This is a genomic window from Ectopseudomonas khazarica (assembly GCF_004521985.1).
Lineage (GTDB): Bacteria > Pseudomonadota > Gammaproteobacteria > Pseudomonadales > Pseudomonadaceae > Aquipseudomonas > Aquipseudomonas khazarica.
On the sequence record NZ_SBHZ01000017.1, the window covers coordinates 57,672 to 99,856 of the forward strand.

36 protein-coding genes (1 of these 36 only partly in view) are annotated in these 42,185 nt (G+C 65.0%); 26 read left to right on the forward strand and 10 right to left on the reverse strand.

Annotation, left to right across the window (positions count from 1 at the left end; all coding sequences use genetic code 11):
• The 15 genes from leuC to EPK82_RS20195 all read left to right on the forward strand — a co-directional run.
• Positions 1-1,357 carry the 3' portion of a 3-isopropylmalate dehydratase large subunit gene (leuC, locus tag EPK82_RS20125; protein WP_047584379.1) on the forward strand. It extends 71 nt beyond the left edge of the window, so 1,357 of the gene's 1,428 nt are visible here — the last part of the coding sequence; the start codon falls outside the window, past its left edge; the stop codon is at positions 1,355-1,357.
• 11 nt (positions 1,358-1,368) lie between these two features.
• Entirely contained in the window at positions 1,369-2,016 is a 648-nt protein-coding gene (leuD, locus tag EPK82_RS20130; protein ID WP_134677809.1) for a 3-isopropylmalate dehydratase small subunit, read from the forward strand.
• Between the two features lie 100 nt (positions 2,017-2,116).
• Positions 2,117-3,196, forward strand: coding sequence for a 3-isopropylmalate dehydrogenase (gene leuB / locus EPK82_RS20135; RefSeq protein ID WP_047584383.1), 1,080 nt, complete (start codon positions 2,117-2,119; stop codon positions 3,194-3,196).
• 56 nt (positions 3,197-3,252) lie between these two features.
• Positions 3,253-4,365, forward strand: a complete 1,113-nt coding sequence (gene asd / locus EPK82_RS20140) for an aspartate-semialdehyde dehydrogenase (RefSeq protein ID WP_037054409.1) — start codon at positions 3,253-3,255, stop codon at positions 4,363-4,365.
• A gap of 135 nt (positions 4,366-4,500) precedes the next feature.
• Positions 4,501-5,511, forward strand: a complete 1,011-nt coding sequence (locus tag EPK82_RS20145; protein WP_134677810.1) for an aspartate-semialdehyde dehydrogenase — start codon at positions 4,501-4,503, stop codon at positions 5,509-5,511.
• A gap of 154 nt (positions 5,512-5,665) precedes the next feature.
• A complete protein-coding gene (locus EPK82_RS20150) occupies positions 5,666-8,497 on the forward strand; it encodes a FimV/HubP family polar landmark protein (protein ID WP_134677811.1) in 2,832 nt (943 codons plus the stop codon).
• A gap of 8 nt (positions 8,498-8,505) precedes the next feature.
• On the forward strand, positions 8,506-9,369 hold the full coding sequence (truA, locus tag EPK82_RS20155; protein ID WP_134677812.1) for a tRNA pseudouridine(38-40) synthase TruA: 864 nt from the start codon (positions 8,506-8,508) through the stop codon (positions 9,367-9,369).
• Between the two features lie 46 nt (positions 9,370-9,415).
• Entirely contained in the window at positions 9,416-10,066 is a 651-nt protein-coding gene (locus tag EPK82_RS20160) for a phosphoribosylanthranilate isomerase (RefSeq protein ID WP_134677813.1), read from the forward strand.
• Between the two features lie 120 nt (positions 10,067-10,186).
• Positions 10,187-11,071 carry an acetyl-CoA carboxylase, carboxyltransferase subunit beta gene (gene accD / locus EPK82_RS20165; protein ID WP_037054398.1) on the forward strand — a complete coding sequence of 295 codons (885 nt, stop codon included), beginning with the start codon at positions 10,187-10,189 and terminating at the stop codon, positions 11,069-11,071.
• The gene (gene folC / locus EPK82_RS20170) at positions 11,068-12,345 is read left to right on the forward strand and encodes a bifunctional tetrahydrofolate synthase/dihydrofolate synthase (RefSeq protein WP_134677814.1); all 1,278 of its coding nucleotides are present in this window, start codon (positions 11,068-11,070) and stop codon (positions 12,343-12,345) included. The genes accD and folC overlap by 4 nt, the downstream gene beginning before the upstream one ends.
• A gap of 15 nt (positions 12,346-12,360) precedes the next feature.
• Complete coding sequence (locus EPK82_RS20175) at positions 12,361-12,966, forward strand: SPOR domain-containing protein (protein WP_134677815.1); 606 nt, start codon at positions 12,361-12,363, stop codon at positions 12,964-12,966.
• 225 nt (positions 12,967-13,191) lie between these two features.
• Positions 13,192-13,713: a CvpA family protein gene (locus EPK82_RS20180; RefSeq protein ID WP_037054393.1), complete on the forward strand. Its 522-nt coding sequence runs from the start codon at positions 13,192-13,194 to the stop codon at positions 13,711-13,713.
• A gap of 75 nt (positions 13,714-13,788) precedes the next feature.
• Complete coding sequence (gene purF / locus EPK82_RS20185) at positions 13,789-15,297, forward strand: amidophosphoribosyltransferase (protein WP_037054392.1); 1,509 nt, start codon at positions 13,789-13,791, stop codon at positions 15,295-15,297.
• A gap of 111 nt (positions 15,298-15,408) precedes the next feature.
• Positions 15,409-16,620 carry an O-succinylhomoserine sulfhydrylase gene (locus EPK82_RS20190; protein ID WP_134677816.1) on the forward strand — a complete coding sequence of 404 codons (1,212 nt, stop codon included), beginning with the start codon at positions 15,409-15,411 and terminating at the stop codon, positions 16,618-16,620.
• Between the two features lie 2 nt (positions 16,621-16,622).
• On the forward strand, positions 16,623-17,399 hold the full coding sequence (locus tag EPK82_RS20195; RefSeq protein WP_037054389.1) for an SDR family oxidoreductase: 777 nt from the start codon (positions 16,623-16,625) through the stop codon (positions 17,397-17,399).
• Between the two features lie 126 nt (positions 17,400-17,525).
• Here the strand turns inward: EPK82_RS20195 and EPK82_RS20200 are convergent, their stop codons facing one another.
• The gene (locus EPK82_RS20200) at positions 17,526-19,190 is read right to left on the reverse strand and encodes an electron transfer flavoprotein-ubiquinone oxidoreductase (RefSeq protein ID WP_037054387.1); all 1,665 of its coding nucleotides are present in this window, start codon (positions 19,188-19,190) and stop codon (positions 17,526-17,528) included.
• Between the two features lie 323 nt (positions 19,191-19,513).
• Between EPK82_RS20200 and EPK82_RS20205 the strand changes: the two genes are divergently transcribed.
• Positions 19,514-20,263, forward strand: a complete 750-nt coding sequence (locus tag EPK82_RS20205; RefSeq protein WP_037054384.1) for an electron transfer flavoprotein subunit beta/FixA family protein — start codon at positions 19,514-19,516, stop codon at positions 20,261-20,263.
• Positions 20,264-21,193 (forward strand): electron transfer flavoprotein subunit alpha/FixB family protein, encoded by a 930-nt coding sequence (locus tag EPK82_RS20210; RefSeq protein WP_037054381.1) that lies wholly within the window; start codon positions 20,264-20,266, stop codon positions 21,191-21,193.
• Between the two features lie 57 nt (positions 21,194-21,250).
• On the opposite strand, the gene EPK82_RS20215 is transcribed toward EPK82_RS20210, so the two are convergent.
• Positions 21,251-22,183, reverse strand: a complete 933-nt coding sequence (locus tag EPK82_RS20215) for an alpha/beta fold hydrolase (RefSeq protein WP_134677817.1) — start codon at positions 22,181-22,183, stop codon at positions 21,251-21,253.
• Between the two features lie 113 nt (positions 22,184-22,296).
• Between EPK82_RS20215 and EPK82_RS20220 the strand changes: the two genes are divergently transcribed.
• The 9 genes from EPK82_RS20220 to EPK82_RS20260 all read left to right on the forward strand — a co-directional run bounded on the left by EPK82_RS20220 (position 22,297) and on the right by EPK82_RS20260 (position 31,762).
• On the forward strand, positions 22,297-23,130 hold the full coding sequence (locus tag EPK82_RS20220) for a substrate-binding periplasmic protein (RefSeq protein WP_134677818.1): 834 nt from the start codon (positions 22,297-22,299) through the stop codon (positions 23,128-23,130).
• A 9-nt stretch (positions 23,131-23,139) separates the two neighbouring features.
• Positions 23,140-23,490, forward strand: a complete 351-nt coding sequence (locus EPK82_RS20225) for a DUF4398 domain-containing protein (protein ID WP_080757022.1) — start codon at positions 23,140-23,142, stop codon at positions 23,488-23,490.
• Entirely contained in the window at positions 23,490-24,302 is an 813-nt protein-coding gene (locus EPK82_RS20230; RefSeq protein WP_037054375.1) for an OmpA family protein, read from the forward strand. The genes EPK82_RS20225 and EPK82_RS20230 overlap by 1 nt, the downstream gene beginning before the upstream one ends.
• A gap of 187 nt (positions 24,303-24,489) precedes the next feature.
• Positions 24,490-25,935, forward strand: coding sequence for an aminotransferase-like domain-containing protein (locus EPK82_RS20235; protein ID WP_037054373.1), 1,446 nt, complete (start codon positions 24,490-24,492; stop codon positions 25,933-25,935).
• An 85-nt stretch (positions 25,936-26,020) separates the two neighbouring features.
• Complete coding sequence (locus EPK82_RS20240) at positions 26,021-27,724, forward strand: vWA domain-containing protein (protein ID WP_134677819.1); 1,704 nt, start codon at positions 26,021-26,023, stop codon at positions 27,722-27,724.
• Positions 27,721-28,293: an RNA polymerase sigma factor gene (locus EPK82_RS20245; protein WP_134677820.1), complete on the forward strand. Its 573-nt coding sequence runs from the start codon at positions 27,721-27,723 to the stop codon at positions 28,291-28,293. The genes EPK82_RS20240 and EPK82_RS20245 overlap by 4 nt, the downstream gene beginning before the upstream one ends.
• Positions 28,290-28,970: a hypothetical protein gene (locus EPK82_RS20250; RefSeq protein ID WP_134677821.1), complete on the forward strand. Its 681-nt coding sequence runs from the start codon at positions 28,290-28,292 to the stop codon at positions 28,968-28,970. The genes EPK82_RS20245 and EPK82_RS20250 overlap by 4 nt, the downstream gene beginning before the upstream one ends.
• 91 nt (positions 28,971-29,061) lie before the next feature.
• The gene (locus EPK82_RS20255; RefSeq protein ID WP_244230064.1) at positions 29,062-29,553 is read left to right on the forward strand and encodes a hypothetical protein; all 492 of its coding nucleotides are present in this window, start codon (positions 29,062-29,064) and stop codon (positions 29,551-29,553) included.
• A 130-nt stretch (positions 29,554-29,683) separates the two neighbouring features.
• Complete coding sequence (locus EPK82_RS20260; RefSeq protein WP_134677823.1) at positions 29,684-31,762, forward strand: hypothetical protein; 2,079 nt, start codon at positions 29,684-29,686, stop codon at positions 31,760-31,762.
• A gap of 41 nt (positions 31,763-31,803) precedes the next feature.
• Here the strand turns inward: EPK82_RS20260 and EPK82_RS20265 are convergent, their stop codons facing one another.
• The 8 genes from EPK82_RS20265 to EPK82_RS20300 all read right to left on the reverse strand — a co-directional run.
• On the reverse strand, positions 31,804-33,630 hold the full coding sequence (locus tag EPK82_RS20265; protein ID WP_134677824.1) for a long-chain-acyl-CoA synthetase: 1,827 nt from the start codon (positions 33,628-33,630) through the stop codon (positions 31,804-31,806).
• A gap of 253 nt (positions 33,631-33,883) precedes the next feature.
• The gene (locus tag EPK82_RS20270; protein ID WP_134677825.1) at positions 33,884-34,708 is read right to left on the reverse strand and encodes an SDR family oxidoreductase; all 825 of its coding nucleotides are present in this window, start codon (positions 34,706-34,708) and stop codon (positions 33,884-33,886) included.
• A gap of 101 nt (positions 34,709-34,809) precedes the next feature.
• A complete protein-coding gene (locus EPK82_RS20275; protein ID WP_134677826.1) occupies positions 34,810-36,798 on the reverse strand; it encodes an acetyl/propionyl/methylcrotonyl-CoA carboxylase subunit alpha in 1,989 nt (662 codons plus the stop codon).
• Positions 36,799-36,968: 170 nt separating this feature from the next.
• The gene (gene atuE / locus EPK82_RS20280; protein ID WP_134677827.1) at positions 36,969-37,766 is read right to left on the reverse strand and encodes an isohexenylglutaconyl-CoA hydratase; all 798 of its coding nucleotides are present in this window, start codon (positions 37,764-37,766) and stop codon (positions 36,969-36,971) included.
• A 123-nt stretch (positions 37,767-37,889) separates the two neighbouring features.
• Positions 37,890-39,050, reverse strand: a complete 1,161-nt coding sequence (atuD, locus tag EPK82_RS20285) for a citronellyl-CoA dehydrogenase (RefSeq protein WP_134677828.1) — start codon at positions 39,048-39,050, stop codon at positions 37,890-37,892.
• A 58-nt stretch (positions 39,051-39,108) separates the two neighbouring features.
• Complete coding sequence (gene atuC, locus EPK82_RS20290) at positions 39,109-40,725, reverse strand: geranyl-CoA carboxylase subunit beta (protein WP_134677829.1); 1,617 nt, start codon at positions 40,723-40,725, stop codon at positions 39,109-39,111.
• A gap of 4 nt (positions 40,726-40,729) precedes the next feature.
• Positions 40,730-41,599: an SDR family oxidoreductase gene (locus EPK82_RS20295; protein WP_134677830.1), complete on the reverse strand. Its 870-nt coding sequence runs from the start codon at positions 41,597-41,599 to the stop codon at positions 40,730-40,732.
• 185 nt (positions 41,600-41,784) lie between these two features.
• Positions 41,785-42,185 (reverse strand): AtuA-related protein (locus EPK82_RS20300; protein ID WP_455708954.1); only part of this gene is annotated, 401 nt, incomplete at its 5' end.

Here is a 42,185-nt window from a genome sequence, read left to right on the forward strand (position 1 = left end):
GCTGATCTACATCGATCGTCACATCCTTCACGAAGTGACGTCGCCACAGGCTTTCGAGGGGCTGCGTCTGGCCGGGCGCAAGCCGTGGCGCATAGACGCCAACATCGCCACCCCGGATCACAACGTGCCGACCACCCGGGCCGAGCGCCAGGGCGGCCTCGACGCCATCGCCGACGAAGTGTCGCGCATCCAGGTACAGACCCTGGACGAGAACTGCGATGACTTCGGCATCCTCGAGTTCAAGATGAACGACGTGCGCCAGGGCATCGTCCACGTCGTCGGTCCGGAGCAGGGCGCTACCCTGCCGGGCATGACCGTGGTCTGCGGCGACTCGCACACCTCCACCCATGGCGCCTTCGGTGCGCTGGCGCACGGTATCGGCACCTCCGAGGTCGAGCACGTGCTCGCCACTCAGTGCCTGGTGGCCAAGAAGATGAAGAACATGCAGGTGCGCGTCGAGGGCAAGCTGCCGTTCGGCGTCACTGCCAAGGACATCGTGCTGGCCGTGATCGGCAAGATCGGCACCGCCGGTGGCAATGGCCATGCCCTGGAATTCGCCGGCAGCGCCATCCGCGACCTGTCGCTGGAAGGCCGCATGACCATCTGCAACATGTCCATCGAGGCCGGTGCCCGTGTCGGCCTAGTGGCGGTGGACGAGAAGACCATCGCCTACGTCAAGGATCGTCCGTTCGCGCCCAAGGGCAGCGACTGGGACAAGGCCGTGGCGCAGTGGCAGAACCTGGTCTCCGACGCCGATGCGGTGTTCGACACCGTGGTCGAGCTTGCCGCCTCCGAGATCAAGCCGCAGGTCAGCTGGGGCACCTCGCCGGAAATGGTCCTGGCCGTCGACCAGAACGTGCCGGACCCGGCTGTCGAGGCCGACCCGGTGAAGAAGGACTCGATCACCCGTGCGCTGAAGTACATGGGCCTGGCTGCCAACCAGCCGATCACCGCGATCCAGCTCGACCGCGTGTTCATCGGCTCCTGCACCAACTCGCGCATCGAAGACCTGCGTGCCGCCGCCGAAGTGGCCAAGGGGCGCAAGGTCGCGGCGACCGTCAAGCAGGCGCTGGTGGTGCCGGGCTCCGGCCTGGTCAAGGCGCAGGCCGAGGCCGAGGGGCTGGACAAGATCTTCATCGAGGCCGGTTTCGAATGGCGTGAGCCGGGCTGCTCCATGTGCCTGGCGATGAACCCGGACAAGCTGGGCAGTGGCGAGCATTGCGCGTCCACCTCCAACCGCAACTTCGAAGGCCGTCAGGGCGCGGGTGGTCGTACCCACCTGGTGAGCCCGGCCATGGCTGCCGCTGCGGCGGTGACCGGTCGCTTCATCGACGTTCGTGAACTGATCCAGGCCTGAGGAGCTAGAAGATGAAAGCCTTTACCCAACACACCGGCCTGGTCTGCCCGCTCGATCGGGCCAACGTCGACACCGATCAGATCATTCCCAAGCAGTTCCTGAAGTCGATCAAGCGCACCGGTTTCGGTCCGAACCTGTTCGACGAGTGGCGCTACCTGGATGTCGGTCAGCCGAACCAGGACAACTCCAAGCGCCCGGTCAACCAGGAGTTCGTGCTCAACTTCCCGCGTTACCAGGGGGCCAGCGTGCTGCTGGCACGCGAGAACTTCGGCTGCGGCTCGTCGCGTGAACACGCGCCCTGGGCGCTGGACGAGTACGGTTTCCGCACGGTGATCGCGCCGAGCTTCGCCGACATCTTCTTCAACAACAGCTTCAAGAACGGCCTGCTGCCGATCATCCTCAAGGATGCAGAGGTCGATGCACTGTTCGAGCAGGCCGAGGCCACCGAGGGTTACCAGTTGACGGTCGACCTCGAGACGCAGACCGTGACCCGTCCCGATGGCGTGCAGTACAGCTTCGAGGTCGATGCCTTCCGCAAGCATTGCCTGCTCAACGGCCTGGACGACATCGGCCTGACCCTGCAGGATCAGGACGCGATCAAGGCCTTCGAGGCCAGCTACCAGCAGGGCAGTCCCTGGCTGTTCGGCGCGATCAAATAACAGGAGCTGCAAGGCGCAAGCTTCAGGCTGCACGTGAAAGCGGCTTGCGCTTGTGGCTTGCAGCTTGAAGCTTGTAGCTATTTCCGAAGGAAGTCTTTTTATGAAACAGATTCTGGTTCTCCCTGGTGACGGCATCGGTCCGGAAATCATGGCCGAGGCGGTCAAGGTGCTGAACCTGGCCAACGACAAGTACAGCCTGGGCTTCGAACTGAGCTTCGATGACCTCGGTGGTGCGGCCATCGACCGTTACGGCGTGCCGCTGGCCGACGAGACCCTGGCGCGCGCGCGCGCGGCCGATGCGATTCTGCTCGGCGCCGTCGGCGGTCCGAAGTGGGACAGCATCGACCCGGCCATCCGTCCGGAGCGTGGCCTGCTGAAAATCCGTTCGCAGCTGGGCCTGTTCGGCAACCTGCGCCCGGCGCTGCTGTACCCGCAACTGGCCGAGGCCTCCAGCCTCAAGCCGGAAATCGTCGCCGGTCTGGACATCCTCATCGTGCGTGAGCTGACCGGCGGGATCTACTTCGGCCAGCCGCGCGAGAGCAAGGTGCTGGAGAACGGCGAGCGCATGGCCTATGACACCCTGCCGTACAGCGAGAGCGAGATCCGCCGTATCGCCAAGGTCGGCTTCGACATGGCCCGTGTCCGTGGCAAGAAGCTGTGCTCGGTGGACAAGGCCAACGTGCTGGCGTCCAGCCAGCTGTGGCGCGCCGTGGTCGAGGAAGTGGCCAAGGACTACCCGGACGTCGAACTGAGCCACATGTACGTCGACAACGCCGCCATGCAACTGGTGCGTGCACCCAAGCAATTCGACGTGATGGTCACCGACAACATGTTTGGTGACATTTTGTCTGACGAGGCATCGATGCTCACCGGTTCCATCGGCATGCTGCCGTCGGCCTCGCTGGATGCCGACAACAAGGGCATGTACGAGCCGTGCCACGGCTCCGCGCCGGACATCGCCGGTCAGGGCATCGCCAACCCGCTGGCCACCATTCTCTCGGTGTCCATGATGCTGCGTTACAGCTTCGGCCAGGTCGCTGCCGCCGATGCCATCGAGAAAGCCGTGAGCCTGGTGCTGGATCAGGGCCTGCGCACCGGTGACATCTGGTCCGAGGGCAAGACCAAGGTCGGTACCTCCGCGATGGGTGATGCAGTAGTCGAAGCGCTGCGTAGTCTGTAATCTTTCCAGCCCCGCCGGGGTGGTTCCGGCGGGCTGTTTATATAGGTGTAGTCGTTATGAAACGTGTAGGTCTGATCGGTTGGCGTGGCATGGTCGGTTCCGTGCTCATGCAGCGCATGCTGGAGGAGCGGGATTTCGACCTGATCGAGCCGGTGTTCTTCACCACTTCCAACGTTGGCGGCCAAGGGCCGGCGATTGGCAAGGACATTGCGCCGCTGAAGGACGCCTACAACATTGACGACCTGAAAGGCCTGGACGTGATCCTGACCTGCCAGGGCGGTGACTACACCAACGAAGTCTTCCCCAAGCTGCGTGAAGCCGGCTGGCAGGGTTACTGGATCGATGCCGCCTCCAGCCTGCGCATGGACGACAGCGCGGTGATCGTGCTCGACCCGGTCAACCGCAAGGTGATCGACCAGGCGCTGGATGCCGGCAGCAAGAACTACATCGGCGGCAACTGCACCGTCAGCCTGATGCTGATGGCGCTCGGTGGCCTGTATGAAGCCGGCCTGGTCGAGTGGATGAGCGCCATGACCTATCAGGCCGCCTCCGGTGCCGGTGCGCAGAACATGCGTGAGCTGATCAAGCAGATGGGTGCGATCAACGCCGCTGTCGCGGACGACCTGGCCGACCCGGCCAGCGCCATCCTCGACATCGACCGCAAGGTCGCCGAGGCCATGCGTGGCGAAGACTTCCCGGTCGACAACTTCGGCATGCCGCTGGCCGGCAGCCTGATCCCCTACATCGACAAGGAACTGCCTAACGGCCAGAGCCGTGAAGAGTGGAAGGCGCAGGCCGAGACCAACAAGATCCTCGGCCGCTTCAAGAGCCCGATCCCGGTCGACGGCATCTGCGTGCGTATCGGTGCCATGCGTTGCCACAGCCAGGCGCTGACCATCAAGCTGAACAAGGATGTGCCGATGGCCGACATCGAAGGCCTGATCAGTCAGCACAACCCCTGGGTCAAGCTGGTGCCGAACCATCGCGAAGACTCCATCCGCGACCTCGGCCCGACTGCCGTGACCGGTACCCTGAGCGTACCGGTCGGCCGCCTGCGCAAGCTCAACATGGGCTCGCAGTACCTGGGCGCCTTCACCGTGGGTGACCAGCTGCTGTGGGGCGCGGCCGAGCCGCTGCGGCGCATGCTGCGAATCCTGCTGGAGCGCTGAGGCGCACCGCAGACGCGTGATGCAGACGAAGCCCCGCTACCTCGGTAGCGGGGCTTCGTCGTTTCCGGGCTTGCAGTTGCGGTGGCAAGAAGGGCGCGGTTACAGTGCCGCTCCTTTTGTGCGGCAGATCGAAGCATGAGCAAAACCATCAATATCGCCCTGGTCGGCGCCACCGGTCATGTCGGTGAGGCGCTGGTCGAACTGCTCGAGGAGCGCGACTTCCCGGTCAAGGACCTGCATCTCCTGGCCAGTAGCGAGTCCGCCGGGCAGAGCCTCTCCTTCCGCGGGCGTCAGCTGCGGGTCAGGTCGCTCGAGGCGTTCGATTTCACGCAGGTCCAGCTGGCATTCTTTGCCGCGGGCGTGGAGGTGACGCGGGCTTTTCACGAGGCCGTGCGTGCTGCCGGCTGTTCGCTGATCGATCTCAGTGCCGCCTTGCCGCTGGATCTGGCGCCGTGCGTTCTGCCCGAACTGGGCGAGGGCGCAACGCCAGACCTGACTGCGCCGTGGCAGGTGAGCGTGCCGACGCCTTCGGCGACTGCCTGCGCGGTGGTGCTGGCAGCGCTGAAGCCGCTGTTGCAGCCACGCCAGGTGCAGCTGAATGCCATGCTGTCGATTTCCACGCTGGGTCGCAGTGGCGTGCAGGAGCTGGCGCGGCAGACGGCCGAGCTGCTCAATGCCCGCCCGCTGGAAACCCAGGCGGTGGATCGCCAGGTCGCCTTCAATGTGCTGGCGCAGGTCGGTGCGGTGGACGAGCAGGGGCACGCCGAACTGGAGAAGCGTCTGGCCGCCGAGCTGCAGCAACTGTCGGGTTTGCCCGGGCTGGCGGTGGGGGCGACCTGCGCCCTGGTGCCGGTATTCTTCGGTGACAGCCTGGCACTCGCCATGCAGAGTGACGTGGATATCGATATCGCGGCGGTGCAGCGTCTGCTGGAAACGGCAGCGGGAATCGAACTGGTCGAGGCGGGCGATTATCCGACGGCGGTGGGTGACGCGGTCGGTCAGGATCTGGTCTATGTCGGGCGCGTTCGTCGTGGTGTGAGCGATCCACGGCAACTCAATTTGTGGATTGCGTCTGATAATGTGAGAAAAGGCGCCGCCCTGAATGCTGTGCAAATAGCCGAGTTATTGATAAAACACTATCTGTAAAAGATACTTACCTAGAAATTTGAAGAATCTTTCTAGCTTGGCAATACTGGCTGAGTTGATTGCTGAATGGGGAGCCGCTCTAGGAGCGGAGGCAGGCAGCAATTACCAAGACCTTCTCGCAAGCCGAGAAAAAGATAAAACAAGGGATAACGCTATGGTTCGGGTTCGCAAACTAGTGCTGGCAATCGCAGCGGCTTCTGCGCTGTCTTCCGGTATGGCGCATGCGCTGGGGTTGGGTGAAGTTACCCTGCAATCCTCGTTGAATCAGCCGTTGGTAGCGGAAATCGAATTGCTGGAGGTCCGTGATCTGGCCTCCAACGAAGTCATTCCCAGCCTCGCTTCTCCCGAAGACTTCGTGAAGGCGGGTGTCGATCGTCAGTACTTCCTGACCGATCTGAAATTCACCCCTGTGCTGAAGCCGAACGGCAAGAGCGTGATTCGTGTCACCTCCAGCAAGGTGGTGCGCGAGCCCTATCTCAACTTCCTGGTGGAAGTGCTCTGGCCGAACGGTCGATTGCTGCGTGAATACACGCTGCTGCTGGACCCGCCGCTGTACTCCCCGCAGACAACCGTAGCGGCCGCGCCCAAGTTGCCGGCAGCAGCCCCGGCGCCGCGCCCGGCAGCAACGCCCACTGCCAGCAGCAAGCCGGCCGCCGCGCCGCGTCCGACTGCCCCGGCGCCCGCTTCGCGCGCCATCAGCGGCAACGAATACAAGACCACGGCCAACGACACCCTCTGGGAAATCGCCCAGCGCGTCGACGGTGGCTCGGTCAATCAGACCATGCTGGCCATTCAGGACCTGAATCCCGACGCCTTCATCGGCGGCAACATCAACCGCATGAAGAGCGGTCAGGTGCTGCGTCTGCCGGATGAGCAGCAGATTCGCCGTCGCAGCAACGCCGAAGCGGTCGCCCAGGTTGCCGAGCAGAACGCTGCCTGGCGTGAAGGTCGTGCTGTCGCGTCGCGGCAGCTGGATGCCACCCGCCGTGCCGAGGCTGGTGCCGCACCGTCCACGGCGAAGACCGGGGACAGCCTGAAACTGGTCGCCGCCGATGCGGGCAAGTCCACGCGTGGCAGTGACACCGGTTCGGCCGACAGCAAGGCCCTGGCCGACAAGCTGGCGGTGACGCAGGAAAGCCTCGACTCGACGCGTCGTGAGAATGCCGAGCTGCAGAGCCGGGTTGGCGATCTGCAGAGTCAGCTGGACAAGCTGCAGCGCCTGATCGAACTCAAGGACAACCAGCTGGCCAAGATGCAGGCCGACATGGCCGCTACTCCGGCCGCAGCGCCAGCGCCTGAAACACCCGAGGTGACTCCGGAAGTGGAGGCGCCCGCTGCGGAACCTGAAGCGGTGCCGCCGGCCTCGGAGGCGGCGACGCCTCCGGTCTCGCCGCCTGAAGAGGCGGCGACTGACTACAACTATTCCGAAGAGCCGGAGGCGCCCGTCGAAGACGGCGCCGCCGCCACCGAACAGCCGGCCAGTGAGCCGGCTGCTGCCGTTGAACCAGCCGCTCCGGTTCAGCCGGTCGAGGAGAGCAAGCCTGCCGCGCCGGCTCCGGCTCCGGCTCCGGCTCCCGCACCTGCTCCGCAGAGCTTCATCGATGACCTGATGAGCAACCCGATGACCCTGGGTCTGGCGGGCGGTGGTGCACTGCTGCTGTTGCTGGTCGGCCTGATGGCTCTGTCGCGCCGCAATGCGATGAAAGAAGCGGAGCAGCATGACGAGCTGGGTGACGAACTGGCCGAAGATCAGGGCTTCGCTCCTGAACTCGACATGCCCGAAGACACCTTCGCCGGCCTCGAGGACGAGCCAGCCGCCGCCGCTGCACCGGCTGGCGCCGAGGAGCGCGTTTCCGCGCAGACCGGCGATGCCCTGGGTGAGGCGGACATCTACATCGCCTATGGTCGTTTCAACCAGGCTGCCGAGCTGCTGCAGAACGCGATCAATGACGAGCCGCACCGCAGCGACCTGCGTCTGAAACTGATGGAAGTCTATGCCGAGCTGGGCGATCGCGAAGGTTTCGCCCGCCAGGACAACGAACTGCGCGAGTTCGGTGGCGTCAACGCCGAAGCCGAGCAGCTCAAGGCCAAGTATCCTGCCATCGCTGCCTTTGCCGGCGCTGGCGCGGCGGCTGCCGTGGCGTCCTCGGACGACATCGGCGAGTTCAGCCTCGATGATCTCGGTCTGGACGAGCCGCGCAACGAATCGGCTGCTGCAGCCGCTGACGACCTCGACGATGCCTTCGACCTGAGTCTCGATGATCTCGAGTCCGACCTGGGTGGCGACGTGCAGTCTGCCAAGGCGGAAGAAGCGCCGCTGTCGCTGGATGACGACCTGGATTTCGGTCTGGTCGACGAGCCGGCTGCACCGGCAGCGGCCAGCGACGATGACCTGAGCTTCGACCTGTCCCTGGATGACGACAAGGTCGAGCTGTCGCAGTCTGCCGATGACCTGTCCGACTTCAGTCTGGATCTGGATGAGCCGTCCACGGCGGCTGCGGACGATGCCGACGAGTTCCTGCTGAGCCTGGACGACGACGCCCCGGCTGCTCAGTCGGCCGATGATCTGGCCGACCTCGGCCTCGATCTGCCGGACGAAGCACCTGCTGCCGATCTCGACCTGCCGGCGGATTTCGATCTGTCGCTCGACGACGAGACCCCGGCCCAGCCTGCGGTGGAAGCCGACAGTTTCGCGGCGCAGCTGGATGAAGTCACGGCCGAGCTGGACCAGCTCTCCACCGATCTCGACGAGCCGCAGGGCGCGTCGCTGGCGCCAGCCGACGGTATCGCCAGCGAGCTGGAGGGTGACGATGACTTCGACTTCCTCTCCGGCACCGATGAGACCGCGACCAAGCTGGACCTGGCGCGCGCCTACATCGACATGGGCGACACCGAGGGTGCGCGTGACATCCTCGACGAAGTGGTTGCCGAAGGCAGCGACGCCCAGCAGCAGGAAGCTCGCGAGATGATTGCCAAGCTGGTTTGATCGAATCCATGTCTGAAGCAGTACCTGTAGCGGCCGCCGAAATGGCGGCCGCTGGCTTTTCCAGAATCGCCCTGGGCCTCGAATACAAGGGCGCACGTTACCGTGGTTTCCAGCGCCAGAGCGGCCAGGTCGCCTCCATTCAGGGTTGCCTGGAAAGTGCCCTGTCCAAGGTTGCCGGCGGTGCGCCGGTGAACATTCACTGTGCCGGGCGCACCGATGCATCGGTGCATGCCAGTGGCCAGGTGGTGCATTTCGACACCGCTGTCGAGCGGTCGCTGCACGCGTGGATCATGGGCGCCAACATGAACCTGCCCAAGGACATCAGCGTGACCTGGGCGAAGGTGATGCCGGCGCATTTCCATGCGCGCTTCAGCGCCATGGCGCGGCGTTATCGCTATGTCATCTACAATGACCCGATCCGCCCGGCGCACATGGCCGAGGAGGTGACCTGGAATCACCGTCCGCTGGATGTGGCGCGCATGCGTGAAGCGGCCCGTGCCTTGGTCGGTACCCATGATTTCAGCGCGTTCCGTGCTACCCGGTGCCAGGCCAAGTCGCCGATCAAGACCGTGCATCACCTGGAAGTCATCGAGCATGGTCGCTTCATCGTGCTGGACGTTCGGGCCAATGCCTTCCTCCATCACATGGTGCGCAATATCGCCGGAGTGCTGATGACCATTGGCGCCGGAGAGCGTCCGACAGGCTGGGTGAGCGAGGTGCTGGAGCGAGCGGAGCGGCGCAGTGGTGGGGTGACGGCACATCCTTACGGGCTCTATCTGATCCAGGTGGAGTATCCCGAAGAGTTCGAATTGCCGTCGCGCTACCTGGGGCCGCACTTTCTCTCCGGGCTGGCGGATGTGCGGGCGGACTAGGCCTTTGCTAACATCCGGCGTTCGCTGATCAAGAGGTGTGAAGTCGATGCGCGTGCGCAGCAAGATTTGCGGCATTACCCGGGTTGAGGATGCGCTGGCAGCCGTCGAGGCCGGTGCGGATGCCATCGGCCTGGTGTTCTACGCCAGGAGCCCGCGCGCGGTCAGTGTCGAGCAGGCGGTGGCGATCGTGCAGGCCTTGCCGCCGTTCGTGACCAGCGTCGGATTGTTCGTGAACATGCCGCGTGAGCAGTTGCGGGCCCTGTTGGCACAAGTGCCCCTGGATCTGCTGCAGTTTCATGGCGACGAGTCGCCGGCCGACTGCGAAGGATTCGCTCGCCCTTACATCAAGGCGCTGCGGGTGCGTGCGAGGGAGGATGTCGCTGCGATGATGGCGCCCTATGCCGGTGCGCGGGGCATCCTGCTCGATACCTTCGTCGAGGGCGTGCCCGGGGGTACCGGTGCGGCGTTCGACTGGTCTCTGGTGCCACCGGGCGTGAGCCGGCCCATCATTCTGGCCGGCGGCCTCGACGCGAGCAACGTCGCCAGTGCAATTCGTCAGGTCAGGCCTTATGCCGTCGACGTCAGTGGCGGGGTGGAGGCGAGCAAAGGCATAAAGGATGCAAGCAAGATTCGCGCGTTCGTACGGGCAGTCGTTGACGCGCAATGTGACGGCGACTGCGGCGGGGCCGTCAATTAGCCTGTCACGCCGCCGTGGCCCGTTTGTGCGCGCCATCGATGCGGCAGAAAAGAATTGCTGGAGGTGGGTGCTTCATGATGAGGCGTCCATCCGAACCAACGGTTATGGAGAAATGACAGCATGAGCAACTGGTTGGTAGACAAACTCATCCCCTCGATCATGCGTTCCGAGGTGAAGAAGAGCTCTGTGCCCGAGGGCCTGTGGCACAAGTGTCCGTCCTGCGATGCCGTGCTCTATCGTCCCGAGCTGGAAAAGACCCTGGACGTCTGCCCCAAGTGCAACCACCACATGCGCATCGGCGCGCGTGCGCGTATCGACCTGTTCCTCGATGCCGATGGTCGCGAAGAGCTGGGTGCCGATCTGGAACCCGTCGATCGCCTGAAATTCCGCGACAGCAAGAAGTACAAGGATCGCCTGTCCGCCGCACAGAAGCAGACCGGTGAGAAGGATGCGCTGATTTCCATGAGCGGTACGCTCGAAGGCATGCCGATCGCCGTCTGCGCGTTCGAGTTTTCCTTCATGGGCGGCTCCATGGGCGCCATCGTTGGCGAGCGCTTCGTGCAGGCGGCCAACTACGCCCTGGAGAACCGTTGCCCGCTGGTGTGCTTCTCCGCTTCCGGTGGTGCGCGCATGCAGGAGGCGCTGATCTCGCTGATGCAGATGGCCAAGACCTCCGCTGCGCTGGCGCGCCTGCGTGAAGAAGGCCTGCCGTTCATCTCGGTGCTGACCGATCCGGTCTACGGCGGCGTCTCCGCCAGCCTGGCCATGCTCGGCGACGTGATCGTGGCCGAGCCCAAGGCATTGATCGGCTTCGCCGGGCCGCGCGTGATCGAGCAGACCGTGCGCGAGAAACTGCCTGAAGGCTTCCAGCGCAGTGAGTTCCTGCTGGAGCATGGCGCCATCGACATGATCATTTCGCGCAACGAACTGCGTCCGCGTCTGGCTCGCCTGCTGGCGCAGCTGATGAATCGTCCTTCTCCGGTTGCGCTGCCGGCCACTGCATGATCGAACGTAGCCTGGACGAGTGGCTCGCCTACCTCGAGCAACTGCATCCTTCGGCCATCGATATGGGCCTGGATCGTTCGCGCGAGGTGGCGCGGCGGCTCGGCCTGGGCAAGCCCGCGCCGCTGGTGATCACCGTGACCGGCACCAACGGCAAGGGCTCTACCTGTGCCTTTCTCGCCAGCCTGCTCGCCGAGCAGGGGCAGCGCGTCGGCGTCTACAGTTCGCCGCACCTGCTGCGCTACAACGAGCGTGTCGTCCTGCAGGGGCGCGAGGCGAGCGACGCGGAACTCTGCCAGGCCTTTACGGCGGTCGAGGCGGCGCGCGGTGAGATCTCCCTGACCTACTTCGAAATGGGCACGCTGGCGGCCTTCTGGCTGTTCGAGCGCGCCGGGCTGGACGCGGTCGTGCTCGAGGTCGGGCTCGGCGGGCGTCTGGATGCGGTCAATCTCGTCGATGCCGACCTGGCGCTGATCACCAGCATCGGCCTGGACCATGCCGACTGGCTGGGCGACACGCGCGAGTCGGTGGCGTTCGAGAAGGCCGGGATCATGCGCGCCGGCAAGCCGGCGCTGTGCGCAGACCTCGATCCGCCACAGCCCTTGCTCAACCAGGCGCTGAACCTGGACACGCCGCTTTACCTGCGTGGGCGTGACTATGACCTGAGCGTCGATGAGCAGGACTGGTCCTGGTACGGTCTCGATACGCAGGGCAGGGTACTGCGGCTTGAACAGCTGCCGTTGCTCGATCTGCCGATGGAGAATGCCGCGCTGGCCTTGCAGGCCTACGCGCTGCTGCCGCTGCCCTGGTCCGCCGAGGCGATCCGCCGGGCCCTGCGGGCGACCCGGGTGACCGGGCGTCTGGATCGTCGCCAGGTGGATTGGCATGGCAAGGCACTCACACTGTTGCTCGATGTTGGGCATAATCCCCATGCCGCCGATTATCTGGCGCAGCGTCTGCAGAGTCGCCCGGTGAGCGGCAAGCGTCGGGCCGTGTTCGGTCTGCTGGCGGACAAGGATCTGCCGGGGGTCGTCGCGCCGCTGCTCGGTGAGGTCGACGAGTGGGCCGTGGCGCCACTCGCCACGCCACGTTCGCGCCCGGCGCAGGACCTCGCGGACCACCTGCAAGGACTGGGGGCTGTGGTGACGCTGCACCCGGATGTGCATGCCGCACTGGACGCGCAGTGCGAGCGGGCGGCCGAGGGTGACGAGATTCTGTTGTTCGGATCGTTTTTCTGCGTGGCCGAGGCCCTGGACTGGCTGGCCCGCCCGGCTTGATAAGGGGATTGGGGGATGGCAATGCTGGACAAGGGGCTCAAGCAGCGCATGGTCGGTGCTCTGGTGCTGGTGGCACTGGCGGTGATTTTCCTGCCGATGCTGCTGTCGCGCGAGGACGAGATGCGCCGCGTCGTGGTCGACGCTCCGGACATGCCGCAAGCGCCGGCGACTGCCGAGATCATCGTGCAGCCGGCCGAGGTGGTCGAGCCCGAGGTGTTGCCGCAGGAGCCCATCCCGGTCGAGGACGAGGCGCCGCAGGTGGTCGAGGTGCAGGAGCAGCCTAAGCCTGTCGTCGAGCCGAGCAAGCCGGAGCCGAGCAAACCCGCGCCAGTGGCGACCACGGCGCCGGCCAAGCCGGACGCTCGCCTGGATGCCAACAGCCTGCCGATCAGCTGGTCGGTGCAACTGGCCAGTCTCTCCAGCCGCAGCGGTGCGGAAACCTTGCAGAAGACCCTGCGCAGCCAGGGCTACAATGCGTACATCCGCACCTTCGAGGGGATGAATCGGGTCTTCGTCGGTCCGCTGATCGAGCGTGCCGAGGCCGAGCGCCTGCGTGACCAGCTCAATCGCCAGCACAAGCTCAGCGGTTTCGTCGTGCGTTTTCAGCCAGAGGCCGGTTGAAGCCGACTGTGTGAAAACTCCTGCGCTCGGCCATGCTGCGTCAAGGGACGCCTCGCAATGCGCGTTTGCAGCCCGTGAAGCCGAACGCGACGTCGTTTTTGCCTTGCCTGACCTTCGTTCGCGACGTTTTTACATGGCCTGGAAGGCGGGACTTTTCATCGCCCGGTTACCCGATGCGCCGGGCTCTGGTAAAATGTTCCGCCTTTTCCGCTGGTAGGCCGCACCGTGGTATTCACCTGGGTCGATTGGGCGATCATCGCCGTCATCGCCATATCGAGTTTGATCAGCCTGAAGCGCGGCTTCGTCAAGGAAGCCCTGTCGCTGCTGACCTGGATCATCGCGGGCATCGTCGCCTGGATGTTCGGCGGCGCGCTGGCCCAGCATCTCGTCGAATTTATCGATACGCCTTCTGCACGGGTGATAGCGGCCTGTGCCATTCTCTTCATCGCCACCTTGCTGGTCGGCGCTCTGGTCAACTTTCTCATCGGTGAGCTGATTCGCGTGACTGGCCTGTCCGGTACCGACCGTTTTCTCGGCATGGTATTCGGCGCCGCACGGGGTGGCCTGCTGGTGGTGCTGCTGGTGGGGCTGGTCAGCCTGGCGCCGGTGGAGCAGGACGAATGGTGGCAGCAGTCACAACTGGTGCCGCATTTTCTGATGGTCGCCGACTGGTCGAAGAACCTCATTCTGGGGTGGTCCGGTCAGTGGTTTTCCGGTGGAGCGGCTCACCCAGCCGATCTGCTTTAAAAGAGTGGCCAGTGCGGAGCAACCGCTGCGCTGGTCGCTGAATTAGCCTGAACTATCTAGCAGGGGTCGTGGCACATGTGTGGCATCGTCGGTATCGTCGGCAAGTCGAACGTCAATCAGGCGCTGTATGACGCGCTTACCGTCCTTCAGCATCGCGGCCAGGACGCTGCCGGCATCGTGACGAGCCATGATGGTCGCCTGTTCCTGCGCAAGGACAACGGCCTGGTGCGTGATGTGTTCCAGCAGCGCCACATGCAGCGCCTGGTGGGCGACATGGGCATCGGTCACGTGCGCTACCCGACCGCTGGCAGCTCCAGCTCGGCCGAGGCGCAGCCGTTCTACGTCAACTCGCCGTACGGCATCACCCTGGCGCACAACGGCAACCTGACCAACGTCGAGCAGCTGGCCAAGGAAATCTACGAGTCCGACCTGCGTCACGTGAACACCAACTCCGATTCGGAGGTGCTGCTCAACGTCTTCGCTCATGAGCTGGCGCAGCGCGGCAAGCTGCAGCCGACCGAGGAAGACGTGTTCGCCGCGGTCACCCACGTGCACGAGCGTTGCGTCGGCGGTTACGCGGTGGTGGCGATGATCACCGGCTACGGCATCGTCGGCTTCCGCGACCCCAATGGCATTCGTCCGATCGTCTTCGGTCAGCGTCACACCGACGAAGGCGTCGAGTACATGATCGCCTCGGAAAGCGTCGCGCTGGACGTGCTCGGTTTCACCCTGATCCGTGATCTTGCTCCGGGCGAGGCGGTCTACATCACCGAAGATGGCCGTCTGTTTACCCGCCAGTGCGCGAAGAACCCGAGCTATGCGCCGTGCATCTTCGAGCACGTCTACCTGGCGCGTCCGGATTCGATCATGGACGGCATCTCGGTGTACAAGGCGCGTCTGCGCATGGGCGAGAAGCTGGCCGAGAAGATCCTGCGCGAGCGTCCGCAGCACGACATCGACGTGGTCATCCCGATCCCGGACACCAGCCGTACTGCCGCGGTGGAGCTGGCCAACCACCTGGGCGTCAAGTTCCGCGAGGGCTTCGTCAAGAACCGCTACATCGGCCGTACCTTCATCATGCCCGGCCAGGCGGCGCGCAAGAAATCCGTACGGCAGAAGCTCAATGCCATCGAGCTGGAGTTTCGTGGCAAGAACGTGATGCTGGTGGACGACTCCATCGTGCGTGGCACCACCTGCAAGCAGATCATCCAGATGGCACGCGAAGCCGGGGCGAAGAACGTCTACTTCTGCTCCGCCGCACCGGCCGTGCGTTATCCGAACGTCTACGGTATCGACATGCCCAGCGCCCATGAGCTGATCGCCCATGGCCGCACCACCGAGCAGGTGGGCGAGCTGATCGGCGCCGACTGGCTGGTCTACCAGGACCTGCAGGACCTGATAGAGGCGGTCAGCGGCAGCAAGAAGATCAAGATCGACAACTTCGACTGCGCGGTATTCGATGGCAAGTACGTGACCGGCGATGTCGACGAGGCCTACCTGAATCGCATCGAGCAGGCGCGCAACGATGCCAGCAAGGCCAAGTCGCAGGCTGTCAGTGCGATCATCGATCTGCACAACAACTGAAGCACGGGGCAGGGGATGCCTGCCCTCGGTCGTAGCCCGGATGCAATCCGGGGGAATGTCACACTGAAGTTCCCGGATTGCATCCGGGCTACTTATTCGTGAGGTAGAAAGATGACACTGGAATGGGATGCTGGGCGACTCGATAGCGATCTCGACGACGCAGGCTTCGACACCCTGGCGGTGCGTGCCGGTCAGCGCCGCTCGCCAGAGGGCGAGCATGGCGAGGCGCTGTTCCTCACCTCCAGTTACGTGTTCCGCACGGCCGCCGATGCGGCTGCGCGTTTCGCCGGCGAAGTGCCGGGCAACGTGTACTCGCGCTACACCAACCCCACCGTGCGCACCTTCGAGGAGCGCATTGCCGCGCTGGAGGGCGCCGAGCAGGCGGTCGCGACGGCGTCGGGCATGTCGGCGATCCTCGCTATCGTCATGAGCCTGTGCAGCGGCGGTGACCATGTGCTGGTATCGCGCAGCGTGTTCGGCTCCACCATCAGCCTGTTCGAGAAGTACCTCAAGCGTTTCGGTGTCGAGGTGGACTACGTGCCGCTGGCCGACCTGGATGCCTGGCAGGCGGCGTTCAGGCCCACCACCAAGCTGCTGTTCGTCGAATCGCCGTCCAACCCGCTGGCCGAGCTGGTGGATATCGCGGCGCTGGCCGAAATCGCTCATGCGCACGGTGCCCTGCTGGCGGTGGACAACTGCTTCTGTACGCCGGCCCTGCAGCAGCCGCTGAAGCTGGGCGCCGATATCGTCATGCACTCGGCGACCAAGTACATCGACGGCCAGGGCCGCGGCATGGGTGGCGTGGTGGCCGGGCGCAGCGAGCAGATGAAGGAAGTGGTGGGTTTCCTGCGCACCGCCGGCCCGACCCTGAGCCCGTTCAATGCCTGGCTGTTCATCAAGGGCCTGGAAACCCTGCGCATCCGCATGCGCGCGCAGAGCGAGAGCGCCCTGCAGCTGGCGCTGTGGCTGGAGCAGCAGCCGCAGGTCGAGCGCGTCTACTACGCCGGCCTGCCCAGCCATCCGCAGCATGAACTGGCGAAGCGGCAGCAGAGCGCCTTCGGTGCGGTGGTCAGCTTCGAGGTCAAGGGCGGTCGCGACGCGGCCTGGAAGGTGATCGACGCCACGCGGGTGGTGTCCATCACCACCAACCTGGGCGACACCAAGACCACCATCGCTCACCCGGCGACCACGTCCCATGGGCGCCTGACGCCGCAGGAGCGCGCCAATGCCGGTATCCGCGACAGCCTGATCCGCCTTGCCGTGGGCCTGGAAGAGCTGCAGGACCTGAAAGCTGATCTTGCACGCGGCCTGGCTGCACTCTGAGCATGCTGGAGTGGGGTAACGACGATACGCCCAACAACGGGCGTGTCGCGCTGGTCACTGGTGCTGCGCGTGGCATTGGCCTGGGTATCAGCGCCTGGCTGATCACCGAGGGCTGGCAGGTGGTGCTCGCCGATATCGATCGGGAGCGGGGTTCCAGGGTCGCGCGTGCGCTGGGTGACAACGCCTGGTTCGTGGCCATGGACGTGGCCAAGGAAGATCAGGTGAGCCTCGGTGTTGCCGAGGTGCTGGGGCAGTTCGGTCGCCTCGATGCCCTGGTGTGCAGTGCCGCTATCGCCGAGCCGCACACGCCGGCGCTGGAGTCGCTCGATCTGAAGCGCTGGAATCGCATGCTGGCGGTGAACCTGACCGGGCCGATGCTGCTGGCCAAGCATTGCGCGCCTTATCTGCGCGGGCATCGCGGTGCCATCGTCAACATCGCCTCGACCCGGGCCAGCCAGTCCGAAGCCGATTGCGAGGCCTATGCGGCGAGCAAGGGTGGTCTGCTGGCGCTGACTCATGCGCTGGCCATCAGCCTCGGCCCGGACGTCCGGGTCAATTGCGTCAGCCCTGGCTGGATCGATGCGCGTGATCCGTCACAGCAGCGCCTGGAACCGTTGTCGGTGTTCGATCATGCCCAGCATCCGGTCGGGCGGGTCGGGACGGTCGAGGATGTCGCAGCGCAGGTCGCCTGGCTGCTCTCGGATGCGGCGGGCTTCATCACCGGCCAGGAGTTCGTCATCGATGGCGGCATGAGCCGCAAGATGATCTATCAGGACTGAGCGGGTCTGTGGCAGGCGCTTTGGCGGCGAGTTCGCAACGTCGCCTTCGCGGCTAAAGCCCCCTCCCGCGTCAGCATGGCGCAATGAAAAAGGCTCCCGAGGGAGCCTTTTTCATGCCGAGGCGAATTACATGTTGGGGTAATTCGGGCCGCCAGTGCCTTCCGGCGCCACCCAGGTGATGTTCTGGGCCGGGTCCTTGATGTCGCAGGTCTTGCAGTGCACGCAGTTCTGCGCGTTGATCTGGAACTTCTTCTCGCCGTCTTCCTGAGTCACCACCTCGTATACGCCAGCCGGGCAGTAACGCTGCGCCGGTTCGTCGTACAGCGGCAGGTTCTTCGCCAGCGGGATGCTCGCGTCGGCCAGCTTGAGGTGGCAGGGCTGTTCTTCTTCATGGTTGGTATTGGAGAGGAACACCGAGCTCAGCTTGTCGAAGCTCAGCTTGCCGTCCGGTTTCGGGTAGGCGATCTTCGCGCATTCGGCGGCCGGCTTCAGGCAGGCGTAGTCCGGCTTGTTGTCGTGCAGCGTGAAGGGCGCGTTGCCGCCGAAGATGTTCTGGTCCAGCCAGTTGATGCCGCCGCCGATGATGGCGCCGTACTTGTGGATGGCGGCGCCGAAGTTGCGGCTGCGGAACAGCTCGTCGTACAGCCAGCTGGCCTTGAAGCCATCGACATAGTTGTTCAGCTCGTCGCCACCCTCGCGGCCGGCGGCCAGTGCTTCGGCGATCGCGTCGGCGGCGAGCATGCCGGACTTCATCGCCGTGTGGCTGCCCTTGATCTTGGCGAAGTTCAGGGTGCCGAGGTCGCAGCCGATCAGCGCGCCGCCGGGGAAGACCATCTTCGGCAGCGAGTTGATGCCGCCCTTGCAGATGGCGCGGGCGCCGTAGGCGACGCGCTTGCCGCCTTCCAGGTACTTGGCGATCACCGGATGGTGCTTGTAGCGCTGGAATTCGTCGAACGGGGACAGGTGCGGGTTGGCGTAGGACAGGTCGATGATCAGGCCGACCACCACCTGGTTGTTTTCCAGGTGATAGAGGAAGGAGCCACCGGTGTTTTCGGTGCCCATGATGTCCATCGGCCAGCCTGCGGTATGAACCACCAGGCCTTGCTCGTGCTTGGCCGGATCGATGTCCCAGATTTCCTTGATGCCAATGCCGTAGTGCTGGGCGTCGGCTTCGCTGTCCAGGTTGTACTTCTTGATCAGCTGCTTGCCGATGTGGCCACGGCAGCCTTCGGCGAACAGGGTGTACTTGGCGCGCAGCTCCATGCCGGGGGTGTAGTAGCCTTCCTTGGGATTGCCTTCGCGGTCCACACCCAGGTCGCCGGTGACGATGCCGCGTACCACGCCGTTCTCGTCGATCAGCGCTTCCTGGGCGGCGAAGCCGGGATAGATCTCGACGCCGAGGTTCTCGGCCTGTTGCGCCAGCCAGCGGCACAGGTTGCCCAGGGAAATGATGTAGTTGCCTTCGTTGTGCATGGTTTTTGGCACAAAGAAGTCAGGAATTCGGGTAGCCTTGTCGGCATCGCGCAGCAGATAGATGTCATCGCGCTTGACCGGGGTGTTCAGCGGGGCGCCCAGCTCTTTCCAGTCAGGGAACAGCTCGTTCAGGGCGCGTGGCTCGAATACGGCACCGGAGAGGATGTGCGCACCGACTTCGGAGCCTTTCTCGACCACGCAGACGCTGATCTCCTGGCCCGCTTCAGCGGCTTTCTGCTTCAGTCGGCAGGCGGCTGACAGGCCGGACGGGCCGGCGCCGACGATGACGACGTCGAATTCCATAAATTCGCGTTCCACAGGCTATCTCCTACTCAAGGCTCTTCGATGTTTTATGTTGGAGGGCGCAGCTCGATCCCTGAGTGCGGCGCGGCCATTATATCTACACCCTTCCAGCGGGCCAATACAAACGTTTGTTTGAATTTTCTGTAGGCCTGTTAGAATCCTACTACATCGCGGATGACCGGCCGGTTCGCTGTATTGACCGAGCCAGGCCGCGGGGTCAAGATACGGGCGGTTTTGCGCTCGCCGTCTGGGCTAAAAGGTTGGCTCCTGCCAATTTGTATCGCTGACCAGGCTCGCCTTGGCGAGATTCTTATTCACCGGAGAGTAACGAGGAATCCATGAAGGTTCTTGTAGCTGTCAAACGAGTGGTTGACTACAACGTCAAGGTTCGCGTCAAGGCGGACAACAGCGGCGTCGACCTCGCCAACGTCAAGATGTCCATGAACCCCTTCTGCGAGATCGCCGTGGAAGAAGCCGTCCGCCTGAAGGAGAAGGGCGTGGCGAGCGAAATCGTCGTCGTCACCATCGGCCCGGCCACTGCCCAGGAGCAACTGCGTACCGCGCTGGCTCTCGGCGCCGACCGTGCCGTCCTGGTCGAGTCCAATGACGAGCTGAACTCCCTGGCCGTGGCCAAGCTGCTCAAGGCTGTGGTCGACAAGGAGCAGCCGCAGCTGGTGATCATGGGCAAGCAGGCCATCGACAGCGACAACAACCAGACCGGCCAGATGCTCGGTGCGCTGACTGGCTTCGGCCAGGGCACCTTCGCCTCCAAGGTCGAAGTGGCTGGCGACAAGGTCAACGTGACCCGTGAGATCGATGGCGGTCTGCAGACCGTTGCGCTGAACCTGCCGGCGATCGTCACCACCGACCTGCGTCTGAACGAGCCGCGTTATGCGTCGCTGCCGAACATCATGAAGGCCAAGAAGAAGCCGCTGGAGACCCTGACTCCGGACGCGCTGGGCGTTTCCACTGCCTCCACCGTCAAGACCCTGAAAGTCGAAGCACCGGCCGCTCGCAGCGCCGGCATCAAGGTCAAGTCCGTGGCTGAACTGGTCGAGAAACTGAAGAACGAGGCGAAGGTAATCTAAATGACTATCCTGGTTATCGCTGAACACACCAATGCCGCCCTGGCTGCCGCTACCCTGAACACCGTCGCTGCTGCGCAGAAGATCGGTGGCGACATTCACGTGCTGGTAGCCGGTGCCAATGCTGGCGCTGCTGCCGAAGCCGCTGCCAAAGTCGCTGGCGTGTCCAAGGTTCTGCTGGCCGACAACGCCGCCTATGCCAACCAGCTGCCGGAAAACGTCGCGCCGCTGGTTGCCGAACTGGGCAAGGGCTACAGCCACATCCTGGCTGCCGCCACCAGCAACGGCAAGAACATCCTGCCGCGCGTCGCCGCTGCGCTGGATGTCGACCAGATCTCCGAGATCATCGCGGTCGAGAGCGCCGACACCTTCAAGCGTCCGATCTACGCCGGTAACGCCATCGCTACCGTGCAGTCCTCGGCTGCCATCAAGGTGATCACCGTGCGTTCCACCGGTTTCGACGCCGCTGCCGCCGAAGGTGGTTCCGCCGCCGTTGAAGCGGTATCCGGCCCGGCCGATGCCGGCAAGTCCGCCTTCGTCGGCGAAGAGCTGGCCAAGTCCGACCGTCCGGAACTGACCGCTGCCAAGATCGTCGTATCCGGCGGCCGCGGCATGGGCAATGGCGACAACTTCAAGCACCTGTACGCCCTGGCCGACAAGCTGGGCGCTGCCGTCGGTGCTTCGCGCGCCGCTGTCGACGCCGGCTTCGTGCCGAACGACATGCAGGTCGGTCAGACCGGCAAGATCGTCGCGCCGCAGCTGTACATCGCCGTCGGTATCTCCGGCGCGATCCAGCACCTGGCCGGCATGAAGGACTCCAAGGTGATCGTGGCGATCAACAAGGACGAAGAAGCGCCGATCTTCCAGGTGGCTGACTACGGCCTGGTCGCTGACCTGTTCGAAGCCGTACCGGAGCTGGAAAAGCTGGTCTGACCTGCTTTCCCGCTACGAAAAACCCGCTCTGATGAGCGGGTTTTTTATTGCCTGGATTCAAGGCTGTTTCAGGCTGTCGAGGAAGTGGCGGTAGAGCAGGGCGCTTTCCTCGGGGCGTTCGAGCATCGGGGCGTGGCCGACGTTGTCCATGATCGCCACGCTGGACCTGTGCAACAGGGGTTGCATGACGTCGATGCTCGACACGTCCAGCACGCGATCCTGCTTGCCCCAGAGCAGCAGGGTCGGGGCCTCGATCTTGGGCAGTTCCGGCTCGAGGGGAATGTAGCGTTCGACCAGTTGCTGGAACACCTGGTCGTAGTGGCCCGCGTTGGCCATGCTCTGTTCGGCCATGTACTGCTTGAGCGACTCCGGCAGGTACGGGGGCTCGACGAAGACGAATTGCAGCAGGCGCTGGAAGTCCTCCTGGCTGCGCACCACCAGCGGGTTGTCGGCGCCGCGCTCCAGCAGCTGGAACAGTTCGCTCTTGTGCGGCGCTTCGACCCCGGCGTTGTCGAACAGCGCCAGCGAGCTGACACGCTGTGGATAGCGTGCGGCGTAGAGGGCGGCAATATGTCCGCCCATGGAGTTGCCCAGGACATGGGCGCGCTCGATTCCCAGCGCGTCGAGAATGCCGGCCAGGCGCTCGGCCTGGGTGCCGACGTCATAGCTGCCGGCGGGATGATCGCTGTCGCCGAAGCCTGGCAGGTCCAGCGCGATCACCTGATAGTCGTGGGTCAGGTCGCGGGAGAAGCGCAGCCAGTTGTCCTTGTCCGCAGCGAAGCCATGGATCAATACCAGGGTTTCGGCCGTGTCCGGTCCTCCCCGGTAGTAATGGATGTTAAGATCGCCGACACGCAGTCGTTCATGGCTGAGCCCGGCGCGATACTGCTCGATCAGGCGCAACCCCGCCAGCTGGGTCGAGGGGAAGGCGTAGAGGATGGCAGCGCTGGCTGACAGCAGCACCAGTAGCAAGAGCAGCAGTTTTTTCATGGCGCGTCCTTATCGCGAATTATTATGGCGGCGCCATTAAGCTAGCATGAACACTGAAGGTTTCCGGGATGCTTCGTCATCCTGCCGATCAACGCATGAACCGAGAGTAGCCGATGCCTAAGCGTTATCCGTTTAAGTCGCTGTTGCTGTGGTGCGCCTTGGTCCTGATGCCGATTACCGGCCTGGCTGCGGGCAAGTGCGAGCGCCTGGTGGCGACCGGTAACCCGGAATACCCCCCTTACCTGTGGCGCGACCCGCAGAACCCGCAGCAGTTGATCGGGGCCAATGCCGACCTGCTCAAGCACCTGGCCAAGGAGCTGGGCGTGGTGGTCGACGTGATCTACACCGGCCCCTGGTCGCGGGCGCAGGACGAGGTGCGCACCGGGCGTGTCGACCTGCTCGCCGGCGCATTCATCACGCTGCCGCGTCTGGAGAACATGGATTACGTGCATCCGGCGTTCTTCTTCACGCCCAGCGTGGTCTGGGTGCGCAAGGACGAAGGGTTTGCCTATGGCAGCTGGATCGACCTGCAGGGGCATACCGGCGATACCCTGGTGGGCAACAGCTTCGGCCAGCAGTTCGATAGCTTCGCCAAGGAAAACCTGACTCTGGAAGGTGTTTCCAGCCTGACCCAGGCGTTTCAGAAGCTGCTGCTCGGGCGCACCGATTATGTGCTCTACGAGCGCTATCCCGGGCTGGCGCTGGCCGAGACCCTGGGCGTGGACGATGACCTCGAGGTGCTGGACCCACCGATCTCCAGTGAGGGCCTGTACCTCACCCTGTCGCACAACTCGGCCTGCAACGAGCCGTGGTTGCGCGGACAGCTGGCGCGGAAGATGACAGAATTGGTCGCCGCCGGGCTGCCCGAGCAGTTCCTGCAACACAACATGGAGTTGTGGAAGGCGCAGCAGATGCAGCCCGACCCGGTTGGCGACGTTACTCAGTAGGAAACTTGCGTGATCAAACGAACCTTTCCCTTGCTCATGGTGCTGGGCCTGACCGCCTGCGCCAGCGATCCTGCTCCCGTCGAGCAACTGCGCCTGACCGAACAGGCGCTGACCCAGGCCCGGACATTGGGCGTGGACGGTGAGCAATCGGCCTCCTTGCGCCTGGCCGAAGAAAAGTTCGCCCAGGCCCAGGCCGCGCTGCAGGACGGCGAGAACAAGGCCGCGCGTCTGCTGGCCGAGCAGGCCGAGCTGGATGCACGCCTGGCCGAAGCCGAACATATCAATGCCAAGGGGCATGAGCAGTTGCTGGAAATCAATCAGCGTATCAATCGACTGCGCCAGCAGCTGGGGGCCATGTGATGAGGGCTTTCGGCAATCTGGGTGGTCTGTTGCTGGGGGCTGCGCTGCTGAGTGGCTGTGCGTTGAACCAGGCGGCGAACGAAGAGACGCTGGAGCAGGCGCGCCTGAGCTTCCAGTCCGTCAAGGAAGACCCCGGTGTCCTGCGGGCAGCACCCAAGGACGTGATCCGCGCCGGTGAGTCGCTGGCACGTGCCGAGCGTCTGTCGAGTTACTGGGGCAGCGCGGCGGACGTGCGTCACTACGCCTACCTCAGCCAGCGCTATGCCGAGATCGCCCGGCAGCACAGCGACATCAACCTCAATCAGGAGCGCGCGGCCAAGCTCGAGCTGGAGCGTCAGCGCCTGCAGCTGACCCTGCGTGAAGCCAAGCTGCTGAGTGTGCAGCAGCACAATGGCTGGCTGGAGGAGCAGATGGTCAGCCTGGCCACCAGCGAGACCGAGCGTGGCCTGGTGATGACGCTCGGCGACATGCTGTTCGATGCCGGCCGTGCGGATCTGCAGCCTGCGGCCAACCGCACGGTGCTCAAGCTCGTGCAGTTCCTGCAGATCAACCCGCAGCGGCGTGTACGCATCGAAGGCTATACCGACAACACCGGCGATGCGGCGGAGAACCTGGCGCTGTCCCGCGCACGTGCGCAGGCGGTGGCCGATCTGCTCGTCGACCTCGGTATCGACGCCAAGCGCATCCAGGTCGCGGGCTATGGTGTCGACTTCCCCGTGGCCGAGAATGCCTCGGCGCGCGGGCGGGCGCAGAATCGCCGGGTGGAGATCGTCTTCTCCGACGAGCGCGGCAGGCTCGGCGCCGAGCGCTGACCCAGGCGTTACCCGGAACCCCGGCACTGGCCGGGGTTTTTTGTTGCCTGTCATCCGGGCCTCTGGTGCTGCTGGCGAGACACAGATACCCAGTGGGTGCTGTATGAAGGAAACTGTTCTAATCTGTGCCGGTACAATTGTGTAGCAATCGGTTACTGTTACGGTTCAGTGACCCGGAGGATGATCCATGACCAATCTGTTGCTCTATCAGCGCATCGCCCAGCAGTTGGCCGAGGACATCCGTCGTGGCGTCTATCAGCCGGGGGAGCGGGTGCCGTCCGTGCGCAAGATGAGCGCACAACTCAATGTCAGCCACGCCACTGTGCTGCAGGCCTATGCCAACCTCGAGGACCAGGGGTTGATCCGGGCGCGGCCCCAGTCAGGCTTCTACGTGCACCAGACGCCCGCGCTGACGGCGCCGACGCCGGATATCGCCAAGGTGGAGCGCCCTGGGCTGGTCACCCGTGCCAGCATCATCAACCAGGTGCTGACCGAGTCGCGGCGCGAGGGGGTGTTCCCGCTCGGCGCTGCGGTGCCGCACGTCGATTACCTGCCGGTTCGGGCGCTGCACCAGCAACTGGCCAAGGTCACCCGCTTTCACAGTCCACGCGCGTTCAGCTACATGTTCAGCCCCGGCTTCGAGCCGCTGCGCCGCCAGGTGGCGATCCGCATGCGCGATGCGGGTGTGGTGGTCGATCCGTCGGAGGTGGTGATCACCCATGGTTGCGTCGACGCCCTGCAGATGAGCCTGCGCGTGCTGACCAAGCCGGGCGACCTGATCGCCGTCGAGTCGCCGACCTACTATGGCTTGCTGCAGCTGGCCGACCTGCTCGGGCTCAAGGTCATCGAGATTCCCTGTGACCCGACTACCGGCATCAGTCTCGAGGCCTTGCAGCTGGCGGCCAACCAGTGGCCGATCAAGGCGCTGGTGCTGACCGCACGGCTGTCCAATCCGCTGGGTGGCACCATACCCGAGGAACGCCAGCGCCAGCTGTTGCGCCTGGCCGGGGACTACGATTTCCAGATCGTCGAGGACGACATCTACGGCGAGCTGATGTTCGAGCAGGGGCCGACCAAGGCGCTCAAGTCGCACGACCGCGAGAGCCGGGTGATCTACTGCTCGAGCTTCTCCAAGACGCTGTCGCCGGGGGTGCGCATCGGCTGGATTGTCGCCGGCAAGTATCAGGACGAGATTCAGCGCCTGCAGACCTTTACCACGCACTCGGCCTGCAGCGTCACGCAGATGGCGGTGGCGGCTTACCTGGAGAACGGCGGATATGACCGCCACCTGCGGCATATCCGCCAGGAGTATCGCAAGAACCTCAGCGCCTTCCAGCTGGCGGTGCAGCAGTATTTCCCCGCAGGGACGCAGATGACCCGGCCCAAGGGCGGTTTCATTCTCTGGGTCAGCCTGCCGGCGCGGGTCAACACCAAGGACCTGCATGTGCGGGCGCTGCAGCAGGGCATCTCGATTGCGCCGGGGCTGATCTTCAGCAACACCGAGCAGTTCAACCATTGCGTGCGCCTCAACTGCGGCATCCCGTGGAATCGCGAGGCGGAGCGGGCGTTGATGACGCTGGGCATGCTGGCCACGCAGTTGTGCCAGGAAGCCGGCGGCGTCTGGGAATCGTGAAAATATCGGCGGGCGTTAACCCGTCCGGGGAGGGGGCTGCGTCTACCTGAGCGAAGGTCTCGTGCCATTGCCCAGGAGGTGCCACATGTCCCCCCATCGTTCGTCGTTCGTTCGCCCGCTTGCCGTCGGGTTCTCGGCTGGTGCCTTGCTGGCATTGGCAGCGTGCAGTGCTTCCGGGCCGGAGCCCGAGGCGCAGGCCAGCAAAGCCGAAGCCGCACCGGTCCTGCGTGAGCGCGCGGCCAAGCCGGCAGCCGCGCTGGAGATGCTCGCCGAGCCGAGCCAGAAGCGCATGGCGCAGCTCGCCCATGCGCCTGCACCTCTCGCCGATGTCCTGCCGCCAGGCTATCGCGACGAGTCGCGCGAGCAGTACCAGGCCTACGCCGACAACCCGGTCTTCGCCGTCAGCGAGACGCCGGTGTCCACCTTCAGCATCGATGTCGACACCGGCAGCTACGCCAACGTGCGACGCTTCCTCAACGGCGGGCAGTTGCCGCCGCAGGATGCGGTGCGCCTGGAGGAGCTGGTCAACTATTTCCCCTATGCCTACCCGTTGCCCCAGGGCGATGCGCCGTTCGGCGTCAGCACCGAACTGGCGGTGACACCCTGGAACCCGCAGACCCGCCTGCTGCGTATTGCCATCAAGGCGTCTGATCGCCGCGTCGAGGAGATGCCGCCGGCCAACCTGGTGTTCCTCGTCGATGTCTCCGGCTCGATGCACCGCCGGGAGGGCCTGCCGATGGTGCAGGGCACCCTGAAGTTGCTGGTCGACCAGCTGCGCCCGCAAGACCGTGTGTCGCTGGTGACCTATGCCGGTGCCAGCCAGGTGGTGCTGGACTCCACGCCGGGCAGCGACAAGGCGGCCATTCGTGGCGCCATCGAGCAGCTGACGGCCGGCGGCTCGACGGCGGGGGAGTCGGGTATTCAACTGGCCTACCAGCAGGCGCAGAAACACCTGATGAAGGACGGCATCAACCGCATCCTGCTGGCCACCGATGGTGACTTCAACGTCGGCATCAGTGACTTCGACAGCCTCAAGCAACTGGCTGCGGACAAGCGCAAGACCGGGGTATCCCTGACGACCCTGGGCTTTGGCGTGGACAACTACAACGAACGCCTGATGGAGCAGCTGGCGGATGCCGGCAACGGCAACTACGCCTATATCGACAACCTGCGTGAAGCACGCAAGGTGCTGGTCGACCAGCTCGGTTCCACGCTGGTGACGGTAGCTGGCGACGTGAAGCTGCAGCTGGAGTTCAACCCGGCGCAGGTCAGCGAGTATCGCCTGCTGGGTTACGAGAACCGTGCGCTCAAGCGCGAGGACTTCAGCAACGACAAGGTCGACGCGGGCGAGATCGGCGCCGGGCACAGCGTCACCGCGCTGTACGAGATCGTCCCGGCCGGCGCCAAGGGCTGGTTGGAGCCGTTGCGCTACCAGCCGCGCACGCAGCCGGAGAGCGGCGCGGGTGAACTGGCCTGGTTGCGCATTCGCTACAAGGCTCCTGGCACGTCGACGAGCCGTCTGCTGGAGCGTCCCATCCTGCGCGCGCAGGCGCAGCCGATCGCCACTGCCAGCGAAGACCTGCGCTTTGCTGCGGCGGTAGCGGCGTTCGCCCAGCAGCTCAAGGGTGGTCGCTACACCGGGGACTTCGACCTGGCGCGCAGTATCGAACTGGCGCGCTCGGCCAAGGGCGAGGATCGCTTTGGCCTGCGTGGCGAGTTCATTCAGCTGGCCGAAATCGCCCAGAGCCTGCAAACTTCCGGCTCGACCCAGACACGAGCCCTGCAGTGAACGCACGTCTCACGGATGACGACGCCGCCTTGTTGCGGCGTTACCGCCGCGGCGATGCCGCGGCCTTCAACGCGTTGTACCAGCGCCATCGGCTAGGCCTGTTTCGCTTCCTGCTCGGATTGTGCGGCGAGCATGCCCTGGCCGAGGAAGTGTTCCAGGAAACCTGGATGAGCCTGGTGCGCAGCCAGAGCGAGCAGCGCGAGGCCGTGCTGTTCAAGACCTGGCTGTATCAGATCGCGCGTAATCGCCTGATCGACCACTGGCGCAAGAGCGGCCGGCAGCAGACCGGACACGAGCCCTACGATGAGGGCCAGCATGCCCAGGTCGACCCGCAGCCGGGGCCAGAGCAGCACTGGGGGCTGACGCGTGACAGTGAGCGGCTGCAGGCGGCGCTGGCCGACTTGCCGGAGGAGCAGCGCGAAGTGTTCCTGCTGCGCGCCCATGGCGACCTGGAACTGAACGAGATTGCCGAGTTGACCCGCACGCCGGCCGAGACGGTCAAGAGCCGTCTGCGCTACGCCCTGCAGAAGTTGCGCCGGCTGCTGGCCACCGAGGAGTTGTCCGCATGACAGATGAACGAGAACCTCTGGAGCACGAACAGGCGCTGCTGGCGCACTTCCGTGCCCACGGCAGTGGCGAGCCCTCGGCCGAGCTGGATGCACGCATCCTGATGGCGGCCAGCGCGGCCGCGCGCGATGCCAAGGGCGCGGCTGCGGCCGAGGCCGGATGGGGGCAGCGCCTGCACCAGTGGCTGTTCGGCAGCGGTCGGCAGCGTTGGTCGGTGGCACTGGCTGGTGTGGCCTGCCTGGGTATCGGCGTCAGCCTGACCTGGCGCACGCTGGAGCAGACGCCGGAGGCCTTCGACAGCGTGCCGCCGAGCGTGCTGATGAGCCCGGCGCCACCGGCGCAGATGGCCGCCAAGCGCGCGCTGGAGAACGAGTCGGTGGCGCGTATGGCCGAGCCGCGAGAGCGCATGAAGAGCGAGGCCATGGCACGCCAGGCCGCCCCGGTCGCCCCGGCGGCGTTGGCCGATGCCCCCATGGCCAGCACCGCTGCAAGCGAACCGCTGGCCGAGCTGGTCGTTCAGAGCGAGCCGCGCGAGGCCTTGCTGCGCCTGCTCGAGCTGCGTCGAGCGGGGGAGAAGGACAAGGCCCAGCAGCTGTACGAAAAGTTGCAGGCCGACTACCCGCAGCTGGATATCGAGGCCGAACTGACGCATCTGGCCACGCAACCGCCGCAAGACTGATGTCAGGTAAAGGTCATGTAAGTCGGCTTGCCAGCCATGCCCGGTCGGAGGAGCATGGTTGTCTCATTCACCGAGTTGCCGTTGTCCCATGATGCGTAAGTCCGTTCTGTTGCTGTTGTGCCTGGGTTTGCTGAGCGCCTGCGAGCGTGCGGCAGACCCCGTCGCGCAACGGCCGGAATCCGTTCCGCTGGTGGCCGAGTCTGCCGTCGAGGCGCCGGCAGTCGAGGTGGCGAGCACAGCGCCTGTCGACGCGCAGCCAGTGGCCGAGGCGGTCGAAGCCACGCCCGCCCGTGCCGAGCCGCAGCCTGCCGCGAAACCCAAGGCCGAGGTCGGCAAGGCGCCCCGAGCTACCTCCGAAGCGACGCCGGCACTGGACCTGAGCGTGCCGCAGGAACTGTTCGCGCAGGCCCTGGAAGGCGAAACCCGCGAGGATCTTGCACCGCTGCTGCCGCCCTTGTTCGGCGAAAAGCCCGAGCTGCAGAGCCCATTCCAGATCAGCGGCCGACTGATCAGCAATGAGCGCGAGGACGATTACTGGGATTCGATCGAAGGCGCCGAGGTGCAGTTCGAGTTCAAGCGGTAGGCGGCTGGTAATCGCCGCTTATCTCGCTCGCTACGATCAGGATGGATTGCGGGCTGGCTCAAGTCCGTACGGGCAGCATGCTGTTACCATCGCCGGCCTCTGAATCTGAATCACTGGCAAGGAGTGCCGAATGTCCGTCATGGCCGATGAGTTCGATTGCCCCTCTCAGGACAGAGTGGTGCTCGCCTTGCTGGCGTTCATCACGCCCATTCTCGCGGGTGTTTTCCTGCCTTGGTGGAGCGTGCTGTGGCTTATCGTGTCACTGCTCTTTGCCATGGCAATCATCGCCCTCGCGGGATATCCGAAGATCGCCAGGCATCTGCCCGAGCCCCTGCTCCTGCTGTTGATAGCTTTCGGCTTTCAGCTCTGGGGGGAGGTTTCCGGCTGGTTGGGGTTCTTTGTCGGGTTATTCATCCTCCTCTTTGGCTGCGTACATCTGCTGCTGTGGGTGAATTTTCTGGATCTCGGAAACCCCAGGGTCCAGCACAACCTCGATCTGCGCTTTCAGGGCACGCGGCCAGCATTGGCGGTCGCTCCCCGGACAAGCTACTGCCCGCAGCACAGCACTGCCTGGCTGGCGACGTCAGTTGATGGTTTCGCCTGGGCCGTAGATGCTCGGGTGGCCAAGGGACTGCGGACGAGCATCGATCGGTGGTCCCCTCGCGTGATTGCCCAAGATGTCGTTGACGATTCGTTGGTGCCGTGCGCTTCGTCTTCCATCGTCAACCCTGCGGTGCAGGAGGCGCACTGTCGGGGTGAAATCGATGCCAGCGGCCATCTGATCTTCACGTCGCCGCAAGGTGACCACATGCTGCGTGGCGAGCCGGTCGGCGTGGAGCCCGGCTATAGCCTGTGGTTGGATGATCAACCCAGCGGGTTGTTGCTTGAGCAGGGGGCGTCGGTATTGTGGCGCGATGACGGCGAGGCCCTGGTCTGTCGGGCGCGTGCCGAGAGCCAGCCGGTTGAAGAAATCGCCACATGGCTATGGCAAGCGAGCTCCGGTTGGCGCCCTCTGGATGTGTCTTGGCAGTCGCTCGACGATGAACCGCAGGTCGAGTGGCGTGCGCCCAGCCGACTGGAGGGCGAGCGTCTCGTTTACGATGCCTGGCTGCGGCCGAGCACTGACCGGCCATCGACCGCTGCCTGCCCGTTGAAGCTGTGCATCGAGCTGGATGGAGACCAGGCGGAGCGCGTTTCGTTGTTGTTACCGGCAATGCAGGGTGGCGTACAGCCCTGCCTGAAGCTGCTGCGCAAGAGCCGCGATGGCCGCCGCCATGCCTTTAGCTGCATGATCGGAGACTGGCAGTTACCGGGGCTTTGGTGTCTCGACCAGCTCACGTCCGACTGCGGGCGATACCTGGCATTGACCGCTTTCGCCGAGGCGCCTGCCGTCGTGCACCGACTGGCCGTGGCGGATGTTCTGGCTCGACGCCTGATCTTCCTCGAGCAAGCGTTCTTGATCGCCGGGTTGGATACGTTCCAGGAGGGTGTCATCACTCTGCAGCAGATCACCGGACGGCAAGCCGCAGTCGGCGCTGGCGGCCTGCCGCGTCTGGAGGCGCAGGCACCTGCGGCGGATCAGGCTGATGCCTTTGTCGCCCAGGGGCGCTTGCAGTATCGGTCCGTACGGGTGGCGGTAGATCCCTGGTCGTTGCGTCCGATACCCGACTGGCGTGTGCAGTCGGGACCGGTGCCCGCCAGTGCCCTGGGGGATTACGTGCTCCCTGCGCCAGATGGGCGGGACGCCGCTTGGCTGTTCGGGCTGGACGGCGCCGAGGTGGAAGTCGCTGCACAGGCTCCAGGGGGCGCTTGTGTGTTGACCGCTTCCGGTTGTGCCCTAGCTGACCTGGCACCGTCGCTGATCTGGTCGACGGATGGTCGCTACCTGGCGCTAACCCGTCGAGTTGCTGGCGCGGATGGTGCGGCTTGGTATCTGCTGGTGTTGGACACCCATGAACACACGTTGCGTCATTCCGATCAGCCGCTGGAACAGTCGCCATGTCTGCAGGCGTTCGATGAGACTGGACTGCATGTTGCTGGCGCCGCTCAGGTTGCAGAACTGATCACGCTGCAGGTGCTACTGGCGTTACCCCGACAGATGCTGATTCGCAGTGGCGATATCTGGTTGCCAGCGGAACAATTGAGCGATGCCGTGCATTGGCTGCGATTGGATCGGGAACATTTGCAGAGCTGGCAGTCACTCACCTGACCCCTCGCGCCCAGGGACGAGCTGATCTGGGCGTTGCGCTTTCAGAAACGATAGTCCTGGCGCACGATGGCCGCGTGCAGCGCGCTGTCCAGGCACTGGAAGTGCGCAGTGTCGGGCAGGCGCACGTAGAGTGGGTCGTGGCTCCGGGCCGGGTCGTAAGCGGCCTGCTTGAGATCGGTTTTCTTGTACTTGAAGGTGCCGGTGGTCTCCACTTCGCCGAGCAGGCGGATGAACAGGGGGGCGGCGTAGGCCGGCAGCTCCGCGTCGAGGTAGCTCGCCAGCGCTGCGCCATCGAGATCGCTACCGGGCGTCAGGCGCAGTGCAGCCATGCCGCAGCGGCCGTTGGTGGCGGGAATCTCCACGCCGTAGACCACCGCGTCTTCCACGCCGGGGAAGGCACCGAGCACGTTCTCCACCTCGGTGGTGGAGACGTTCTCGCCTTTCCAGCGGAAGGTGTCGCCGAGGCGGTCGACGAACTGCGCGTGCTTGCAGCCGATATCGCGCATCAGGTCGCCGGTGTTGAACCAGGCGTCACCCTGCTTGAACACATTGCGCAGGATCACCGACTCGCTCTTGGCCGGGTCGGTATAGCCGTCGAAGGGCCACTTGGCGCTGATCTCGCTGATCAGCAGGCCCGCTTCACCCTTGTCGGCCTTGTGCAGGAAACCCTTCGCGTCGCGCAGGACGCAGTCGTTCTCCAGGTCGTAGCGCACGATGGCGTAGGTGGCCGGTGTGTAGCCGACGGTATTGTCGAAGTTGAACACGTTGGTGAAGCCGATGTTGCCTTCGCTGGAGGCATAGAACTCGGTGATCTGCCGGACGCCGAAGCGTTGCTTGAACTCGGCCCAGATCGACGGACGCAGGCCGTTGCCGATCATGCAGCGCAGGCTGTTGTCCTGCTCCGCTGGGTGCACGGGTTGGTTGAGCAGATAGCGGCACAGCTCGCCGATGTAGCCGAAGCAGGTGGCCCGGTAGCGCGCCACGTCGCTCCAGAAGGCGCTGGCGGAGAAACGGCGCCGCAGGGCAATGGCGGCACCGCCGGCCAGTGCCGCGCTCCAGCATACGGTGACGGCGTTGTTGTGGTAGCAGGGCAGGGTGAGATAGAGCACGTCGTGCGCGTTGAGGGTCAGGCCGGAGTGGCCGAAGCCGCCGTATGCCTTGATCCACTTGCCATGGCTCATGATCGAGGCCTTGGGCAGGCCGGTGGTGCCGGAGGTGTAGATCAGGAAGCAGGCATCCTTCATGCGGACGCGCAGGCTGTCCGGTGGGTTGTCCTGCGCCTGGCCGCTGCCCAGCTGCATGAGATTGGCCCAGCCGCTCGGCGGCCGCCCCGCATCGACCAGGCAGTCCTGATCGGCCACCCAGTAGCGGCGGGCATGCGGGTCGTGCAGGTGCTCGGCGATTTCCTCGAAGGCTCCGAGTAGCTCGTCGCCGATCACCAGGAGGCGCGGTTTGACCAGATTGAAACTGTGCGCCAGGACCTTGCCGCGCTGGGTGGTGTTGATCAGTGCGCCGACGGCACCGAGCTTGCTCAGGGCGGCGAGGATCGCCAGCAGCTCCAGGCGGTTTTCCAGCATCACCGCGATCACGTCGCCATGCCTGACACCCTCGCGCTTGAACGCCCAGGCCAGGCGGTTGGCCCAGGTATTGAAGTCGCGGTAGTTGATCTGGCGTTGCTCGTCCATCAGCGCCGGGCGTTCGGGGTGATGCCGGGCGGCGCGTTGCAGCGCCCAGGCCAGCGACAGCGGCTTCTCGCGGTTGCGGATGCCGGCGTAGTAGAGGCCACGCAGCATGCGCGGCACGCGTGGCAGGTGCTGCGGCAGGTGGGCCAGGAAGCGAATGGGCGAAATCAGATCGGTTTGGCTCATGGGGCTCGCACTTGGGGTGTCAGTCGTGGGACGCGAGGCCTGACTCTAGTTGGCCCGGCTGGGCGCAGCCATGGCCCTGGCGCATGCGGGCGAGGGCAGATCGGCAAATAGGCGTCGCTCTTCAGGGCGCGCCCAGGTGGCAGAGCAGGTCCGCTCCGCCATGGGCCTGCGTGCAGTCGTAGCCCGGATGCAATCCGGGGATTGGTGCTCGGGTTCCCCCGGATTGCATCCGGGCTACGAAGGGCCGCAGTGTTCAGTCGACGAACAGGTCGGGTATCAGGCTGCCGCCTGCGGGGTCGAAGCGATAGTGTTCGAAATCGCTCTGGCCCTGTTCGCGCAGGATGTCCTCGTCGATCAGCAGGCGTCCGCTGATGCTGCGGCTCTCGCTCGCCAGGATCGCACGGGCCGCGTCGGCCATGATCGCCGGGGTGCGCGCACGCTTGAAGGCGTCGCGGCTGCCCAGCTCGAACTCGATGGCGGCGGTGGCGATCATGGTCTTCGGCCACAGCGAGTTGACGCTGATGCCGTACTTCTTGAATTCCTCGCTCATGCCCAGGGTCAGCATGCTCATGCCGTACTTGGTGACGGTATAGGGACCATGCTGGGCGAACCACTTGGCGTCGAGGTTGAGTGGCGGCGACAGGTTGAGGATATGCCCGCCGGCGCTCTGTTTCAGATAGGGCAGGGCGGCCTGGCTGCAGACCATCACGGCGCGGGTGTTGATCTGGTACATCAGGTCGAAGCGCTTGGGTTCGAGCCGCTCCACCCCCACCAGCTTGATCGCGCCGGCGTTGTTGACCAGCGCGTCGATGCCGCCGAAATGCTCGGCTGCGCGCGCCATGGCGGCTGCCACGGCCTGTTCGTCGCGTACGTCCAGTTGCAGGGGCAGCGCCTTGCCGCCAGCGGCCTCGACTTCGGCGGCGACGCTGAAGATGGTGCCCTCCAGCTTGGGATGCGGTTCGGCGCTCTTGGCCGCGATGACGATATTGGCGCCCTCGGCGGCGGCCTTGAGCGCGATTTCACGGCCGATACCACGGCTGGCGCCGGTGATGAACAGGGTCTTGGCAGAAAGTGACATGAGAGTGCTCCGGGGCTCGTTGTTGTCGTAGGGCGGATGACGTTCCGTTCACCCACCCGGGCGGTGTCGGGGCGGATGGATGCAGTGCCATCCACCCCGCATCAGGTTTCTGAAGCTTCGATTTCCACCAGCAGTTGACGGCTCTTGACCTGGTCGCCCTGGTTGACGCCGATCCGCCGGACTATGCCGTCGACACCCGCCTTGAGCGGGTGCTCCATCTTCATGGCTTCCAGCACCAGCAGCAGCTGGCCCTTGCTGACGCTGGCGCCCTCGCTGGTCAGGACATCGACGATGGCGCCGTCCATCGGCGCCTTCACCGCACCGCTGCTGGCGGCATTCTGGCCCCCGGCCGGTTCGTGGGTGACGTCCAGCAGTTCCAGGTTGCCCTGCTCGCCATACAGCCACAGGCGCTCGCCTTCGTGGTGATAAGCCTGGCGGCGGCGCACGCCGTCCAGCTCCAGGGTCAGCCAGCGTCCGTCGCTGGCCAGCAGGCGCAGGCACAGCTGCTCGTCACCCCGGCTCACGCGAAGTTGTGCCTGAGGGCCGCCGGCGACCACCTCCAGCTCGACGGCATGCTTGTGCTCGCCCTGCTTGAGCACGCAGCGCCAGGGCGCACCGCCTGCGTTGCGCCAGCCGGACAGACCCGGCTGATGCGCGCGCGCGTTTGCCGAAGCCTGGTAGAGCAGGGCGGCGGCGATGGCCAGCTCGGCCAGGCTGGCGCTGTGTGGCTGCAGGCTGGGGTCGTTCTCGAAGTGTTCGGCGATGAACGCCGTCGTGGCGTTGCCGGCAGCGAACTGCGGGTGTTCGAGCAGGTTGGCGAGAAAACGCTGGTTGCCGTTGACGCCGAGGAGCACGCAGCGCTCCACGGCGCGCACCAGCTTGCGCCGGGCGTCGTCACGGGTCTCGCCGTAGGCGATGACCTTGGCCAGCATCGGGTCGTAGAAGGGCGTGACGGCCTGGCCTTCGAGCAGGCCGTGGTCGATGCGCACACCCGGCAGCAGCTCCGGCTCCCAGCGCAGAACCTGGCCGGTTTGTGGCAGGAAGCCGGCGGCGGCATCCTCGGCATACAGGCGCACTTCGATGGCATGACCCTGCAGGCGGATTTCCTCCTGGCGCAGCGGCAGTGGCTGGCCGGCAGCGGTGCGAATCTGCCAGGCCACCAGGTCCTGTCCGCTGATCAGTTCGGTGACCGGGTGCTCCACCTGCAGCCTGGTATTCATCTCCAGAAAGAAGAACTCGCCACTGGCGTCGAGCAGGAACTCCACCGTGCCGGCTCCGACGTAGCTGACCGAGGCCGCCGCCTTCACCGCGGCTTCACCCATGGCACGGCGCAGCTCGGGCGTCATCACCGGGCAGGGCGCTTCCTCTACCACTTTCTGGTGGCGGCGCTGCACCGAGCAGTCGCGCTCGCCGAGGTAGACGATATTGCCGTGGGTGTCGCCGAACACCTGGATCTCGACGTGGCGCGGGCGGATCACTGCGCGTTCGAGGATCAGCTCGCCGGAACCGAAGGCGTTCTGCGCCTCCGAGCGGGCCGTGCGAATCTGCGCCAGCAGCTCAGCGGATGCCTGCACCAGGCGCATGCCGCGACCGCCGCCACCGGCACTGGCCTTGATCATCAGCGGATAGCCGATGCGCTCGGCTTCGCTGGCCAGGGTGTCGTCATCCTGGGCGGCACCTTCGTAGCCCGGAATGCACGGCACGCCGGCTTCCAGCATGGCGATCTTCGACAGGCGCTTGCTGCCCATCAGGTGGATGGCGTCCACGCTCGGGCCGATGAAGACGATGCCGGCGTCTGTACAGGCACGCGCGAAATCGGCGTTCTCGGAGAGGAAGCCGTAGCCGGGGTGGATGGCGTCGGCGCCGGTCCGGCGCGCCGCCTCGATGATGGCATCGATACGCAGGTAGGACTGGTTCACCTGGGCGGGCCCAATGCACACCGCCTCATCGGCCAGCTGCACATGGCGGGCGTCGGCATCGGCTTCGGAGTAGACCGCAACGGTGCGGTAACCGAGCTCGAGGGCGGTGCGCATCACCCGGCAGGCGATCTCGCCACGGTTGGCGATCAGGATCTTGTTGAATGCGGGCATCTTCGTGCTCCTGTGCGGCGATCCGCGGACTTCATCCGGGCCACGATGTTCGTAGGGTGGATCGCGCTGTCTCGATCCACCGTGTGTGGTACGTGCGTGGGCGGATGTGAAAAGCGACAGCCACCCTGCGGTTGCTCCGAAAGGACGGCGGTATCAGTCCGTCCAAGCCATCATTGCACCCATTTCGGCTTGCGTTTCTGCACGAAGGCCATGGTGCCTTCGACGCCCTCGGCGCCCGTGACGGCGGCGGCGAACTGTTCGGCCGCGCGGTCGAGCAGTGGGCCGAGCGCCTCACGTTCGCTGGCCAGCAGCAGCGCCTTGGTCTGGGCGTTGGCCTGCGGCGCGCACTGGCGGATCTGTGCCAGGGTGTCCTGCAGGCGCTGTTGCAGCGCAGTCGCGTCGGCCTCGCAGTGATGCACCAGGCCCAGGCGCAGCGCCTCGGCGCCGTCCACACGGGCGGCCGTCAGCGCCAGGCGGCGGGCCTGGGTCAGGCCGATGCGGTGCACCACGAACGGGGCGATCTGCGCCGGCAGGATGCCCAGCGTGGTCTCAGGCAGGCCGAATCTGGCGTCGCTGGCGGCGATGGCCACGTCGGACACGCAGGCCAGGCCGAAACCGCCGCCGAGCACGGCGCCTTCCAGCACGGCCACCAGCACCTGCGGCGCGGCCTGGGCCTCCTCCAGCAGCGCACCGAAGGCGCGGTTCAGCTCGCGGTAGGCGTCGCCGCCTCTGGCGCGGGCGCCAGCCATGTCCTTGATGTCGCCACCGGCGCAGAAGTGGCCGTCCGCGCCACGCAGGACGAGGGCGCGTACCCCCGGCTCATGGCGCACGGCTTCCAGGGTGGCGCGCAGCTCGCCGACCATGGCCAGGCTCATGGCGTTGCGGCTGTCCGGACGATTCAGGGTGACGTGCAGCACGCCGTTCTCGAGGTTCAGCAGCAGGGTTTCGCAGTGGGGCAGGTCGTTCATCGCATACCTCGGTGTAGGGCGGGTGGAACCCGCCGCACGGCAATGGTGTTTCGGCGCGTAGGCTGGACGTCGCTTTTACGTCCACCGTCAGGGTGGATCGATACAGCGTGATCCACCCTGCGTTCAGACTTTCTTCTTCCCGGGCAGGATGCCCATCAGCTTGCAGATGATGCCGAGCATGATTTCGTCGGCACCGCCGCCGATGCTGACCAGGCGCACGTCGCGGTAGGCGCGCGACACCGGGTTGTCCCACATGAAGCCCATGCCGCCCCAGTACTGCAGGCAGGCGTCGGATACCTCGCGGCCCAGGCGACCGGCCTTGAGCTTGGCCATCGACGCCAGGCGGGTCACGTCACGCCCCTTCACGTACTGCTCGGTGGCCTGGTAGACCAGGGCACGCAGGGCTTCGATCTCGGTCTGCAACTCGGCCATGCGGAAGTGGATGACCTGGTTGTCGATCAGCGGTTGGCCGAAGGTGTGGCGCTGCTTGCAGTAGTCGATGGTGCTGTCGACGCAGTGCTCCAGGCCCTTGATCATGTTGGCCGCGCCGAACAGGCGTTCCTCCTGGAACTGCAGCATCTGCATCATGAAGCCGGCGCCTTCGTGACCGATGCGGTAGCGCTGCGGTACGCGCACGTTGTCGAAGAACACCTGGGCGGTTTCCGAGCTGCGCATGCCGAGCTTGTCCAGGTGCGGGCTGACGCTGATCCCCGGCGTCTTCATCGGCACCACGATCAGCGACTTGTTGACGTGCGGCTTGTCGTCGCTGGTGTTGGCCAGCAGGCAGATGAAGTCCGCCGATGGCGAGTTGGTGATCCACATCTTGCTGCCGTTGATCACGTAGTCGTCGCCGTCCTTGCGTGCGCTGGTCTTCAGACCGGCCACGTCGGAGCCGGCACCGACTTCGGAAACCCCGATGCAGCCGACCATCTCGCCGCTGATGGCCGGGCGCAGGAATTCGTCGCGCAACGCGTCGGAGCCGAAGCGGGCCAGGGCGGGCGTGCACATGTCGGTCTGCACGCCGATGGACATGGGAATGCCGCCGCAATGGATGGTGCCGAACTCCTCGGCGGCGACGATCGAGTAGCTATAGTCCAGGCCCATGCCGCCGAACTGCTCCGGCTTGGAGATGCCCAGCAGACCCAGTTCGCCGGCTTTCCTGAAGATGTCGTGGATGGGGAAGCGACCTTCCTTCTCCCATTCATCGACATGCGGGTTGATTTCCCTGTCGACGAAGTTGCGGACGGTGCGGCGGAGTTCTTCGTGTTCCTGGGTGAAGATCATTGTTGTTGTGCTCCGTATCGAATGGGGCTGGCGGCGGGTGGCACCCGCCCTGGGTTTTTCAGAATCTGGCGACGCCGAAGCTGCTCGTCTTCAACGGACGCAGGCTCGCTTCGGCGCAGATATCCAGCAACAGGCCCAGCAGCTTGCGCGTATCGCGCGGGTCGATCAGGCCGTCGTCCCACAGGCTGGCGGTGCCGTACAGCGCCGTGGACTGGCTGTCGAGCTTCTGCGCGGTAACGGTTTCCAGCATGTCGAGCATCTTCGGGTCGGCCTCCTTGCCTTCCTTGGCGTGTTTCTCCTCGGTGACGATGCGCAGCACCTTGCCGGCCTGGGCGCCGCCCATCACTGCGGTGCGGCTGTTGGGCCAGGCGAAGATGAAGCGCGGATCGAGGCCACGTCCGCACATGGCGTAGTTGCCGGCGCCGTAGGAGCCGCCGACGACGATGGTGAGCTTGGGCACCGTGGCGTTGGCCACCGCCTGGATCATCTTCGAGCCATGCTTGATCACGCCGTGCTGTTCCGACTCGGTACCGACCATGAAGCCGGTGGTGTTGTGGAAGAACAGGATCGGGGTATTGCTCTGCTCGCACAGCTGGATGAACTGCGCCGCCTTGGCCGCACCCTGCGGGGTGATCGGGCCGTTGTTGCCGATGAAACCGCAGGCCTGGCCTTCGATCTGCAGGTGGCCGCAGACGGTCTGGCTGTCGAATTCGTTCTTGAAGTCGAGGAACGCCGAGCCATCGGCGATGCGCGCGATGATCTCGCGCACGTCATAGGGCTTCTTGGCGTCGGCTGGTACCAGACCGAGCAGCTCCTCGGCCGGGTACAGCGGCTCGCGCCAGGTTTTCGCCGGGCGTGCAGGCAGTTGCTGGTTCCACGGCAGCATGGCGAGAATCTCGCGGGCCAGGCGCACGCCATCGGCGTCGTTCTCGGCCAGGTACTCGGCGGTACCGGCGACCTGGGCATGCATCTCGGCGCCGCCGAGTTGCTCGTCGCTGGCGATCTCGCCGGTGGCGGCCTTGAGCAGTGGCGGGCCGGCGAGGAACATCTTGGCCTTGCCACGCACCACCACGACGTAGTCCGACAGCCCTGGCTGGTAGGCCCCGCCGGCGGTGCTGGAACCGTGCACCACGGTGATCTGCGGCAGGCCCATGGCGGACATGCGCGCCTGGTTGGCGAAGCCGCGTGCGCCTTCGACGAAGATGTCGGCGGCGTAGTTGAGGTTGGCGCCACCGCTCTCGGCCAGGGTCACCACCGGCAGCTTGTTCTCGACCGCGATCTGCTGCAGGCGCAGGGATTTCTTCAGGCCGGTGGGGGAGATGGTGCCGCCCTTGATCGCGCTGTTGTTGGCGATCACCAGGCAGCGCACCCCGGCGATGTAGCCGATGCCGGCGATCAGCCCGCCACCGGCCTGGCTGCCGTCCTTGTCGTCGTGCAGTTTGTAGCCGGCCAGCGAGGCCAGTTCGAGGAACGGTGCACCGAGGTCGAGCAGCAGGCTGATGCGCTCGCGGGGCAGCAGCTGGCCGCGCTTGTCGAACTTGGCCTTGGCCTCCTGGGCCTTGTCGAGCACCTTCTGTTCCACGTCGCGGAAGCTGGCGATGGCCGCCAGCATGGCCTCGCGGTTCTGCGCGAAGGCGTCGCCATGTACGTCGATTTCCGATTGGATCACGGGCATCGCCTTACTCCTGGTCTTTCAGTACGTCGGGCACGTAGGCTCGGTGAAAACCGTTGTACGATTCGCTGTTCGTCGCCTTGCCCAGTGTCCAGGCGCGGGTGCCCTGGCTGGCGGCACCATCGATGCGGATGGTGTTGCCGCTGATGAAGTTGGCGCCGGGGCTGAGCAGGAACACGATGGCCGCGGCCACCTCGGACTCGCTGCCGATGCGTTGCAGCGGTACGTGATCCTTGAGGTTGCGGATCATGTTCTTCATCGATTCGGGGTAGGTGTCCATGCCGCTGGAGGCGATCCAGCCGGGTGCCACGGCGTTGACCCGCACGCCGGCGTGGCCCCACTCGTAGGCGGCGGTCTTGGTGAAGTTCTCCATGCCGGCCCGCGCCGCGCCCGAGTGGCCCATGCCGGGCATGCCGCCCCACATGTCGGCGAGCATGTTGACGATGCCGCCGCCGTGCTTGCTCATGCTCTGCAGGAAGACTTCCCTGGCCACCAGGAAGCCACCCACCAGGTTGGTGCGTACCACGGTCTCGAAGCCTTTCTGGTTGATGCCGATCAGCGGCGCCGGGAACTGCCCACCGGCATTGTTGACCAGCTGGTGAATGCGCCCGCGCTGTGCGATCAGCGTGGCGACCATGGCCTTCACGCTGTCTTCGTCGCGGATGTCACAGACATGCCAGCTGGCGCTGCCGCCATCCTCGATGATCTCGCCTGCGGTGTTTTCCAGCTTGTCCTGCTTGCGCCCGATCAGCACCACGTGAGCGCCGAGATGGGCCAGTTCGTGGGCCACGCAGCGGCCGATGCCGCTGCCACCACCGGTGACCAGGATGGTCTGGCCTGCGAACAGGCCGGGTCGGAATACGGAGTCGTAGCTCATTGTTCTTGTTGTCCTTCTCGGTTCCGTAAGAGCGGCATCAGCCGCGATGCTCTTGCCCAGTCCAGATCGCGGCTGAAGCGATACGTCGCCCGACCGCTCCTACAACATGGAAGGTGGAAGCCGCGCAGCGTTTCCCACCCGAAGCCGGTGGGTGGATGACGCGTCATCCACCCTGCGATTGGCACCTACAGCGCTTCGGCCAGTGCCCTGGGCACCGGTACCGGGAATTCCAGCAACTGCTGGGCGAACGCCTTGCCCTGCGGGTCGATGCGCAGGCTGGCGACGCCACCACCGCCCAGCGCGTTCTCCAGCAGGAAGTTGAGGCTGTGGCTGCCCGGCAGGTACCAGCGGCTCACGCGTCCCTGCTCGGCATCCAGAGTGTGGGCCATCCATTGAGCCACCGCCTCGGGCGTCAGCGCGGCGGCGATCCACGCCAGGTACTCGGGCTTTCTCGCCATCACACCGATGTTGCTGTGGTCGCCCTTGTCGCCGGAGCGCGCCACGGCCAGGCGCACCAGCGGTACGGCGCTGTCGGCGTCGTCCATGGGCACGGGCAGGGCAGCGGGGGCGGGCACCTGGGCCGGGT

Coding starts and splice junctions, on each gene's coding strand:
- EPK82_RS20145 (WP_134677810.1), top strand. CDS start 4,501: ATGAGCAAAACCATCAATATCGCCCTGGTCGGCGCCACCGGTCATGTC.
- purF (WP_037054392.1), top strand. CDS start 13,789: ATGTGTGGCATCGTCGGTATCGTCGGCAAGTCGAACGTCAATCAGGCG.
- atuE (WP_134677827.1), bottom strand. CDS start 37,766: ATGAACGACCTGCCCCACTGCGAAACCCTGCTGCTGAACCTCGAGAAC.
- truA (WP_134677812.1), top strand. CDS start 8,506: ATGTCTGAAGCAGTACCTGTAGCGGCCGCCGAAATGGCGGCCGCTGGC.
- leuD (WP_134677809.1), top strand. CDS start 1,369: ATGAAAGCCTTTACCCAACACACCGGCCTGGTCTGCCCGCTCGATCGG.
- EPK82_RS20235 (WP_037054373.1), top strand. CDS start 24,490: ATGACCAATCTGTTGCTCTATCAGCGCATCGCCCAGCAGTTGGCCGAG.
- EPK82_RS20210 (WP_037054381.1), top strand. CDS start 20,264: ATGACTATCCTGGTTATCGCTGAACACACCAATGCCGCCCTGGCTGCC.
- EPK82_RS20250 (WP_134677821.1), top strand. CDS start 28,290: ATGACAGATGAACGAGAACCTCTGGAGCACGAACAGGCGCTGCTGGCG.
- atuC (WP_134677829.1), bottom strand. CDS start 40,725: ATGCCCGTGATCCAATCGGAAATCGACGTACATGGCGACGCCTTCGCG.
- EPK82_RS20255 (WP_244230064.1), top strand. CDS start 29,062: ATGCGTAAGTCCGTTCTGTTGCTGTTGTGCCTGGGTTTGCTGAGCGCC.
- leuB (WP_047584383.1), top strand. CDS start 2,117: ATGAAACAGATTCTGGTTCTCCCTGGTGACGGCATCGGTCCGGAAATC.
- EPK82_RS20215 (WP_134677817.1), bottom strand. CDS start 22,183: ATGAAAAAACTGCTGCTCTTGCTACTGGTGCTGCTGTCAGCCAGCGCT.
- EPK82_RS20275 (WP_134677826.1), bottom strand. CDS start 36,798: ATGCCCGCATTCAACAAGATCCTGATCGCCAACCGTGGCGAGATCGCC.
- EPK82_RS20160 (WP_134677813.1), top strand. CDS start 9,416: ATGCGCGTGCGCAGCAAGATTTGCGGCATTACCCGGGTTGAGGATGCG.
- asd (WP_037054409.1), top strand. CDS start 3,253: ATGAAACGTGTAGGTCTGATCGGTTGGCGTGGCATGGTCGGTTCCGTG.
- EPK82_RS20230 (WP_037054375.1), top strand. CDS start 23,490: ATGAGGGCTTTCGGCAATCTGGGTGGTCTGTTGCTGGGGGCTGCGCTG.
- EPK82_RS20190 (WP_134677816.1), top strand. CDS start 15,409: ATGACACTGGAATGGGATGCTGGGCGACTCGATAGCGATCTCGACGAC.
- EPK82_RS20295 (WP_134677830.1), bottom strand. CDS start 41,599: ATGAGCTACGACTCCGTATTCCGACCCGGCCTGTTCGCAGGCCAGACC.
- accD (WP_037054398.1), top strand. CDS start 10,187: ATGAGCAACTGGTTGGTAGACAAACTCATCCCCTCGATCATGCGTTCC.
- EPK82_RS20205 (WP_037054384.1), top strand. CDS start 19,514: ATGAAGGTTCTTGTAGCTGTCAAACGAGTGGTTGACTACAACGTCAAG.
- EPK82_RS20270 (WP_134677825.1), bottom strand. CDS start 34,708: ATGTCACTTTCTGCCAAGACCCTGTTCATCACCGGCGCCAGCCGTGGT.
- EPK82_RS20220 (WP_134677818.1), top strand. CDS start 22,297: ATGCCTAAGCGTTATCCGTTTAAGTCGCTGTTGCTGTGGTGCGCCTTG.
- EPK82_RS20240 (WP_134677819.1), top strand. CDS start 26,021: ATGTCCCCCCATCGTTCGTCGTTCGTTCGCCCGCTTGCCGTCGGGTTC.
- EPK82_RS20260 (WP_134677823.1), top strand. CDS start 29,684: ATGTCCGTCATGGCCGATGAGTTCGATTGCCCCTCTCAGGACAGAGTG.
- EPK82_RS20265 (WP_134677824.1), bottom strand. CDS start 33,630: ATGAGCCAAACCGATCTGATTTCGCCCATTCGCTTCCTGGCCCACCTG.
- EPK82_RS20175 (WP_134677815.1), top strand. CDS start 12,361: ATGGCAATGCTGGACAAGGGGCTCAAGCAGCGCATGGTCGGTGCTCTG.
- folC (WP_134677814.1), top strand. CDS start 11,068: ATGATCGAACGTAGCCTGGACGAGTGGCTCGCCTACCTCGAGCAACTG.
- EPK82_RS20150 (WP_134677811.1), top strand. CDS start 5,666: ATGGTTCGGGTTCGCAAACTAGTGCTGGCAATCGCAGCGGCTTCTGCG.
- atuD (WP_134677828.1), bottom strand. CDS start 39,050: ATGATCTTCACCCAGGAACACGAAGAACTCCGCCGCACCGTCCGCAAC.
- EPK82_RS20195 (WP_037054389.1), top strand. CDS start 16,623: ATGCTGGAGTGGGGTAACGACGATACGCCCAACAACGGGCGTGTCGCG.